The following is a 57,671-nucleotide window of genomic DNA, read 5'->3' as shown; positions in this document are numbered from 1 at the left end:
CGCGTGTTCATCCGCTGTTGTCGCCTGACGCCCTGATTGTCATTACGGTGATTGGGACTATCACTACGCTTTGGGGTGGCTATTCAGCCATATTCCAGACGGATATCAAAAAGGTACTCGCTTTCTCCACCGTTTCGCAACTTGGGATGATGGTGGCGGGTATGGGCACGGGTAACGTCAGCGAAGCGCTGTTCCATTTGCTTACCCACGCGTTCTTCAAAGCCGGTTTATTCCTGAGTGCCGGTTCGATCATTCACGCGGTTCATTCGCAGGATATGCGGCAGATGGGCGGACTTCGCCGGGCGATGCCGGTGACGTTTATTGGCTACACCATCTGCGCGGCTGCTCTGTCGGGAGTGCCGTTGCTATCCGGTTTTTTGTCGAAGGAAGCCCTGATAGGTGGTGTATTCTCCTGGGCCGAGCAGCAGCCCGGTTCGCTGGCCTACGGCATACCGGTCCTGTTGCTAGTCTCGTCGGGTATGACCGCCTTGTATATGTCGCGGCAGTGGCAGCTCATTTTCTTCGGTAAGTACCGTAATGAGGCCGTATCGACTGAGCCTCTGCACGAACCAAGCTGGCTCATGCGCGGCCCGGTGCTGGTACTGGCGATTCTGTCCATAGCTTTCTGGTTTTCGCTCAATCCGGTTTCAGCGCATAGCAGTTGGTTTCTGCATCTTTTTTCAGCGACTGAATCGGCGGAGTACGTCTGGTTAGCCCCAGTTTCTATAGCTCTGGTGCTGCTTGGCGGCTGGGTTGGTTTCCGCATGAAAAAGGTAGATACCAATCGGTTGGTGGTACGTCTGTCTATTGAGTATGGTTTTCTGGATATCCTGTACACCTATGCTATCATCAATCCGTCGGTTCGGTTTGCGCACTGGCTCAACAAGACCGATCAGAAGGTAGTCGATGGTACGGTGAACGGTACTGGGGTCACTACCGTCGTGCTGGCTCACCTAGCCAGTGGATTTGACCGGTTTGGCGTTGATGGGCTAGTGAATGGCGCGGCCTGGCTGGCGGGACAGCTGGGCAAACTGACCCGCTCTGTGCAAAACGGACTTGTTCAATCTTACATCACAGCGGCAGTCGTAGGCTTACTACTGATGTTGTGGTGGCTTTTGTAATTTAATGACGACAGAATGCTTCTTACGCTACTGATATTTTTACCGCTGCTGGGTGCCCTGCTGGTAGCGCTACTGCCCGAGGGGCAAAGCAGCAGTTTCAAATGGATTGCGTTGGGCGTTACGTTTGTCGAACTGGTATTGGCTGCTTTTATCTATCTGGCTTTTGATACTACCGTAGCTGATTATCAACTGCTCGAACAGGCTGACTGGATTACATTGCGGCTTGGGAGTTTAGGCATAGTGTCGATCGATTACCTGCTTGGTATTGATGGAATGAGCCTGCCGCTGGTGATACTCTCGGCGGTCGTCATGCTGATTGGGGTGATATCCTCCTGGAACATAACCCAGAAGCTCAAGGCGTACTACGCACTGTATCTGCTTCTGACAGGTACAATTATGGGCTGCTTCGTCGCGCTGGATTTCTTTCTGTTCTTCCTCTTCTTCGAGTTTATGCTCCTGCCGATGTATTTCCTGATTGGGCTGTGGGGTGGACCACGTCGGGAATACGCGTCGATTAAGTTTTTCCTCTATACGCTGCTGGGCTCGCTGCTGATTCTGCTCGTGATGATTGGGTTGTCGATTTCGGTGATTGATCCCATCAGTACGGCGGTGCAGGCAGGGCTGGTGCCCGATGTATCGCTGGTAACGAGCGACGTGATCCGAATCCTGCAGGAGCAGCTACAAAGTAGACAACTTGAGCTGTCGCAGGTGGTGCATACGTTCGATATGCGCTACCTGGCCGACGGAAATAATTACCTGCCAACCGCATTCCTGCATCCGGGAGCAGACCTGGTTCTGTTTGGTATGCCAGTACGGATGCTGGCTTTCTGGGCCATCTTTCTGGGTTTTGCCATTAAACTTCCTATTGTTCCGGTTCACACCTGGCTGCCGGATGCGCACGTCGAAGCGCCGACACCCGTATCGGTTGTGCTGGCGGGTGTCCTGCTGAAGATTGGCGGCTACGGTTTTCTGCGAATCGTCTGGAATTTCTTCCCGGATGGGGGGATGGTGTACGCACTGCCCTTGGCGGGGCTGGGTGCCCTGTCAATTGTGTACGGTGGATTGAACGCCCTGGCGCAGAACGACGTAAAGAAAATGATCGCCTACTCGTCGGTATCGCACATGGGTTTTGTCCTGCTGGGAGTCGCTTCCCTGACCGGTGAGGGCATCAACGGAGCCATCTATCAGATGGTTAGCCACGGCGTTTTATCGGCTATGTTGTTCCTGGTCGTTGGGGTACTGTACGACCGTACTCACGACCGACGTATCGACTCATACAGAGGCTTACTGCATCTGATGCCACAGTACACCATCCTGACCGCCGTTGCTTTCTTTGGTTCGCTGGGGCTGCCTGGTTTCTCGGGTTTTGTGGGCGAATTGTTCACGCTCATGGGCAGCTTCCAGTCCAGCTATTTACCCGGCTGGATGACGGCGGTGTCCACAACAGGTTTACTGCTGGCAGCCGCTTATTTCCTTTGGACGTTACAGCGGATGTTCTTCGGAATAACCTGGGTACGTACCGTTGAGGAACGGCAGTTTACGACGGCGGTGCTTACTGATCTGACGGTTCGGGAGAAACTGCTTTTAATTCCGCTGGGTCTTATGGCCCTGGTGATAGGGCTATTCCCCAACGTCGTTTTCAATCTGACAAATGCGTCCGTCGGGCAGTGGATGCTGAAGTTTGTGGCTGAATGATGATTTATACCAACCTCCTTTTAGTAGATATTAACCATGTACGAGTTCTGTAAAATATATCTTTACAGAAAAAACATATGTACATAAGATTTTTACTAATTTCCTGCCTCGTTGGTCTTACCTCTTTTTTTTGTAATGCTCAGAGCCAGAACGTGTTAAAGATGGATCTGGTATCTGTTTTTCAAAAAGGAGTGCTAGTTTCGTATGAAAGAATATTAAATGATTCCCGTAGTGTCGAACTAGCTGTTGGCTACACCTCAAAGAGGGATTTATTCAGCAAAATACAGGTTGCCACTATCACTCCTCAGTATAAATTCTATGTATCCGATTGGGAGAGCGCTCCTAACGGATTCTATTTTGCTCCATCACTGACGTACGGTTACGGAAGGGCTGAAGAGTCACTGTTATCCTTGTGGAGTACTTCTGTATCTGTTCACCTTATAGGCCCCGGATTGAATTTAGGGTACCAGAAGCTTATCAAAGATAAAATTGCTTTGGAAGCATCTTTAGGTCCGGTTTATTACAGCGCATTGGCAACTGCATCGTCGGACTACTCTGCTATAGGAATAAGCCCTCAGTCAATAAAATTAGATGGCTTTAGTGGGTTCGCTCTACAGCTTAACTTAAACGTAGGTATAGGTTTTTGAATAAAATACTACCTCCGTTCAGTAAGCACTATAGAAATTGTGAGTTGAATAATGCCATGGGTATTCAAACCTAGTACCTTTGCCCTCAGTTTGTTATCAAATTGTCAAAAAATACTACTATGTCTGCCACGCTCGACACTGTGAGTTTGTTAGCCGATCGTATTAACGCGCTGGAAGAATCGTCAACGCTGGCGATGACCAAAAAAGCCCGTGAACTGGCTGCGCAGGGTCATAAAGTAATTAGTCTGAGTGTTGGGGAGCCTGATTTCAAGACACCCCAGCACATCTGCGAAGCCGCCAAGAAGGCGATCGATGATGGATTTCATGGCTATTCGCCGGTTGCGGGTTACCCCGATCTGCGCAAAGCCATTGCCGATAAATTCAAACGGGATAACAATATTGACTGGAAACCCGAAAATATCGTTGTCTCGACCGGTGCCAAACACTCGCTGGCGAACGTCATTCAGGTGTTGGTCAATCCGGGAGACGAAGTCGTGATCTTCTCGCCATACTGGGTGAGCTATTCCGAAATGGTGAAGCTGGCCGAGGGGAAAGCAGTGGTGGTCGATGGCTCATTCGAGAACAACTTCAAAGTGACGCCGGAGCAGTTCGAAGCGGCTATTACCGATCGGACCAAGATCGTCATGTATGCCTCTCCCAATAACCCAACCGGTTCGATCTACTCGGAAGCCGAACTGCGGGCTATCGCCGACGTAGTCGCTCGTCACGAAAACATCTATGTGCTGGCCGACGAAATCTACGAATACATCAACTTCACGCCTGAAGGTCATTTTAGTATTGGCTCGATTCCGGAAATTGCGGAGCGTGTTATTACGGTAAACGGTGTTGCCAAAGGCTTCGCCATGACTGGCTGGCGAATCGGGTATATCGGTGCTGCCAAATGGATTGCCGAAGGCGTTGAGAAACTCCAGGGGCAGGTTACGTCCGGTACGAACTCGATTGCGCAGAAAGCAACCGTGGCCGCCTTGACGGGCCCGCTGGAACCCTCACAAGAGATGACGAAAGCGTATCAGCGTCGCCGTGATCTGGTAGTGGGCCTTCTGAAAGACGTACCAAACTTCCGGGTTAACGTGCCCGAAGGTGCTTTCTACGCCTTCCCGGACATCAGTTATTACTACGGAAAATCAGATGGTATGACGACGATCAATAACTCGGACGATTTTGCATCCTGGCTGCTCAATACGGCCTACGTATCGACGGTAGCGGGTTCGGGCTTTGGTGCGCCCAACTGCCTGCGTATTTCGACGGCTGCTGCCGACGAACTGCTGGTCGAAGCCGTGCAACGCATAAAGGACGCTGTTGCTACGTTGAACTAATTTTCAAGAAGGAGAAAGGATCGGTCCACCGTCGCGGAGGGGAGGAAAGGAGAAAGAGGCTTGCGCTTCCTTCGTCCTTTCCTCCCCTCCTGCTTTTCTCCTTAAAAATTACCTTCTTCCGATCGGGACGACGGCTTTCAGGCTGAAGTTGCGCCCCATATTGTAGACACCCTGTCGGCCGGTGGCCTCGTTGACGCCGAAATATTTCAGGCGGTTCTGGTGACTCTGGTACGCTACGTCGAACACATTCTGTATTGTCAGGTAGAGCGAAAACAGCGTCCTGCCCGAATTATTCGTGATATCCGTTCCGCCACCCAGGTTCACCAGCGTATAGGCTGGTGTAGTGGTTTCGGTCCCGTAGGCCAGTAGCGCCTGGTTCTGGGCGGCATTATGTTCCACTTCCAGCAAAGCATATAGATTGTGCCAGTGGTTGCCGGCTTCAGCGCGAGTCAACTTTAGCTGACCGATGACACGCGGTGGAGGCAGGAAGGGCAGGTATTTCGTCGAATCGCTCGTGGACGACAGGTTGCGCGACCGCACCAGCGAGTACGAGGTCGTGAAATGGAACCACTGGGCCGAGCGTGGATTAACGCTGATCTGGCCCTCACCCCCAAACAAGACGGCGTTGCCCTGCACGTACCGATACGTCAGGATTGGACGGCTCGGATCGACAATGGAATCCCGACCGAACCGGTCCGTGACTTTTTCCGAGTACGTGTAATTGTTGATTCGGTTCTGAAACAGACTCACCGTAATGGCTACGTCTGGAGTTTCATAATTGATACCCAGATCGCCCTGCCAGGATGTTTCTGACCGCAGGTTTGGACTCCCGATCTCGTAGCGGAACGTACCGGCATGTTCACCGTTGGCCGATAATTCAGGCGTAGCGGGTGCCCGGAAACCCCGCCCGAGGTTGGCTTTTACGGTCCAGCGACTCGATAAATTATACGTAGCGCCCAGGCTGGCTGTTGGGTTTGAATACGTTTTGTTAAGCCCAACAAAGCGAAGCTGTCCGCCGGTAATGGGCGTTTCGCTGAAATTACCGTTACTATCGGCATATAGCCGGTTGATCCGCATCTGACGAATATCCATGCGAATACCGCCGTTGAGCGTCAGCCGATCTGTTTTCTTCTGTCCGAACAGGAACAATCCATTATCCCAGGAGCGATAACCGGGGTAGAGGACCTGCATCCCTTTGTTCTGGTTGTACTGCCACAAACCATTGCCGCCAACGGTGAAATCCCATCCATTCCGGCCGCCGAAGTAATACTTCAGATCATAGAAAACATTTTGCAGGTAGAAGTAAAGCGCGGGCTGATCCGTTAACGTACTGGCAAATTCCTGACGCCGGTTCTGGCTGTAGCTCACAATGGCCGACAGGTTGCCACCACCAACTTTCGCAAACGTATTCCACGACACCTTCAGGTTATTCAGGTTCTGGTAATTACCCAGATTGATCGTGCGACTGCGCAGATCGGCGTTTGTGGCAGGAGCTACGGATTCGGAATCGGCAGATACCCGTACGAGTTTGAGAAAGCGGCCACTTGGGTCGCGCTCGCCCGTAACAATGTTAATATCCTGGTGCCAGTTCGAGAAGTAAATTTGTGAATACCCCCATTTGCGGTTTACACCAACAGTACCATTTACATCGTATTCGCGATAAGCAGACCCATACACACGTCCGTCGAATTGGTTCTGGTAATTACCGGCGCTTTTACCACTCACCCGCAACCGGGCAAACACACCGGATTTACCCGTTCCTTCAACCATCGCGGAAAGGCCCAACATACCGTTGTTGCTCTGGTAGTTCGCCAGAATCTGCCCCCGCGTTACGCCCGCTTCGGGGGGACGCGCCGAGATCAGGCTCATTACACCACCGAGGCCGTCGGAACCATACAGAAGGCTACCCGAGCCTTTAATAATCTCGTAACGCTCTATTGAATACTCGTCGACCTGAAGCGCGTGTTCTTCACCCCACTGGTTGTCCTCCTGCCGAACGCCGTCGTGCACCGTAATGACCCGGTTGAAGCCAAGACCCCGAATGACGGGTTTCGACAGACCCACGCCCGTTGTGATCTGTGACATGCCCGGCAGCTTCCCAACAGCATCGACTAGGTTAGTGGAGCTGGTCTGGAGCCATTGAATTTTGTTATAAGTCATAATCGGAACCGGACTGTCCTTGACGGTCGAGCCCGTTGTTAGTCCCGTTACTACAACTTCTTTGAGTTGCGCAGCCACTGGATCGAGTTGAAAATCAGTAACAGTACCACTACTGTTGAAGTGTATCGTTCGACTAAGAGTCTTATAGCTAATTAGTCGGACTTCAACCCGGTGCGGTCCCGGAGCAATATCGGCAATGCGGAAACGGCCCAACGTATCGGTCAAGCCGCCTTGTTTTGTGTCGGCAATGTAGATCGTAGCGCCAATCAACGGGTCACGGTTGGTTTTGTCCAGTACCTGTCCGGTAAAAAACGACTGAGCCGAAGCGAAAAAGGGGAAAGCCAGAAAGATGAAACTAAGGAGTGATCGAGTCATAGAAAGCTGGATAACAGTTAATTAAAACAGGTGTTAAAACCATACATAAACGCCCGTGGCTAGACCAATACGCTTGGCTAGCTGACAGGAGATTGTAGGAAAACCAGAATTAAATCAACTGCACCGGCGGACCGCGATGCTGGAAGGCAAGATGGGTAATTGAAAATCCGGCTGTCGTGCGGATGGGTAGAAACCGGTTCAGCAGCAGGATAACGGCAATAACAAGTGCCCATACAAACGTACCGGGGCTTTCATAGAGCGCATTCGTAAACGCGTCGAGTCGGATCAGTTCATCCCGACTGTGGGTATGATCAGGAAAGTTTGTACCGGGTGCGCTTTTGTACGGGTGCGCGTGGCATAAAATTGTTCCGTCGGATAGTCGGTGCGCGTGGCGAAAGATAATCCCGTTGGCAAGTATCGCGAAATACAAGCCAAATAAAAGGCGGGCAATCCCAGACCGATATACACTCAATTGGAACAATGTACCGAAATACAGAAGAAATTTCTGTAAAAGTATCTAAAACCACGTATTCTTCTTCTAGGTAATACTAATTAGTGCCCGTTTTTATAGAAAACAGAGGATACGGTTGGTATAGGTCAGCCATTATAGGGCGAATAAAAAAAGATCGGTACCTGATTGCTCGGGTACCGATCATGAAAAGGTAGGCTGCTATTAGAAACTTTGCTCGTCGGCGCTGGGACCGTAACTGCCCGGAATTGGTATGTCGAGTAGGCGCAGGTAAACACCCAGCTGGGCCCGGTGGTGAACAACCTGGCTAAACGACATACGGATCATTTCGCCGGTGGAGGAAACACTCAGAATCTGGTCCCCATACCGTAACGTCCATGTCGGGAGCAGCTCATCGTCTGTGGCTTCGGCCAGTGCGCCCCGCCCCTTAGTCTGAGATTCGTCGAGGAAAGTCAGTAATGTAGCGGTACTGTCAATAGCGGGCGGGGAGTAGGGGGTAACCGCAAAATCAAGCCCATCAGTTGTCAACGCGAGATGTGTCCACGAAGGCAAATCGGCAATGTGCGTGGCCAATTGCCGGATCGTCATGCTTTTGGGGTGAGGCTGCCAGTCGTATTTATCATCAGGAATACGTTCCAGCATCTTCCGCGTGGTGATGGCTTCCTGATCAAATTCTTTCTGGAGTAGGGGGATGATGATCGACATGGGGCGTTGTTTTTTGTTTGAAACAAAGTAACAATCACCCGGTGACAGCCCTGTGTCAGTAGCTTTTCAGAAATGCTGCGCCATCGTACGAACGATTTCCTGAGCGCGTTCACGCAACGTAGCAGGCTCCAAAATCTTAGCCTGATCGGCAAACGACAAATACCAGCGTGCTATTCCTTCGGGGTTGTAGGTAAGGAAGGTCATGTCGATGTAGTTATCGTGTTCTTCCTCCGACACGAAGCCGTTGTAGTATTTCTGTTCGGACAGATGCCTGACAATCGCTTTGTTGATTCGTAATACAACTCGGTTCAGATCGCGGTCGGGATACATGTTCCGCAGGTATTCCTGCAAGGGCGGATGAACCGGCTGGAAGCGTTCAGCCCCAACCCGAATGGTACTCATGCGATCCATCCGGAAATCGCGGTAGTCTTGTCGTAAGCGGCAGTACGCGATCAGATGCCAATAGTGATCCAGGTAAAAGACACCGATCGGTTCGACACAACGGCTGCTTATCTGTTGCTGATAGGCTGTGTAGTCCAGGTGCAAAACCTTCCGTTCGGCAATCCCCTGTAACACGGTCTGCAGGGGGTTGATAGCCATCAATTCTGGACGCGGCCGACGCCCCTGTACGATCTCAATGCGGTTATCGATACGATCGAGCAGGTCTTTTTCGGTAGTCCGAAGCACTGACTTAATCTTGAACATAGCCGACTGGTGATCGGCCGTGGTGGCTGTATCCGTCATTTTAGCTACTAGTTTTTCTGCAGTCAGCAACGCAATGGCTTCTTCCCGCGTAAACATGACAGGAGGCAGACGATAGCCATCCATTAGTGAGTAGCCCACACCCGCTTCGCCCAGAATAGGAACGCCAGCCTCTTCAAGAGTTCGGATGTCGCGATAAACCGTACGTAAGCTAATCGCGAACCGATCGGCGATATCCTGCGCTTTTACAACTCGTCGGGACTGTAACTGAATCAAAATAGCCGAAATGCGATCAATACGGTTCATGAAAAGCGGCCAAAAATACTGACTTTACTTTATTGATATAGTTTATCGGTAACTTGGAACGAAGGGGTCGCAAAAGCAGATGATAATCAACGGATAAGTAACCCTAAGCGCCTTGTTTTACACTTTTATAGAAAATTTAATGTAGATTTAGTTAAAGAAAATACTCATTAAGTTATATAAAATGTGTAAATTTGGTTAGCAGAAAAAAAAGAGAAAGAAAACCTGAATCAGGCTATACTGTTCCTTTAGATTTTTGTAAACTTATATACATTTTCCCCCGTAAACTGATGAAAAACGTAAAAATCCACATGATCTTTCAATGGGTCTTCTTTCTGCCCATTATTCTGCCCCTATGCTTGCTGTATGGGGCTATACGCGGTGCTATGCAAATGACCGAGCGTGTTCTTGAACAAATGATGACCGATATTACGCAGATGAAGGAGACGGAAACGTCACATTCACTGATGGAGCAGTAAGCTCAACATAGCTTACTATATAAATCAAAAGCGCCTTACATAGTCCAGAGACTGTGTAAGGCGCTTTTTCATTTTTAGCCGGACCAGACTATTCAAAAATAAAGTCCATATTCTTGTCTTTGAACCGTTCATCGTCCAGCGCCAGAAATTCTTCCCAGAATGGATCAGGGGGCAAGGCAGCTTTACAGACCAGGGGTTCTTTCTTAACCGGATGGGTAAAGTAAAGCCGCCGGGCATGCAGATAAATTTTCTTATCGGGTACGGCCCGGTCATACCCGTATTTCACGTCACCGCGAATAGGGCAGCCCATATGCGCCAGCTGGGAACGAATTTGATGCGGACGACCCGTAATTGGATTTACTTCGAGCAGGTAATGTTCATTAATCTTACCCAGCAGCCGGTACGACAGCTCGGCTTTTTGTGAGTTAGCCACTTCGTAATCGTAGACCGTTACCTGATTTTTCTGTTCGTCTTTAACGAGCCAGTTTACTAGTTTATCAGCACTCTTGGGTGGTTTTCGCCGGACGACAGCCCAGTAGGTTTTCTGAACCTGACGCTTGCGGAAAATCTCATTCATCCGCTCCAGCGCTTTCGAAGTCCGGGCAAAAACGACCAGTCCACTAACCGGACGATCCAGCCGGTGTACGAGTCCCAGGAAAACTTCGCCCGGCTTATCGTATTTTTCTTTGATATATTCCTTCAGTAAGGTTAGCAGCGTTACGTCGCCGGTACGGTCGCCCTGTACCAGGATGCCCGGTGCTTTATTAACAATCAGCAGGTGATTGTCCTCGTAAATAACCTGAAATGGTTGATTTTTCATGCTCTTGTAAACCAAAAAGCCAATACGATTGCAGTAACTGGCTCTGCATCTGTGTATTTGCTCTTTCTCATTAACTCAATACGCTTCTTTCTCGTTCGGAAAGTCGCGCGCTTTTACGTCATCGACGTAATGCGCAATGGCTTGGGTCATCGTCGTATGCAGGTCCGCATACTGACGCAGAAACCGTGGCTTGAATTCGTTTGTGATGCCCAGCAGGTCATGGATAACCAGAATCTGGCCATCGGCGTCCGGTCCAGCACCAATGCCGATCGTAGGAATGGTCAGGCTTTGCGAGACTTTTTTTGTTAAAGCCGCCGGAATTTTTTCCAATACTGTAGCAAAGCAACCAATTTCTTCGAGCATTTTGGCGTCGTCGAGTAGCTTCTGTGCTTCGGCCTCTTCCTTTGCCCGTACGGCATACGTACCAAATTTATAAATAGACTGGGGAGTCAGGCCCAGATGACCCATGACAGGAACTCCCGCGCTAAGAATTCGGGTAATCGACTCTTTGATCTCCAGGCCTCCTTCCAGTTTGATAGCGTGCGCGCCGGATTCCTTCATGATGCGAATGGCTGACCGCAGGGCTTCTGACGAGTTACCCTGGTATGAACCAAACGGTAAATCAACTACGACCAGCGCCCGCTTTACGCCCCGGACTACTGAGCTGGCGTGGTAAATCATCTGGTCGAGCGTAATGGGGAGTGTTGTTTCGTGACCGGCCATTACGTTGGAGGCCGAGTCGCCCACGAGAATAACTTCAACGCCGGCCTTGTCGACAACCCGCGCCATAGAGTAATCGTAGGCTGTGAGCGCCGAAATTTTCTCGCCTTTATTTTTTAACTCCTGAATTGTATGCGTTGTAACACGCTTGATGTCTGGATTATGAACGGACATGGTTCCATAAGCAACGTAAGGTCGCAAAGGTAGGGCTTTTTAGCCTGCTTATCGGCCAGAATTAGTGCGCCTGGAGCCACGACTCAGGATTGAGTTTGGTAAACTCTTTCCAGATCTGAAACTGAATCTCGGAAACACCGTTTTTGTCGGTCGCTACCGTGCCAATTGATTCACGGGCTTTAACGCGCTGCCCCGTCTGAACAGAAACGCTGCGTAGCTTGGCGTATACCGTAAAGTAATCGCCGTGCTGAATGGCCACTACGTTGTTCATACCGGGCATGCTCGTTACGTCCTGTACGATACCATCGTATACCGCCCGAACGTTTTCGCCCGCGTTCGTCTGAATATCGACGCCCTGGTTTTCCACATAAATGCCTTTCAGAACGGGGTGGGGCTTTCGGCCAAACCGGTCGGCGATAAAACCTTTAGAAACCGGCCAGGGGAGGTGCGCCCGGGAAGCTGTAAACGATGAGGCCAGTGCCGTTTCTTCATCGTTGAGGTTATTATTACGTCGTTCGTCGGGTTTCTTAACTGTGGGTTCAGGCTCGGGCTCGACCGGACGCGTTGCTTTGGCTACCGTTTCCGGGTCAGGCTTTTCGCCCGCTTTCTCGGCAGCCGCTACGGCCTCTTCGGCTTTTCGTTTGGCTTCGGCTTTCCGGGCGGCTTCAAGGCGGGCCAGCCGCGCAATTCGCTCCCGTTCGGCTCGCTCACGGGCTTCGCGGGCGGCCCGTTCGCGTGCTTCCCGCGCAATGATGCGTGTGATCATGCTTTCCAGCTGACTAACGGCTTTTCGGCTTTCGGCGAGCTCGGTCCTCAGGTCTGTTTCTTTCTTGCTTAACTCCTGAACAACGGTGTTCTTTTCGTCTTTCAGCGTTTCCAGTTTTTCGGATTCCTTGACTTTTGAGGCTAGAGTACCCTGTTGTTCCTGACGTTTGCGTTGCGTTGCCTGTTGTTTACCCTGCAGAGAGGCCTGTACGGTGTTGATCTGACGCACCTGGCTCTGCCGCGCATCGGAATATTGGCGCAGATAGCGGTAGCGGGCAACAAGCTGATTGAAATTGTCTGATGCGAACAGAAAGCCCAGTGGGTTGACCTGTTGACGACGGCGGTCTGCCGCATAGACCATGGCTCCGTATTCTTTTTTCAACTTACCCAGATCCTGCGTCAGCTTTGTGCTCGCCTGTTTCAGTTCCGTGATTTCGGATTCCGTCAGGCGTAAGTCTTTATTCAACAAACCAATCTGCTTGGACTGCGTTTGAATCTGTTGGTCCAGCGCTTTCAACTGCCCCAAACTGACCTGCTTTTCGGAAGAGGTCTGCTTCAGCACTGTATTAATCTGGCTCATACGTTCCATGTTCTGCTTCTTCTCTTTTTCCAGCATTTGGCGGCTCCGTTGCGTTTGCTGCGCCGTCACAATACCCGACAACAGCAGAGCGCCAAACAATAGAAAGCCGGATCGTTGAGGAAAAGATAGAGAAGCTAATAGGTAAAAACGCATAAATACGGGAAGCCAACGAGTTAGTTAAGTCGATGCTGGTAACTGGCCGGCACAGAAAAGGGAAATCCTGGATTAGTATCGCTCAGCTCAACCCGATTATGTCTGATTTGGATATCGGTTTGACTGGCCTGATCCGTCGCTTTCGGCTTATAGGTCAGGGTAATCAGATTAGTGAAAGGAAAAAGAACAGTCGCCAGTGCAGTAAACTGTTCGTAGGTAACCTGAAGCGTATTCTGGGTAGGCTGATCGGTAAGCCGCACTTGGGTCAGCTTCTGATTGGGTTTACTGATATAATTCTCAACCAGCACCGGCCCGGCCTGCTGGCGGCTTAAAATCGTCGTTTCTGAGGACGAAGCAACCGTAGCGGCTTGCTGGGGATACGGCAGGTTACCCAGCAAGATCGACTGCAGGAGCGCAAAATTGATCCTAAAATTGAACTGCCGGCTCAGGGTAGGAAAATCAAACGCCACGGTTTCCTTGTGAAGTTTATCCAGCACGATGATAGAATCAGGCGTAATTAGCGTTCGAACGGCTTCGATACCGAGTTTACTGACCGACAGCCAGATTAGGCTATCTTTCCGGGCACGAATGGTAAGATTAGCATTGTCCAGTTCCTGTTTAGGCCCCTTGAACGATAATTTGGACCGGGTAGTCAAGTACCGAAAGTCGACCTCGGCCACGGCTGGTCGGGCTGCGTTTGGCTGCGATGCAGCGTTAGAGGCCGTCTTTGCTGTTGTATCAATTGGCGTGGGATTGACCGCAACTGTCTGGCTAGTAGAGTCAATCTTTGGCATAACACCAAAATTTCTGGAGTCTGTGGCTGGTTGTCGGCGACAGGCATTTCCCAGCAGCAGAAGACTGCATAGCCCAGCAATGCCAATAAACTTATTCATTGAGTTTTCCCGTTGAGATTTTTTTGTCGAGCGCAGGTGTGGCGTTACCTTTCGTCTTAGCTAACTTCCATTGCTCTAGTGCCTTATCGTGTTGACCAAGCTGATATAGCACATCGCCGTAGTGCTCGATGATTGTACCGCTGACTGAGGCTGGATTACTCATGGCTTTCTCCAGGTACTGGCGGGCTTTAGCGTAGTCTTTTGATACGTACAGTACCCAGGCGTAGGTATCCAGATACGTTGCATTGGTAGGGTGCCGCTCCGCTAGCTTCTGCGCCAGTTGCTGCGCCCGGGGCAGATTTGCCTTCCGTAGCGATAAGAAATAACTGTAGTTGTTCAGCACGTAATCATTGATGGGGTCGAGCTTGAGCACGGCTTCATAGGCTTCGTCTGATTTGGTATAATCGCCCATACCATTATAGGCATCGCCCAGTTGCGCGTCGATGCCGCGTTTCAGTGCTTCGTCGTTGCTGGCTGCCAGGAGTTTTTTGCTTTCTTCCAGCGCGTCGACGGCCGCCTGGTAGTTTCGCTTATACAAATTCGCCGATCCGTTCGAGTACCAGAAAACGCCCTGAGTCGGGAACATCTCCAGCGCCTGCTGCGAATGAGCCAGCAAACTATCGGCCTGGTTAAGCTCATTATCCAGTTGCAGCAACGCGCCCCAGACTTCATACGTCGAGCCGTCCAACCGGGCTGCCCGGGCGTAGGCATCGCGTGCTTCGGCTTTTTTGCCTTGCTGAGCCAGCAGATCGGCCATCATCACCTGCGATTTGGGATCATTTGGATTGGTTTGGGCCAGTGTCTGTGCCATACCCAGCGCATCTTTCTGCGCCGTTGGATTCTGCTCCGTCATACCTACGTAGCTGGACAGAATCCGCGCTTTCAGACCGGCTTCCAGGTTTGGGTTCGCCAGCACCTGGTTCAGTTCTTTGCTGACGCGGGCCATATCTCCTTTTTTTCGGTAGATATCCGCCAGCAGTACATGGGCCTGGGGTGAATCCGGGTTTAGTTTGAGCGCCCGGTCAATCCAGCTTAGCGCCTGATCTGTCCGGTCGTTCGCAATCAGCAGTTCGGCCCCTTCCAGCAGGTAGTCTGGCTCGCCCGGTTCCGAGGCCACCAGACGTTCGGCTTCTTCAACCGCTTTATCAACTTTGTTTAACTTCAAGTAGATGCGCTGCTTTTGCCGAATAATTTCTTCGTTCAGGCCCAGTTCGCGTTCTACCGTGTTATACGCTGTCAGTGCCTTCTCTGGTTTGTCATCAAACAGATAAATGGCGGCCAGTTCAACCCCATATTCCGCGTTTTCCGAACCTTGCTTCAGCAGTTTTTCGTACAGTTCTTCGGCCTCTCCGTATCGCTTCTGTTTCACGTATAATTCACCGAGAAGCAGCGCGTAAAACTTATTACCAGAATCCAGCGAATAGGCTTTGGTGGCGTGTTGGAGTGCTTCGGCTGGCTTACCGCTTTTTATATACGCATTAGCAAGCGAATAATGAGCAGCTGCGTTATTTGGGGTCTTTTTCAGCACATTCTGAAACTGGCTGATCGCACGAGCCGGTTCTTCTGTCATCAGAAAGCGCATGCCATCCGCAAACTGTGTTTCAATAGCGAGTCTGTCGGCGGTGGTTGAGGCAATGCTGGCCAGGGACGTATCGGCCGACAAACCCCGATCGCGTTTTCGCTGCGCCAGCGCCGGGGTATGGATAAGCCAAAGCAACAGACTTAATCCGCCGATCCACGTAGTCAGCTGACGGCCGGGAAAAAACTGGTATAACGTGTTCATACTGGTCAGCATGTCAAGTGCGTATGAAAGAAAAACGTGCAGGAAACCGTTCTATTGCCGCTTTGGTGGAAGCATACCCTTCTACAAAGTTAGTTTAAATTCCCGCACGTAGCGGAGTGCCCACAAAACGCCTGCCAGCTCCCCGTTGAGTCTAACAGTTTTGGGATTCTGTTGGTTGTGATAGCAGGCGTTCTGGAACTAACACAAGTACTGAACGGCCAATGCAACTAAATATACTCAACAATGGAAACCCTGTATACTGCCACTGTCAGCAACGTCGGTGGTCGCGATGGTGATGTTAAATCGCTGGATGGCATTCTGGAAATGGATATCAAACGTCCGTTGGAAATGCACGGCGAAGGTGGAGCCGCTAACCCAGAAATGCTGTTTGCTGCGGCCTATAGTTCCTGTTATAATGGAGCGCTGATGGCCGTTGCCAAACGTCGGGAAATTATTCTACCGGAACATGCCGTCGAGGTAAGTATCTCGTTAAATCAGGATGGTAACAATATGTTCTTGTCGGGGAAAATTGTCGTTAAGGCTCCCGGCATGAACCATGAGCAATTACAGCAGCTAGCCGACACGGCTCATGCCGTCTGCCCTTACTCGAAAGCTGTCAAGGGCAATATGGATATGAAAGTGCAGGTGTTGGTCTAGGATTAAAGAGTGAAAGACAGAAAGAGTAAGCCATCCAGCCATTCGCTCTTTCTGTCTTTCGCCCTCTCGCTCTTTATGCAGCTACGTCGTAAATCTGAACCCGCTCCCACAGGTGCGAGCACTCGGCCACAAACTCCTGATGAACCGGGTGTACCTGATACGTATCATGAGCGGCTTTATCCGCAAAAACGAGGATCAGCGACAAGTCATACGTATGGTCGATGACCGGACGACGAGTTTCGGCTGGCCCACCGATATAAACCGTCGTTATCTCCTGAACGCCTTTCAGCGAGTTGAGCCCTGCTTTCAGCGCGTCGCGGTCTTCCTGATTCTCGGGGTGTTTCAGCCAGAAATAAACAGAGTGAACAAACATAATTTCGTCGGTAAGTTAGAACGGGCAAATTACGGTCTCCGCTCTTACTTTACCCGCTTCTGTTACGAAAACTTCTCCAACTGCTTTACCAGAACGCCGAAATCCTTTGGATAAGGAGCCACAAACGTTTGCTCCTCACCGTTCATCTGGGTAAACGTCAGAGAATAAGCGTGCAGCGCCACACGCTGAATCAGCGGTAATTCTTCGGTTCCCTGTTTCAAGTTGAACTTGCGCTTAACTTCCGATAAGTATACTGGCTCTCCGCCATATGTAGCGTCGAACACAATAGGGGCTTTGAGGCACATCAGGTGTACCCGGATCTGGTGCATCCGACCCGTAATGGGCAGGCACTCCACCAATGTTGTTGTCCGGTATGCCTGTAACGTATTGAAAATTGTTTCGGCAACTTTACCCTTCTCCCGATCGATGCGTACCGCCGTACCGTCCTTGATGGGTGAGATCGGCAAAAAGACCGAAACACCGTCAAAATCATGGACGCCATTCGTGACGGCATGGTATCGTTTGGTTACCTCCCGATGCTCGAACTGCATGGCCAGATGGCGATAGGCTTCGGGGTGTTTGGCTATGGCTAGCATACCCGACGTCTCTTTGTCCAGACGGTGCCCGAGTTGAGCATCCGGACAATACTCTTTAGCCATCCGCAAAATGCTCTGCGTCCGGTCGGTGGTCCGTTCGTCCAGCGAAGCCACGTAGGGCGGCTTATTGATGAGGATGTAGTCATCGTTTTCAGCAACGATGAGGTCTTCAAAATTTAACTTCATGACGCAGAGAAATAGAACACAAAAAGCCTCTTCTGGGCGGAAGAGGCTCAACGATGTATGTGTTGTTGATTACAGCGACAGCGTACCGCGGTCGTATGCTTTGCGCAATGTTGCTTCCAGACCGTTCTTATTGATGGTCTTGATTGCTGAGGTAGCTACCTTTAACGTAACCCATTCGCCGGTTGATTCGACGAAAAACCGCTTCTTCTGCAGGTTGGGGTAGAACTTACGTTTCGTTTTATTATTAGCGTGCGATACATTGTTACCAACCCGCGTGCGTTTTCCTGTGATTTGACAAACTCTGGCCATTACCGTACTCGTTTTCCGTATGAGGGCGCAAAATTGGCTAATTAATTCATAATCTGCAACTACTCGCTCTCTTTTTTATATCCAAATGGGCAATGCCGGCACCCGTTTTTGCAGCAATAGCCCCGTTTCTTGTGATAAATCGCTGTAAAGACCAGAAAACCATCAGGAGTCATATAATAGTCTTCGTCCGTCAGGGCAGGAGTGGACTGAGCGCTTCTGAGTGCAACAAGTGGGCTTTTGGGCATGTGTAGGAGAAATCGTATTTTTGAAAAGCAGCATTTGTGGCCGCAACGTATTGGTTGCTAAAGGTACAAGTTTTGCTGACGATTCATTTTGTTACTCAATTCTGGATAAGCTTATGGAAACACTGACATCAATCACGACGCCTACCCAGGCGATGGATCTGGAGTGGGAATACGGCGCTCACAACTACCACCCGATTCCGGTCGTTCTGACGCGGGGAGAAGGGGTGTTTCTCTGGGATGTTGAGGGAAAACGCTATTTTGACTTTCTGTCGGCGTACAGCGCCGTGAGTCAGGGCCATTGTCACCCCCGAATTATTAACGCTATGACAGAACAGGCCCAGCGGCTGACGCTAACTTCCCGGGCTTTCTACAACGACAAAACTGGCCTTTGTGAGCAGTATCTGTGCGAATACTTTGGCTATGATAAAGCGCTCCTGATGAATTCCGGCGCGGAAGGTGGAGAAACGGCCCTGAAACTAACCCGGAAATGGGCTTACTTAGTAAAAGGTATTCCGCAGAATGAAGCTAAGGTGGTGTTCGCGGCTGGTAATTTCTGGGGACGTACGCTCGCGGCAATTTCGTCGTCCACTGATCCAAGCAGCACGAACGATTTTGGTCCGCTGCTACCAGGATATATCGTAATCCCTTACAACGATCTGGCGGCTCTGGAAGAGACTTTTGCCAAAGATCCTAACATTGCCGGTTTCATGGTCGAGCCCATTCAGGGTGAAGCGGGTGTTGTCGTACCGGATGAAGGATACATACAGGGTGTTCGTGACCTGTGTTCGCGGTATAACGTCCTGTTTATTGCGGATGAAGTACAGACGGGCATTGGCCGGACGGGCAAGCAGCTGGCCTGTGACTACGAGAACGTAAAACCTGATCTGCTGGTCCTGGGCAAAGCACTCTCGGGCGGTACGTTACCTGTCTCAGCCGTGTTAACATCGGACGAGGTGATGCTGACCATTAAACCGGGCGAACACGGAAGTACATATGGGGGGAATCCATTGGCCTGCGCTGTCACGATGGAAGCGCTGCAGGTTGTGCAGGACGAAAAGCTGGCCGATAATGCCATGGCGATAGGAGAAGTTTTCCGGGCTCGGATGCGGGCCATCAGCCAGAAAACGGATCTGGTTAAACTGGTACGTGGGCGCGGTCTGCTTAATGCGATTGTCATTACCGAACGTCCTGAACTGGGTGAGCAGACGGCCTGGGAAATCTGCCTTAAATTAATGAAAAATGGCTTGTTGACGAAGCCGACACATGGCGATAAAATTCGGTTTGCTCCCCCGCTCGTTATTACTGAGGAGCAGATGCATGAAGCTTGCGACATTATTGAAAAAACGTTGCTGGCATTCTGAAAAAGCGAAAGGGCTCCCTGATTACCAGGGAGCCCTTTCGCTTTTTATTTTACACGAACAGAAACCTGTGTCTGATCATCTTCGCCATTATCGAATCCATTACCCGGTGTCGAGTCCGGATCCGAAACAGAAGCTGCACTGATTTGCGCTTTTGTCGTCCAGTCCCCCGACCTAACGGCCCGTGCCCGGAACGATACGCTGCTGGTAGCACCAGCAGCAATGTTATTCAGCGTAGTTGTTAGTGAACGTCCGCTAACTGACCAGCCAGCTGCATCCGCTACCTCAAGTCCGTTCGGAAGTTCATACTGTACCGTAGCAGAACCAGCTGCGGCTCCGCCGGCATTGTTAATGTACAATGTACAGGTAATCGTTTCTCCCGATACAATTGTACGTTTACTTAAAGCCATTCGCAGGCTAAGGTCTGCTTTGTTCGGATCGGCTGTAGGCTGGTTGCTGGCAACTGCCGGTAGTGGTCGTTGGTTCGGGTTGGGGGACGAATAAACAGATTCGTCATTTCCGAGAACCCGTAAGTCGATCGTTGCGGTATCATCTTCTCCGTCACCCGTACCAGAATTAGGGGTACTATCGGGGTCGGGCGAAGTCGTTGACGTTATTTGAACGGCTGTTTGATAGGAGCCTCCGGCCGTGGCCTTGACCCGGACGACTGCAGTTGCCTGGGAACGGGGAAGAATTTGCTGAATATCGCCACTCAAAACATTGTCGTTTAATGCCTGGCCATTGCTGTTTATAAATTGAAGATTGGCCGGCAGGCGACAATTCCAACGGGTCTGTCCAGCCGTTGTATCGCTGTTATTACGAATCTTGATCTGAAGGGTAACGGCTTCATCAATCCTAACGGTTCGCTTATCAGCTTCCAGCGTTAAACTTAAATCGACTGCCGAACGAACAGGCTCACTCTTCATCAACACTACTGATGAGAAGGGTTTCAGAACAAACTGATTATTATAAGCCTGATTTTTAGCATCTCGGTAAAAGCCGTTAATAGTAACTAGGCTATCCTTTGCCGTTGGGTTGTAGGCAAATTTTATATAATCATCCGGATTATTACGTACAACTGCATCTTCCTGAAGACGTACGTTATCAATCCAGAAACGAGGGCCATCTTCAAACATCTCAAAAATCACGATAGTGCTGCCTTCGGTATCCGACGAGGTATACGGAAGTTCATAGCTTTTACGCACTGGATCGAAGGTTAAGGCATAGCGTCTGTCAAATTCTTTTCCAAAGTCTCCCTTTCGAATATATACATAGACGAGCTGAGGTGCCGACGCCACGGCGTCAAAGCGCAATAGATACGTTTTTCCCTGCGTTACTGCTCCAAAGTTTTTGTACGCCAGCATAAATGATGCATGCCCCTGTCCCGTTGGGGTAGTAAAGCCCACCCGCAGGCTTCCACCATCCAGTTTGTTTGTATTATCCCAGGAAGCTTCCGCATTGTTAAAGGCACTAAACGTGGTCCAGCCCGCATTATCATTGGTAAACGTATCATTAAGACGAGTAGTACCACCATAACCATTACTCTGGTATTGGCTGTACGTGACTGGACTCGCTGTAGAATGTACATCATGACCTGAAAATGCCGTCCAGTCGGGAAGCGAAAAGTTGTTGCCTATTCCGTAGTTTTTTATGCCTCTGATCATCGACAGCTGATCGAAGGGACGAGCATAATAATTACTATCAATAACGCCAAACTGGGGTAAGTCATCAATATGAGATTCATACTGACCCGCTAATTGATCTGTAGTTTTACTAAAGAAAATATTTTTCTTGATTGTATTTTCCCGAAAAAGACATTGCCCTGCATTGTGGTACATAACAAATTGAGCACTGCCATTATTGAATACCGTATTACCAGTTGCTGTGATTCTACTGGTTGCGTGTAAATAAATACCCCACTGGTGGTTTTTGAAAACAGTGTTATTTCGAATTTCAACGTTTTCGATACAGTCATCCAAGAAAATACCATTCGCTCCTGAGTAACCATTTCGAAAAGACCCTTCTGGGGCCCCAATGCCGTTGAATATAATGTTTGACAACATTTTAATATTAGTCATCGAGTTTTTGGGTCCATTCCAAGCGTAAATAGCACCGCCGTCACTCTTTGTCATGCAGTAATTAGAAATGACATTTTGTTGAATGGTTGTATTATTCCAGAAGGTCAATCCATTATAACCAACGCTGTCAATGATGTTATTTTCGATAAGCACATTTTGATTTGCGGCTGACTGTAATCCGTTATACTGACCATCACCACTTTTACCTCGTCCCGGTACAATACCAACATGTCGTAAAGTGTTTCCTCGGAATGTTACATTTTGATAGGGTGCAATTGAAACACCGTTGTTGTTGACATCGATGATCCGACAGTTCTCAATAAGAATATTACTGCCTCCTCCTGAAAAGATAATTCCGTCTTCTCCCGAATCAATAATGTCCAGGCCCGTCAAAGTAATGTTAGAAACATTGTTGGCGTAAAAGCTGATATTTAATGATTGGGTTAGATGCAGGTTCAGAAACTTAATATTAGATACGGAATTTAGCTCGACTCCGCGGCTATTTACTGTGGCAGCAATAGACAGAGAATTCGGGTCGCCCTGGGCCATGTACAATCGAACGGTTTTATCATTTTGATTATAGTACCACTCGCCGTTTTGATCGAGAGTAGCGGGATGGCTTTGAAAAAAGAACCCCCAACCGTCACCTGGCTCATAGTTAGAGTAGTTGAACAGGTTTAAAGCGTCTCCATACTGCTGATCAACAATAGCCCGGTCGATAATCCACTGGGTCGGTCGCATAACAACCTCGCCACCCTTCCAGTCAATATTTGCAGGCAGCGGTTCTTGGCTGAAGATCTGATATTTCTGAGTGTGAGCCCGGATCGTTAAGTATCCTTTGTTGGGTGTATCGGCATTTGGGTAACGACCCAATGGTAAACTAACTTCATCCCGATAAACACCGGTTACCTGACTCCCGCACGATTGACAGGAGGACTGCCATATGTTTCCTCCAAGATTTGTCCAGCCCGTTAGTGGTTGCGATCCTGATAAAATTGGTTTTGCTCCGGTACCAAAGGTGGCAAGTACGATAGGACGCTCCTGTGAACCAGATTGGCGGACGAAAAGCGTTCCCCTAAACGTATCTCCCCGACGAAACAGAACAGAATCGCCTGCTTGCAACGATAAATTATTAACCCGGTCTATACTTTTAAATGCATTGGCGACCGATCTACCATCATTTTGGTCGTTTCCTGCCGCAGATACATAATACGTACTTTGTCCCATTGCCGGGGAGATTATCAAAAAGAAAAGCAGCAACAAGCTATAGGTAACTAGAGATTTTAGCATAACAATACAGAAGGGCAGCTAAACGGATAAAAAGGATTTGTTAGACATAATGCGATAGAGTCACATTAAATGCATAAGAAATGACAAAGATAAACTTTTATCTCTTTGAAACATGCTAAAATTTATTGAATTAACAATGAGTTATAGGTGAGCTTCTGTGACGTTAAATAAATTTATGATAAAACGACAGAGTCGAAAAGAGTAAATCTATAGTTTTAATCACTGTATCATAACTAGATAATACACCGACTGGATTGACATGTATAAATGTTGTAAAGATATTTTTATATTATCTAGTACGTAAAATATTTATTAGCTGTGAAGTAGTATACATTGTGTCTGCAGTATTTTAATACATAAAAAACGGTTATGGAAAGCTTTCTGACTATTGTAAAAAGAAATATAAAAAATCAGTCTAAGTTTGTTGCAAAATGTCTAGGTGTTGAATTGTTGAGTTGGAATGAAACAAAAAATATATTAAAAATATATTCAGTTAAACGCGAAGAAGAAAAAGAATATGTTTTGCCAGAAATATATGATATTGTAGATAATACTAAGCTAATTTTTCCAGAAAAAAGGATTACTACTCCAGAAACATACGCGTGGAAATGTGATACAAAAGAATCAAATGCTATTCTTTTAAAGAATGGTAGTATAATGATTGGTAAGTCAATTTTAGATACTGATTTTGGTAATTTGATTGCCTTAAAAGATAAGCTAAAGACAGACAAGCGAAACGTAATACGTACGAATTTACTGATTGCTCCCTGGAGCCATTATTGGTCTGGATATTACGATTACATCTATTTCGTCATAACCAAATTGATACGCTTGAAAGCGGTGATGTCTGAGTCAGAGTGGAATAGAGCCGTAATTGCCTATCCACTAATGCATAGTACTTTTGAAAAGGAACTGCTAGCGTTACTTGATATTAGTCCTGAGCAGATTGTAGATAGTAGAACCACCAAGGTCTCAGCTGAGACCTGCTTGTTAGGAAATAATGGTAGCTGGTTTTACCCTAGTAGTACAGATATACTTTCACTAAAAAGAGCTTTCCAAAACAAATTCCAACCCGGAACAAGTACCGACAAACGAATTTATATCAGTCGTGCAGGAAGAAGGAAAATTAATAACGAACCTTCCCTAATCAAAATACTAGAGAAATACAATTTCACTATTATTGAAGATAAAGCGCGCACTATTGCTGAGCAGGCAGAGATCTACTATAATGCTGCGGTAATCATTGGGCCTCACGGAGCTTCGTTTGCTAACATAATCTGGTGCAAACCAGGGGCTCATCTAATCGAATTATTTCCTGTTAATTATATGCCTGAATACTTCAGGTATTTGGCCCACGTGCTTGGTCTGAATTATTCTGCCTATTGTTTTCATTCTGTTTTGAAACATGGATTAGTCGACCATACGTATGTCAATGACAACGTTGATGTCAATGTAGAGGATATTGATCGCTTTTTGTCGTCATTACTGAAAAGTAGTCAAGGACTATATTGATAGGAAGGCTTTTGGTACAGTCGACTCCTCAACCGTTCTCTTTACGAACGGTTGAGGAGTCGACTGTAATAGTCAGAAGTCAACAGACAGTTCGGAGATAGGCTACCTATATACTCGTGCGCGTATATATATAAGTATGCTAATTTGTGCGGGTACATTTTTGGATTATACCCTGAAAATAGCCGTTGTCTTTTTCAGTTATAAAAATTGATTTTACTTATAATCTATTTAACGGCTACAAAGAATGATCATATTAGAACTTTATAAAGTTTTAATGTTTTTTATCAAAATAGTCATATATGATATCGTTTTAGTCAAAAATCCTTGTTCACTTATACTATAATTAACTATAAATATAATTATTTTAGGCAAAAATTATCACATTTGGTAGATAGATTCACTAAGACAATGTTGTACCATTCCGTAAGCCTATTTTGTTAAGGCTGATTGATTGCGTAAATTTCAATCAGGAATTCAGAATAGCGGTTGGATAAAACGTAGTACAGCTTATTGTACTTATGCTATATCAACTGACCGACGTAATAAAGATTTATTAATGGACAAAACAGTATCCACGTTAAAGAATTGACTCAACAAGGCCTTAGATCATACGCCAAGTTTGTATTGACTGATACAACGGCTTCGCACGAAACACCTAAATAACATCCTTCTATAAATTGCTTTAATCATGAGTAGTGGCAATTCGCCTGTCAATTCATATGTCCCTTACCAAGTTGTGAGTAATAATGGCTCTGAACAACGGGCGATTATCTTAAAATACCTGCGTAAGTGGCCCTGGTTTGTGGTTTCGATCAGCATAATGCTGATTGCTGCTTACGTAGTACTTCTGTTTCAGCAGCCCATATATAAAGTAGAAGCAAAGGTCCTGTTTGACGATAAAAAGGACAACGACGTTAAGTCGGTCTTACAGGAGAACCAACCTGTTGCCCCTAAAAAAGTAATTGAGAACGAAGTAGAAATTCTGCGCTCGGGATCATTAATGACCACCGTTGTCGAGAAGCTGCATCTTGAACACAGTTATTTTAAAAAGACAAAGTACGGCAATCGGGCAATCTACAAAGATTCGCCAGTTCAGCTGATTGTTGAGCAGGGTAATGACGCTTTGTACAAAAAGCCGCTTCAACTGACTTTTCCTTCTAACGAAACCGTACAAATTAATGGGGCTAATTATCCGCTAAATCAAACGGTTCAAACTCCATATGGCCGTTTGCAGGTTCGTGCGCTCACTGCGGTTCTGGATACGCTTCCTGGAATACAAATTCAGGCAGGGCAGGTTGCTGGCGTGGCAAAAGGGCTGGCTAATAAGATGAAGGTAGAGCCAACCAGTAAGTTGTCGTCTGTAATTGTGCTGACTCTGGAGGATGCAGTTGCTGAACGCGGGGAAGATATTCTCAATACGCTAATCAAAGAGTACAACACTGCAGCCATTGTTGATAAAAACAAATCGGCTGCCAATACGCTCGATTTTCTGGATAACCGACTGCGGATGGTAACCGGTGAACTGGCTTCTGTCGAACGAAATGTAGAAAGCTATAAGGCAAATCAGGGAATAACCGATTTAAGTGCTCAGGCTCAGACCTTTCTGCAGACAGCTAAAGAGAATGACAGCCAGCTAAACCAGGTTAATATTCAACTGGCCGCTCTGAACGATTTACAGCAATACATTAATAGTCAGTCCTCTAATAGAGGAGGCACTCCTGCCACTGTTGGTTTGAGCGATCCTGTGCTGTTGAGTCTGATCGCAAAAATGTCGCAACTGGAATTACAGCGTAATGATCTGTCCCGAACCGTATCGGATGAGAACCCAACGTTGCAGTCGCTGGATACCCAGATCAAGACAACTAAGAAAAACATTATTGAGAATGTTCAGACAATGAAGACCATGCTGAACCGATCGAAGGAAGGTTATGTGGCAAAGAACACAGACCTAGAGAGTCAGATTCGGTCTATTCCGCAGCAGGAACGGTCTTTAATGAACATCACCCGTGAACAGTCGATAAAAACAAGCCTCTACAACTTGCTGCTTCAGAAAAGAGAAGAAACGGCAATGGCTTTTGCTGCTGCTGTTTCAGATAGCCGTACGATTAGCCCGGCAGAAAGCTCCGATACGCCCGTAAAACCTGTTAAGCCGCTATTTTTCATGCTCTTCGGATTGGTAGGACTACTTCTTCCTTTAGGCGTTGTGGCTGGTAAAGATCTGTTCAATAACCGTATTATGCGCCGTCAGGACGTTGAAGCAAATACGGCTGTTCCTATCCTGGGTGAACTCTCCAAAGAGCGTCAGAACAAGGCTCTGGTGATTACCGAAAAGAACCGCTCCATGATTGCCGAACAAATTCGGACAATTCGAACTAATCTGCAGTTTTTACGAGATGATCCGTCTGCTAATCAGGTGATTATGTTTACGTCAAGTATTAGCGGAGAAGGGAAATCGTTTATTTCGATGAACCTCGGTGCCAGTTTGGCGTTAGTTAATAAGATGACCGTTATTATCGATATGGATTTACGGATTCCTAAGCTGCACCAGCTTATTAATATCGATAACACACCTGGAGTTTCTAACTACATTCTGGGAGAGGCATCACTGGATGAAGTAATACAACCGGTGCCCGGCTATAAGAATTACTTTATCATTCCTAGCGGAACGGCGTCACAGAATCCATCCGAATTGCTGAATGACCCGCGTCTTGAGCAAATGATAGCGGAACTGAAAGAACGTTTTCAGTCTATTATTATCGACACTCCTCCGGTTGGTCTTGTTTCAGATGCTCAAGTTATTGCTCCATTAGCAGATACTACTCTTTATGTGGTTCGGCATTCTGTAACGCCAAAAAGCTATCTCAAAATGATTGATATGCTTTATCGGGAAAACCGGTTCAACCGACTCAACCTAGTTCTAAATACGGTTGAAGGGGAAGGCGGCTACTACTACGGCAACGGTAACAAAAAGAACAAGTACTACGCTCAAGCCGATAAACGAAACTGGCTACCGGCGTATCAGTCTGTCCGATCCATTCTTAAACAGTAACAGTTATGGTAACTTTTACCGATTTCAACCCGGTTCCAATAACCCAGCAGGGAAGTGGGAAACCAGTTTTTGAAGTAAGCAATAACGTTACACAGCCGATTACCAATCGTGTTATGAAACGGATTTTTGATGTTTTAGTGGCTTCGTTTATAACAGTTGCTATACTTATCTGGCTTATTCCGCTTCTTGGGTTTCTAATCCGTATGAGCTCGCCAGGGCCTATCATCTTCATGCAAACCAGAACCGGACGTAATGGGAAACCATTTCTCTGCTTCAAGTTTCGGACCATGAAATATGAAAAAGGAGCCGTTTTCAGCCAGGCTAAATTAAAGGATAGTCGGGTGACCAAAATTGGTGAATTCCTCCGTAGAACTAATCTGGACGAAATGCCTCAGTTTGTTAACGTATTACTGGGAGACATGAGTTTGGTCGGACCACGTCCGCACCCCCTGCTACTGGATGAACAATATTGGAATGAGATTGATGGTTACTCCCACCGGTACTACGTGCGTCCGGGTATTACTGGCTTAGCACAGGTACGTGGAGCGCGGGGAGAAACCAGCAAAGCGCACCAGATGCAGCATCGCGTTCGGTATGATCAACTTTATATCCGTCGTCAATCACCGTGGCTGGATATCAAAATCTGTTGGTGGACAATTAAGTCAATGTTAACAGGAAAAACCAAAGGTTGGTAGGTGCATACTGATGAGTGAAACGGATAATTTAGTACAAGAAGTAAATAAGGTTTCAGAGCCGGACTTATCGAAGTCGGTCCTGAAACGTTTCATGATCAATGTTGCGTCGCTGTTCAGTGTGCAGGTAGCTAATTTCCTGATACCCCTGTTAACAGTGCCTTATATTGTTCGAATTATTGGGCCAGAAAGACTTGGTCTTCTGAATTTTTCTCAGGCGTACATCGCTTATTTTACCCTACTTATCAACTATGGGTTCGAGATGTCAGCAGTGCGTAACATTGCTGGCAAACGGGACGACAAAGCGCAGACGGATCGAATCTTTAGTGAAGTTCTGGCGGGAAAATTCCTTCTGTGGCTGGTATCCACAGTATTGTTCGTAGCTGTCACGCTGGCAGTTCCTGATTTTAAAGCACACCTCTGGCTGCACATCTGTACATATATTACCTGTATTGGGACGGTGCTCGCCCCATTCTGGATTTATCAGGCAATGGAAGATCTGGGGCGGGTAGCTATTTTTAATCTAGCCGTAAAAATAATTTTCTCTGCTTCGGTACTGTTGCTAATCCGTCAACCAGAAGATTATATCTACCAAAACCTGATGATCAGCGTATCGCAGGTGCTGGTAAACCTGGCTGCTCTATGGGTAGCTGTAAAGCGCTTCAAATTAACATTTACTTGGCCAACGCAGCAGCAGTTATTGGGACGTTTTAAAGAAGATAGTACCCTGTTCTTCTCGTCGATCATGATCACGCTTTACGCGAGCTCCGCTCCGTTCTTTCTGGGGATTTTTAGTACGCCGTACGACGTTGGTATATTTTCGGCCGGTACCCGACTCGAAGGAATTGCACGATCATTTGTGGCGCTTGCGCTGAATCAGGCTTTCTTCCCTGTTGTCGCTAGTGCATTCGGGAAAGGGCGTGAACAGGGGTTACGCGTTGTTCAAACCGCATTTATGCCTTTAATCCTGTTAATGGTAGCTATCTCTGTGACTCTGTGGTTAATAGCCCCTATATTTATTACTCTGTTTTACGGAGACAAGTTTACCGATGCTATTACCGTATTACGTATTGTTTCATTATTGCCAATAATAATAAGTGCCAGTAACTTGTTGGGCCTGCATACAATGCTGAACTTACGAATGGATCAGCCTTTCTTTATCATTACGGCTATCGGCTCAGTTATTGGTCTGATTCTCAATGTAGTAATGATCAATAAGATTGGGTACATCGGTGCGGCCTGGGCCTGGGTACTTGCCGAATTGTATATTGTACTGACAATGTACGGGTACCTGAGATATAAAAAAGTACCTGTTCTATCGGTGAGCAGCTTACGTGAAACACTGGCATTAGGTAAGGGGCAGTTAAGGTCTTTTTTAGCAAAGTAACATGGAGAGTATAGTTGCTATTGTTGTCACCTATAATCGGCTTAATGACCTTCAAAAATGTCTTGACAGCCTGCGTAACCAGTCGCGCCCACTGGACGCAATAATTGTTGTGAATAATGGAAGTGATGATGGGACGACAGAATGGCTGGCAACGCAAAAAGCACTTCGGGTAGTAACGCAGCCCAATCTGGGAGGAGCCGGTGGTTTTGCCACGGGCATTGATACTGCTTACAAAGCAAATTTTACCTGGCTCTGGTGCATGGATGATGACTGTATAGCCGATCCTGATGCACTGGCTAATCTGGTTAATTCGCCGAATTTAGGGCCGTGTATCAAAAACGCTATGTCGGTTAGCAACCGGGATAAAACAGAGCTTGCCTTCTATGTGGATCGCCCTAGCAGAAACTACCGTAAGGTGGTCGACATGACTCAGTTTGATTTGATTTATGGCGTCGCTTCATTTTTCAACGGTACGTTAGTGCATCGGGAGGTAGTGGAGCGAATTGGTATACCAGATAAAAAATTATTCATCTGGGGTGATGAAGTAGAATATATGACCCGGGCCGAGAAAATGGGCTATCCTGTTGTAACCGTTCCCAAGAGCGTTTTCTATCATCCACCTTCCTTCGACCGTAATGGTATTCCCTGGCCGGGTGCCTGGAAACAATATTACGCCGTTCGCAACCAGCGGAGAGTGTTTCAAAACATTCACGGTGATAAGTACGGAATGGCAGTTTTCATGCGCTGGGCTACCGCCGAGACTGTCGGCCAGATTGTAGCCAAACGCAAAAATCGAATGTATAACTTTCTGATTTTTGCCGAAGCTGCTTTAGATAGTCTTTTTAATAATTTTGGCAAGCGCCCCAACTCAATACTTACCGTACGTCTATATCGCTTATTGAACAAATAAGAGACAAACGGGACTGCATATGAACGTTCTGATTGTTACTTTTCTGGTAGCGCATTCTCCATCTGGGGTCGTTACGTACTATCAGACGCTGGCAAAAGATCTCAAAAGGAAAGGCGTAAACGTGCGGGTGATTGAATCGACGCACACACCTTTCTTCTGGAACAAATCGCTGAATTTACTGAAGCGTATTGCGAATCCGCTGGGAATCAAAAGCCGGATTTTTTACGAGGAGGCCTCTTACTTTATTCGGCTCTATTTCGCCGTTCGAAAAATTCGGAAAGAAAACTTCTCCGTTATTCATGCGCAGGACGTTCGGTCTGGTGTGGCAGCCTACCTTGCTCTTGGAAAAAAAGTACCAATCGTACTAACCTGCCATTTTAACGATGATCCGGTAACGGAGTATATGTCCGCTCATTCGTTAAGTCCATCCTTTGTTGGCCGGATAACAGAGTGGTATACATGGTTATTCTCGTACGTAAATTCGTATGTATTTGTATCTAATTACGCGTACGAAAAATCCAAGCATCTGCTGCCCGCTGGTATTCACAAAATGATCCAGTTCAATACCGTTCAGGTACCTGAATTACCAGCCAGAGAACCGCGTGCGGAGACCGATAAATTCCTGATCAGCAATGTTGGCTACGTAGATGAACGTAAAAATCAGGAATTGCTTATTCGCGCCGGTCAGGAATTACGTAAAAAAGGGGTTACCAATTTTGCGATCTGGCTCATTGGTGACGGGCCTAAACGGAAGGAATACGAGCAACTAGTAAAGGACCTTGGTCTTACAAACCACGTTCAATTTCATGGACGACAACCAGCGCCGTGGAAGCTGGTTTCGCAAACCGATTTGTACATTCATACGGCTTTAAATGATAATTGCCCTTACTCAATTATTGAGGCATTTGCGGTGAAAACGCCGGTTCTGGCGCTTCCCGTTGGTGGCGTACCTGAATTACTACCTGACGAACGAAGCAAGTTACGTAGTGCTGAGGCCGAGCAGGTGGCAGAGCAAATCGTTGCCCATCTGGACGCCGGTGTGCGAAAGGAGTTAGCCGAAAGTCAGGCCGTGTTTGCCAGTCAGCACTTTGATCACGAACTGGCCCTTGATAAACTGATTGATTTTTACCGAAAAGCAATAACACAGTGATGAACGTTCTCTGGCTGGCCGCTGCCCCTCATCCAGGTAAATCTGGTCACCCAACCCCCTGGATGACATCACTGGCTAATAGCCTTGTAGAAACAGGCAATGTTTCTATTACAGTCGTGAGTTATAATCACGCCCTCGAAAAGGACGAGGAATTAACGAAAGATGGTGTAAAGTACATTTATCTGAGTGTACCCGATGACAAGTGGGACTTGTTGACTGGTTATACCCGGCGGATCCGGCGGGTACGTGATTATGTGGCTCAAATTGCCGATCAGTACGATCTGATGCACATCCATGGTATTGAGCAGCAGTACCATGTTATGGGACTAGGTACCAAAATACCAAAAGTGGTATCTGCGCAGGGCTTTGTAACCGAGTATGCAAAACACCTCCCTAAAAAAATAGAGTATAAGCACGTTTCCTGGGCAGTAGCTGGTTATTACGAAAAAAAATACGCTAAAGCAGTTCGACATTACATCTGCCGGACGCATTGGGATAAAGCTGTAATCCGGCAGCTGAACCCCAAAGCCGTGATTCACCATAATTGGGAACTGATTCGTCCCGAATTTTACAACCCGATCAATCTGCCTGCTGATACGTCAAACAGCGCCATGCTCTTCGTAGGCGGGATCAATACAATGAAGGGAATCCGGGAGGCTCTATGCGCCCTCAATGAACTACGTAACGACCTGCCGCTTCGGCTTATCGTAACTGGCTATGGCACCAAAGAAGGCTTATTGGAACTGGCGGGTACATTAGGCCTTGAAAATATAACCGACGAGAGCGTAGAACATCGGGGAATGCTAACGGCTCCTCAATTATGGGAAGCCTATCATGAGGCTTTCTGTTTGCTGCACCCATCTTACATCGACAACAGCCCAAACAGCGTATGCGAAGCTCAGTTAGCTGGCCTGCCTGTTATCGCTACAAATGTTGGAGGAGTTGCTTCACTGGTAGAAGACGAAGAAACAGGATTATTAACTTCGCTGGAAATCAACGATATTGTATCGGCAGTTCAGAAACTTTGGGGGGATATGGACCTTCGCCGGAAGCTAATCGGAGAAGCCCGGACTGTTTCGCTCGAGCGGTTTAATGCAAGACATATTATTGAGCATACGCAGGAAATTTACCGCGAAGTAATCGCTAATCCATAGCTAGGCGTAAGTTCCCGATTTAGATACGATTATGTCAGTATGAAGGCAATCTCTTATAAAATTATCTTATTCGTGTTGCTCTTTGGCTCCTGCGCACTCGCATATGGAGGAAACCAGGGGAGCCCGATTCTATCGGCTGTAACAAATTTATTATGCCTGGCCGCGGCTGTACTGGTAATGGCGTTTTATTTAAACTATCCATTATCCTACAAAATAATTGCGTGGCTGATCACGGCAGGAGTCATCTTCCTGATAGCGGAATCATTGTATAGCTACAATCAGTACGTGTATTCGTTTTTCGTGATTAAGCGCTTCTCGTGTCTTGGTCTGGCTATGCTTACGTATTACGTAATGACTCAGCTTGGCCCAGTCAAACTAGGGCATATCGTTGCAATAATTTTTGGTTTTTTCTTCATCAATCAAATTCTGATGGGGCAAATTTTTAGCTACGCTTTAACAAACGATACCCGTACTACTGCAGCTGCCGAGGCTTTTTATCTAGTCTTTCCCTTTCTATTCTTTCTGGTCCGCTATATCACCGAGCACCGAAAGATGGATGTAATCTATACGCTGTTTGTACTGGGGTTGATTTTCTTCTTGCTGCACCGGTCTGTCATCTCGACGGCTGGCGTTGCTGGAGTTCTGGTAGTTGGCCTGGCAATAATTGGAAAGGTAGAAGGCAGCCGGCTAAAAATAAAAAGTACGGCGGCTATGTTATTCGTTCTCGGGATTTTGACATTACCCTTGTTAGGAACCCTCTCACCCAAACGGACTGAAGCTTTTCTTGATACTATCGGGGGAATCTTCTCGCCCTCGGAGGATGAAACAGGCAGCTGGCGGCTGGAACAGTCAACCTATTATATGACTAATTTCCTTGAGCGCCCTTTGCTTGGATGGCGGTATGACGGCTACGACAAGGGTGAGATTATGGAGAACGAAGACTTCCCGGAAAAAGGAACCATCATTCACTCCCAGTACGTCGACATGCTTTACAACTATGGAGTTGCGGGCATGGGGCTTAATCTCCTGATTATTTTCTGCACCATGTACTACATATACGTTCGCAATCCAAAGCTATCACTGGAGCAAACGGTTATGTTCTCCTTCATTGCCAGTGGCCTGTTATACGGTATTTCTTATCAGTTGTCTCCCTACTACTGGAGTTTTGTTGGACTCGGTATGTACTACGGCGGGTATAAAGCGCCGAAAGAAGAAACCGATGACCAAACGACCCGACAGGAGGCTACGCCAACTGTCATTCAACCGACTTATTATGATACACATAGTCATTCCCGTTCATAATCGAAAAGAACTAACCCGCCAGTGTCTGGCTTGCCTGGCCGAACAAACATACCGGAATTTTTCCGCGATTGTGGTTGATGATGGTTCGACCGACGGAACCGCGGAAATGATTAAACGAGAGTTTCCCGAAACGATTATCCTGACCGGAGACGGTAACTTATGGTGGACCGAAGCGACGAACTGGGGCGTGCGTTATGCACAGAAAAATCCTGTGGCCGGGGAGGCTAATTTCGTTTTGACGCTTAACGATGACACGATCATTAAGCCGGATTATCTGGCGAATATGCTAAGTGCGTATGAGCGGCACAAGCCTTGTCTGATTGGTTCGGTTAGCGTAGACGTTGACAATCCAGACAAGCTGGAGTTTGCAGGCAATACGTTCGACCCGTATTTCGCAGGTGGTAAGGCGCTGGTTGGTAAATTCAGCCACAGCTACAAAGAGTTAGTACGACAAAAGGAATACGTTTCATCAGACGCTCTGCCAGGTCGGGGGACGCTGATCCCAATGGACGTTTTTGATAAAGTTGGTCTGTACGATACAGAGCACTTCGCTCACTATATGTCTGACTTTGAATTTTCGGTCCGGGCCAAAAAAGCGGGCTATGAATTAATCGTTGATACGAAGTGTCTGGTTTATGAATTCACTCGTGATACCGGGATTTTTCTGAATCAGAAAGTAAGCTGGAATGATTTTATAAAAAGCTTTACCTCGATTAAATCACCAACAAACCTCAAGGTCAGATACCACTTCGCGATAACCCACTCAAAGACAAAGATCGTTTACTTTTTATTTGACGTATCCCGCATTTGCGCTGGATTTCTGCGTCGGAAACTGAGACCAATGTAAGCCGTTAATTATGAAGAAAGTTCTATTATCTGCATACGCTTGTCAACCAAACGCAGGGTCTGAAGAAGGAAACGGCTGGTTTTTTGCAAAATTACTTGCCCTGGAAGGCATTGAGGTGCATTGCATTACTCAGCAGAAATTCAAAGTCGATATTGACGCGGTAATAAGCCAAGGAGGCTACTCAAATACTACGTTTCATTACGTTGATACGCCTGCCTGGCTGAATAAGGCGTACCGATATCTGGTTGGTATGTATAGCCATTACATATACTGGCAGTGGGAAGCCGCTAAACGGGCGATAGAACTGGATCAGAAATACAATTTTGATCTGGTTCACCATATCACCTATAGCAGCGTTCAACTGGGCAGCTTTATGTATAAAGTGGGAAAGCCATTCATTTTTGGACCAGTAGGGGGGGGGCAGGAGGCTCCGGCCGCAATGAAGCGCTACTTCGGCAAATACTGGATTCGGGAGCGGATGCGGAGCTGGACCAGTACGATGCTTCGGTACGTGAATCCCGGCTATTATAATACCTTAAAAAAAGCCGATTTGGTAATTGTGTCCAATAAGGACACTTATAAACTGGTCAGACAGGTAAGACCAGAAAAAATCATACACCGTATGCAGGATGCTGCCATCGGGCAGAACTTCTTTCCTAAACAGGAAATAAAGCGGGTACCTGGCGAAACGCTTAAATTACTTTGGGTCGGACGTTTGTTGCCCCGTAAGGCACTGGAGTTGACGATTGAGACGTTGAGCAAGGTTGATCCAGCCATCCCAATTAAATTAACTATTGTTGGGGGGCATGGGCATATGGCTGAACTAGTACCCGGTTATATTGAGAAATACGGAGTAGCAGATCGAATCAACTGGGTGGGGCACGTTACGTACGATCAGGTAACACAGTTCTATCGGGAGTCGGACGTATTCTTTTTTACCAGCCTACGCGACTCGGGGCCAATGCAAACGATGGAAGCAATGGCCTATTCACTCCCCATCGTTACGCTGGCGTTACATGGGCAGGATGAACAGGTCAACGAAGATATAGGCATAAAGGCCAACATAACCACACCCGACGATGTGGTTGCTCAACTGGCACGCGCTATTGAGTGGATGTATGAACACCCGCAAGAACGGCTGGAAATGGGACGGGTAGCCTATGCTTACGCCAATTCGCAGGTATGGGAAAAACGGATAAAAACCTACGTCAATGAAATTTATCCAACTCTATTGCCCGAAAAACAGCTAATCGCTTAAGGATATGACGACCAATCAACCTCAGACGTTGTCCAGAAAACGAGTTATTAGTCTTGAACTGACAGTCGATACCTACGAGAACGTACAGGAGGAAATTCTGCATAGAGCCAGAAACGGAATGCACGGCATGATCTGCTTTGCCAATGCACATATGGCTATAGAAGCGCAGCAGAAACCAGCTGTTGCTGAGGCTATGAGTAAAGCCGATTGGATCGTTACAGACGGGGTACCGCTTATCTGGGCAGTTAATAGTCTGTATGGAGTTCAGCAGGAGCGTATCGCAGGCATGGATATGATGCCAAGTCTGTTGGGAAAAGCCGCTACGCAAAATATTCCTGTTTTCCTGTTCGGCTCTACCCCGGATATGCTTGAGCGTTTCGTAACCGTGTGTGAGGAGCGGTTTCCCGGATTGACTATTGCTGGAGTCGTATCTCCTCCTTTCCGGCCAGCAACAGAAGAGGAAGATGAACAGATTGTCCGGCAGATTACGGATTCTGGCGCCCGACTGGTATTTGTGGCGCTGGGCTGCCCAAAACAGGAGCTTTGGATGGCGCGGATGCGGGAACGTATTCCTGCTGTTCTTCTGGGTATTGGGGGCGCGTTACCTCTTCTGGTAGGGGAAACCAAACGAGCTCCGCTCTGGGTACGGCAAATGGGAATGGAGTGGATGTTTCGTCTGATGCAGGAGCCCCAGCGTTTGCTAAAGCGGTATTTAACCACCAATTCGCAATATATCTGGTACCTCAGCCGACAGTTTCTGACGCAGAAAAGAAACGGATAAATTACTGATTTTAAACGGGTCAGTTTCTGACTCAAAAATAGAATTGTCATGAATGCACCTATTGTTTTATTTGGTTTTAAGCGCGCCCGAGAGCTCAGTTTGACGCTGGATGCATTAAAGGCGAACTACTTAGCGCCAGAGACTAATCTATACGTATTTGTCGACGCAGCAAAGAAACCAGAGGATGAGCCTAAAGTGAAAGAGGTGCATAAACTGCTGGACGAACTAACTGGTTTCAAAAGCATTTACCGGGATTATGCAAAATCGAACATTGGCTGTGCTGATTCAATTATTCGGGGGATTTCATACGTATTAGATCGCCATTCGTCTGCCATCATGGTAGAAGACGACCTGATAACGTCGCCCAATTTCCTGGACTATATGAATCAGTGTCTCGATTATTATAAGGATAAGCCAAAGGCATACTCTATTGCTGGGTATACGTTTCCGTTCAAGAAGCCTGAAAGCTATGCCTATGATGCTTATTTCATTCCCCGGCATAGTCCCTGGGGGTGGGCTACCTGGGCAGATCGCTGGAAATCAATAGACTGGAGCGTTGCCGATTTCGATGAGTTTATAAAAGATAAATCGCGCCAGGCTGCATTTATGGAAGGAGGGGCTGATCTGGTCCGTATGCTACGTCGACAAATTGAGGGCGAGATTGATGCCTGGGATATACGATATGGGTATAGCCAGTTTAAAGCGGGCGGCATAACTGTTTATCCAACTGTGTCAAAAGTGCAAAATATTGGTTTTGGGCAGGATGCCACCCACACAGATATTTTCAACCGGTACAAAACAGCGCTGGACGATGGTCAAAAACGTACGTTTGATCTGCCTGACGTTGTTCAAAACACGGAATATTACAAAAGAAAAAATATACAGCAATATAGTTTCGCAACTCGATTCTATAATCGATTAAAAACGTACGCTGGTATGCGCTAAGTACGTTATTACTGTTCACCCATTACGTTGATCCGACATTATCCCTATGAAACAGTCAATTTTTGCTCCGGTAGGGTATGTGATACTTGTTATATCGATAATGATCGGTTGCCGTGAGCCGGATTCCGGACCACAGTTTGATGTACGTACTACAGCGACGGATACACTGACTATCGAACGGGTCAGAAAATTCAGTGATCGCTCGGTTCCCGGTACTATTTTAATCACAGACTCTGGTAAACAGGGAGTTTTTAAAATCGATCCCGCAGACAATTCAAGCGCAGACAATACAGGTACTATATTAGTAACTGCTAACGGAGCCCGGTATAAAAGAGACTATACCGGTTCGGCCAGTACGTTCTGGTTTGATATCACTACGAACGACGCTGATATTGGCCCCAAATTACAGACTGCAGTAGATGCTGTAAGCGATCTGACATTCCCGGACGGTACCTATACGCAGCAGACAGAAGTGCGTATTCACAGTAATCTAAGCATACGGGGAAACCAGGGACGGGTAATAATCAATCTGACGAAGAGTTACGTTTCGCTGGTCAATCCTGTCGATCATAGTAAAGCGCTGGAGAATGTACTGATTGATGGGTTGAGCTGGAACGTAACAGCCACGGGGACGGGTACTTATGGTGTTTTAACGGTCGATGGTCCAACTGTTACTAACTTTACCGTGCAAAACTGCAGTAGTAGTGATGCTGGCGCCAAAGACAGTACTAATTTTCTGACCCTGAAGATTCAGGCTGGCAAGACAGGCAACAATATTCTAGTGCAGAATAACTACGTGCAGGCGAAACGCATGGCTTGTGAGATATTTAATCACGACAACTACGGCGTGTATGCTGGCAAAAATATTACTGTTGCCAATAACAACTTTTATAACAGTTGGTTTGGTATCTCCTTATCTGGTCCTTTAGATGGCTTGATGGTCGACAATAACTACCTGAAAAACTGTTTTCACTACGGTATTGAGATCGCCGGAGCATCGCATAACGTAAAAATCACTAACAACAAGTTTGAAGGAACTTTCGATAAATTTCTGATTGGTAGTAACGACGGTAGTGGGGACAAGAACGGGGGAACAATCGAAGGAGGAATGATAGTTACTAATAACCGCACCGTTGGGACTTGCACGGGGGGCGTTCAGTTTTTCAATGCGGGTGCCGCTACATTCACGAACAATCATTTTACTATGACAGGTCGGTTAACCTTACAGGATAAATCGAACAGTGGTGGTACGTACGCCGATAACGAAATAGAAAGCTCATCTGATATTGCCATTATCTGCGATAAAGCTCCAAACAATACCTTTACAAGGAATGTAATTTCAAATCAGTCGAGCCGTGGCACTACAGCCACTTTTCAGGCGTATGGTACAGGATCGACCGGTATAAAACTTACTGGCAATACGATGAAAAAATCACCTGGTGGTGTTTATTACCAGGCAACGGAAGGCGCTGCTATTCAAGCAAGTCAGAATGTTGATGGTGCTGGTAACCCCATTCCATAGATTGAAAGAATTAATTAGAGTAATAATGAGGAAGTATAGTAAAACAATTCTTTTTTCTGGGTTAATTATACTACTTATAGTAGTTACTATATCGGTGTCGTTATTTTTTAAAGAAAAGTGGCTGTGGCTTGATGAAACGCTGAGTTATATATTATTGTCGGATTCTTCATTTAGCCACATGCAGAAAGCAATAGTAAGTAATCTGGACGCCAATCCGCCATTGTTTTTCTATATATATTGGCCTATTAGTCACCTTGTAAACTTAGATACAACAGTACTAAGAATAATATCAATAATATTATTTTCGATCTCTATAGCTATATTTTTTTCGTACAGTAGTTTCTTAGTAAAAAAAACGTTAAGTACATTTCTAATTATAATTACAGTCGTGAGTTTAACATATATTAATTATATGTTATCAACTCAAATTCGATCATATGTGTTGCTGCTTTTATGCGGTTTGTTATTTATTATTACAGATCATCGATTAATATCTACTCCTAAAAATTACTATATTCTTTTTTTGAACTTTGCATTAGCAACAGCGCTAATATTTACACATAATTTTGGTGCATTTTATGTAGCCGTATCATTTAGCTTTTTTTGTGTGCTGTTTATTTGGTCAAGAAAAACTTATTACTTGTATCCTTTAGTTTCGCATATTCTATCAGTTTGTGTCTGGCTACTATTGTGGTTTCCAAATTTTCAGATTCAATCCCAAACTGGAAAGCCGCATACATGGATACCGCCCTTGACCTTTCTTTCTTTTTTTAGAACCATTAGTGAGCTAATTCCTACTCTATCATCGCAGTTAGAAAGATCAATACAAATATTACCTGTCATTAAGGTTTTATCTGTGGTTGTGATTTTCTTCTATATTTCTATTCCTAAATTGAGAATCGGATTCAAAAAATTTGTAGAAGATAAAGCTTTTAGTTTTTATATTCTATCTGGCTATATATCATTCATGGTTGCTGGACTATCGATGATTATATCATTGGTATACATGTCCGTTTTTTTAAGTCGGTACCAATGGATAAGCCATTTACTGATAATATATCAAATTATATATGCGTACAACGTTTGGGCTTATAAGATAAAATATCCTCGATTTGTTCAAAAGTTAGCTCCTGTATATATCGTATTTGTAGCCGCTTTTATGTTTTATCAAAACAAAAAAATATCTATTTTTCCAAGTGGTATATTGAGCTATTTGCCTCAACTGAATAAAGAATATCCTGTTTTCTTTGAGTCTGCTGATTATTTTTTTCCAATATGGCATCATAAAAACGTAGATGCATATTATTTGCTCAATTGGGAAGCTGCTTTGGCAAAAGACAATATGCTAAATGCAACAGTAGATCATAAAATGGCTTTGTCATTACGAGAAGAATACAATGTTAATAAAATTGTTTACGTGAACGAATTAACCCAAAAACGATTCTCTCATTTCTATGTAGTTGATGAAGTAAGCCGAAAGCAATTCGAACCATTGATAAAGGAAAAAAAAGTAAAAATAGTGAAAATTATACCTGTTGGTATAGAAGGGCATCGAATCCTAGAATGTACAATATAGTTTAAAATAAAATTCATAAAGAGCCAGAATAAGCTGTTTTATATAGGGTGAATAATAGTCAAATGGATAATCTGAACAGCTATGATTAATAATTTAGACGAAAGTTCGAAGCAATTAGGACGGCTTCAGGAAATAAATTCTGCAGCTTTAAATAATGAAAAAGTAGCGAAAACGGGTGCCGTTTTCGTCAACAAGACAAGTGTCGATTTTGATAAGACTGATATTGATGATGAATGCTTCAGGCTTATTAAAATCACGCAAGAGGGAGAAAGTGCTCCTGTTAATCTGTATTCGGACTCACCTGATGTGTTTCAGATTGCAATTGGGGTAAAGAAACTCGTTTTTGAAGACGAGTTGACGTTCACTCCTGGCGAGGGCGGTACTTTTGTACACATACGTTTCTCTCCCAATAGAACGGGGCATTATACCGGAAATCTAGTCCTTAAATCAGGAGATGGTCAGCAGACGGTAACTCTTAATGGTAGAGGAGGGAGTTACATTGCAGCCCCTGCATCCGAACAGCTAAAAGGCTTATCACCCCTTTTGAAATGGGCGGCTATTTTAGTCGTGTTAGGTGGCGTTGGCTATACTGGTTATACATACAAATGCCAACTAATACCGAGCTTATGTGATCAAGCGAATGATACACAGCAGGTAAATAATGAGCCATCTGATAATTTGCCTGTTCCAGCTACAACTAGTCAGGAAGCGAAAGTAGAAACTATCGAGCCTGCAACGAAAGTTAGTGCAGAACCAGTTGTCAAGCCTTCGGCAAGAGTAAACAAAGTACAAACGCAGAATGGTAAAGACCAGACAACTGTCCGTAATGAAAATAATACAGAGCAAAAGGCAGTAAATACAACTCGTTCTTCACAAACTCAGAAAAGTAAACCGGCGCAAAAAGCCCCAGCATCAGAGGAAAGTGACCTGGAATTGGAACTGAATAAGAAACCAGGAGTCTGATCGGGCATAATTAGGGGGTATAGCTAATAAATGGCTAGTATTGCGCTTATTTGAGAGTATCAAACTTTACATACAGGGCTTGTACAAGGCCATGTTTTATATGCGAATAAGGAGTTTGTTTCCTGGATTGCTACTAATTATCTGGATAACATTACCAGGAATAGCACAGAAAGCACAGACTAAACCTGAAGTAATTCATTACATTAAATTAGGGAATACGTTACGTGCTGTGGATAAGCCTCAGCAGGCCATTGAGCTTCTGCAGCGGGCATTGGGATTGATACAGGGTAACGACCCTTACTGGGAAGCCGTTGCTTATGAGAACATGGGCATGGCTTATGCCGATCAGCAAAGCAATGCTGAAGCTGTGCGATCTTACCAAAAAGCACTCGAGATTTATAGAAAGTTGAACTTTGCTGCCAGTGTTACGGCAATGCAGGAATTAATTGACCTGGTAACCGGAAAGGCGCTGTACGCAGGCATCGACATTGGTTCTTCTGGCGTAAAACTGGCAATATTCCGGACAACATTCGAAAATGGATTCTATAACAAAGACATTCGTTCGAAGCCATTATCACCCAATGTAAGTCTTGTGTCAGGAACGGATCAGTCTTTCGATGATGCACAGACGGTGATGAAAGCGTATATAGATTCTATACGTCATTACAACATTTTAAATAAGCATGTATACATTGCCTTCAGTAGCGGGGTCAACGAAACACTCGGAAAAACGCCTGAGAAAAAGGCTCAGCTTTATAAGCTGTTGACTAAACTGGTGGCTAATGACAGCTTAAAAATTGATACAACGTTAACCGCTGCCAGAGAGGCCGAGCTGTATGTTGTCGGGGCGATTCCCCGAAAAATGTGGCAGACAACGGCCTGTATAGATATCGGTAGTGGTAATACGAAGGGTGGGTATTTTGATGAAAAACAGGTATTCCACCCAATCACCATACCATACGGAACGAAAACGCTAACGAATCAAATCGATAATCAACGGTCACTGGACCTTGAATCATACAAGCAGGAAGGCCAACGAGTGATGAACGATATCACCGAAGGTATAATGAAAACAGCTTTCGCTAATGAACCCGGAATACAGCAGCGCCGGACGGTGGGCGTGGGGGGAGGAGCTGCCTGGGCAATGGTGACTTATCTGCATCCGGAGAAAGCTGGGACCACTGCTGTCCCAATAACCAGAGCTGATATAGAACGATTCAAGCAGCTGGCAATGTCAAATTACAAGCTACTGATTAATCCGGACCTGACGGCGATCACTGACCCCGAGGTACGTCGGAAAGCAGAAGCAGATATCCTGAACGCCCAGTCTCAGTTCAGCGAAAAGCAGATTATTGCTGGTGCATTGCTACTGGAGGGTATCTCCAATGTTTACGCAAATGGAAATCTTACCAAGCGTTTCGTCTTCATCCGGGATTCAGATATTGGCTGGGTAACTGGCAAATTCCTCGAAATGGCTAATCAGGAATACGACAAAACCATAGCCAAAGAAATGCAAAATCCTTAATAATTGAATCAACTGACCAATAACAAATGAAGCAGTATCTACTTAATCAAATCTCCTCTTTAACTGCATTTTCTTTAAAAGCCGTACTGTTCTTTATGCTAGTGCAGAATAGCGGCTGTATTTCGTCCCGTCAATTAATTTATTTCCAGGGATTGCAGGGAAACGGCACAGATACGCTACAGGGAGTTGAACGTTACGTACCTAAAGTTCAGGTTGGCGATGTCATTTCTGTTCAGGTAAATAGTCTGAATCAGGAAGCTTCGTCTTTCTTTAATCCTTACGCAGCGATTGGTGCTAGCAGCAATCAACCAAATCCGTCGTCGATCGCTCCTTTACCCAATTCACTTGGTTATTTGGTGAGTAATGAAGGTACAATTACACTTCCGTTAATTGGCAGCCTACCGGTCAGGGATAAAACAACAAGTCAGATCGCAGAAGCAATTCGTGAGAAGCTAAAAACGTACTTGAAAGAGCCAACGGTTAACGTCCGCAATCTAAACTTTAGAATCTCTGTACTTGGTGAAGTCCAGCGTCCATCACTTTTTACAATTGCGAATGAGCAGATAACGCTACCGGAGGCATTAGGTCTGGCTGGCGATTTGACGATCTATGGACAACGCAAAAATGTGCTGGTCATTCGGGAAGAAAATGGGAAAAAGACATTTGCCCGGCTTGATCTGACGAAACGTGATTTATTTAAGTCCCCTTATTATTATTTGCACCCCAACGATATTGTCTACGTAGAACCGGGTAGTGCTCGCGTTGCCAGCGCAGACCGGCTTTACCAAGTCGTACCAATAATTCTGAGTGCCTTGTCCTTTGTCGCTATTATTATAACATATAATAGATAAAAAAGTACACGTAAATACACAAAGGGGCAGTCGAGTAGCTGCCCCTTTGTGTATTTACGTGTATATAGACGATCAGCGTACAACCATCAACTATGATTTAGGGTCACAATGTATGATCCGGTATTACCTATATAGATTACTGGACTTTTTATTCACATCAGAAGTTTGATACCAGAACGCGGATACCTTCGTTCACTCTGCAGGTGGTTGTATAGCCGAACGCGCTTCTTGGGCACAAATGCTACATAATCTCATTCTCTAACCAACCAGTTTCCAAGTAAAATGAAAGATATGAATCGTTTAAAGAACTGGAAGTACGTACTGCCTATTTTCGCAGGCTTTATGATACTCCTGCAGGCCTGTAAAAAGGACCCAGATCCGGTACCAGCTGTTCCCACAATTACATCGATTAATCCTACAACGGCTCCAATTGGAAGCACCATAGCCATCTCAGGAACGAATTTCTCTGCTACGCCCAGTAGTAACACCGTTACAGTTGGAGGTGCGGTTGCGACAATTGTTTCTGCGTCCTCTACGCAACTGGTCATTGTCGTACCGGCAACCGCAGCAACAACTGGTGTCGTTTCCGTAAGCACAGCAACTGGCCAAACGGCGCAAAGCAGCGTATCATTTACAGTGTCGAACAAGCCCGTTGCTGAAAAGCAGGGAACAATCAGAGCCAATACGGTTTGGTCAAAAGATACAACCTACGTATTACGAGGATTTGTTTACGTGGCAACCAACTACACATTGACAATCCAGCCCGGAACTGTAATTCGTGGAGCGGGACCCGAGCGAGACCCTGAAGGCTTAGGCAGAGCTGGAACACTCATTGTAGAAAGGGTTGGTAAGCTGATTGCCAACGGTACTGCCTCCGAACCTATTGTATTTACCTCCAGCAAAGCTGCCGGTCAGCGTAATTATGGTGACTGGGGCGGAATCATTCTGATCGGTAAATCGCCCATAAACCGTCCTGGGGCAACTTCTTATCTAGGTGGTATACGAGGAACGACAGAAACGTATAATGAACCAGAAGACAACAGCGGAACGCTACGGTATGTTCGTATTGAGTTTGCAGGAGTTAGCGTGGCAAATTCAACCAATGGGCAGACAAGCGGTTTAACAATGTATGGCGTTGGTAACGGCACCATCATTGATAACGTCCAGGTTTCTTACTCCCGTAATCATTCATTCGGCTGGTATGGTGGCTCAGTAAATACTAAGCATCTGGTTGCATTGCGGGGTACGACGAATGATTTTAATACTGACTGGGGGTATTACGGCAAAGTGCAGTTTGGCGTAGGATTACGTGATCCTGAAGTGGCCGGTCCTGCAGGAGCAGTCGCCAATGGCATTTATTCGCAAAACTTTGACCCAGGTGAAAATGCCGTTGGTGTACCGTTAACAAGCCAAAACGGAGCGCCCAAAACGGCTCCTGTATTTACGAATATGAGTATCTTCGTTACAAGTGGTACGCCTAGCACAGCCACTACAAGCCGGGGAGGAGGTAGTTTTCAGGCTGGTCTTCATTTAACCCGCAATACGGCGATAAGTGTCTATAACTCGTTGTTTTATGGTTTTCCCGAGGGCCTGCGTCTTGAAGGAACTACGACTGGTACGCTTGCCAACGTAAATGGTGGAACAATCGATTTAAAAGGAGTAACGCTGGCCAACTCATTAACACCGATTGTTGGTGGGGGCGCCGTAACGACAGATATTGCAACGACGTATTTTAACAATACGACGCGATCTAATCAGATTGTTCCTTCATCAGCAGTTGCGTCTCTGTTGTTAAATTCGTCAACCTTTAATCTAACTGCCCCTAGCTTTTTATTACAAGCGAGTTCCCCTCTGTTAACGGGAGCGGTCACTGGAGGAAAAGTAGCCGACTCATTCTTTACCCAAACCGCGTACCGTGGGGCGTTTGGTACTGAAAACTGGCTACAGGGATGGACAAATTTTGATCCGCAGAACGCGAATTACGATCGTTAGCCTTTATAGAATGATTTATTAAGAGATACTTTTAGAGAAGTGAAAATATTTCTTTAAAAGTATCTCTTAATAAATATAACTATTACCTGAAAGTAATCTTTGGTTTAATGAGCCATTTATAAATAAAAGAAAATGAAACACATTTTTATTCAGTATAATTAAATAAATATAAAAAATTGGTAAATTAATTATTGTTTCAAATATGCATTGATTATTTAGGTGAATCTTGCCGCTGTTTTTCTCGAATGATTTCTTTTATTATATATAAGGGTCTGCCCTTGGTTTGAAAAAAGATACGAAGTACATATTCACCGATCATACCCAATGCAATTAACTGTACTCCACCAAAAAGTATGATTACGAAAAGTATGGCTGTAAAGCCTTGAGGAACACTGGAAAAAAACAGTTTTTTTACTAACGTTTGCACAAAATACAGAATAGAGATACCGATTGCTACTATACCGAGCTTTGTTACAACCTTTATAGGATATTCACTAAAGTTGAAAATGCCATTATAAGCCAGTTTTCTTAGCATCTTAAAGGAATATTTCGATTCTCCCGCCAGACGAGCATCTCGTTCGTATTCAATTCCGATCTGTTTAAAACCTATCCAGCTTCTCATTCCGCGGACAAATCGACTTTCCTCAGGCATTTGGTTGATAATATCAACAACTCGCCGACTGACAAGTGAAAAATCACCACTATCAAGCGGAATATCTACGTAAGATATAGAACGCATGAATCTATAAAAAGTGGAATAGGCAGTACGCTTTATCCAGGATTCTTTACGTTTTTTCCGAACAGCGTAAACGACATCATAACCTTCGCAATATTTTTTGTAGAAATCAGATAATAATTCAGGAGGATCTTGGAGATCACCGTCAATAATAAAAATAGCTTCAGTTCCAACGGCAACCGCCATACCTGCCGTTAAAGCGATTTGATGGCCATAATTTCGAGATAAAAATATGCATTGATAACGTGCGTCACTAAGAGCAAGTTGTTGCATTAAAGTTGCTGTGTCGTCTACACTTCCATCATCTATTAAAACAATTTCAATTGCTAACGATGAAGCATCCATTACTGCGTTCAAACGAGTAACAAGATGTCGAAACGATTCAGTCTCGTTGTATAAAGGAGCAACGATAGAAATTTGTGGTCCTTGCAAAGTAGTTGGAGAGGTAGTGATTAATCAATAAAATTAAGCTCTAATTTATGGATAAATAAAAGGGCTTGTTATTTTCTGGATTTTATTATCCATTGGTTAGACGGGTTCCCGTTTTATTTTTAAAGTGTCATTTATTCAATAAAGACTTTATTAAGTTTCTCGTATATAACAATAAGTTAAGGTATAAAACAAAGAAAACAGCCTGTCAAACGGACAACTATCCGTTTGACAGGCTGTTTTCTTTGTCAAGAATTATATTCTAAAATGACGTAGGCGGATTGAAGTTGTTGGTGTAAAGGGCCTGACCCTTAGTTAGCCGCAGGTGCATGTAGCCCTGGAAACGGCATGAACCCGCCCCCTGAGCCCCTACCATTAGCACACCCTTATCAGGGTTGAGTTCCATCGATGGCACCGAACTGGCCGTGGCTACCAGCGACCCATTGACGTACAGCTTGCGCTGACCGCCCGAGGCTACCACCGCTACGTGGTACCAGGTGTTGAGCGAAAACTGGTTGTTGGACAGCGGGCCCGGGTTGAGGAAGCTGTTGTTGCTGTTGGTCACGTTAAGCCCAAAACCAGCGTTGTTGGGGGAGATGTTGGTGTTCCAGACCACCCCGCCCGAGTTGGTGCGCCGGGAGACAATGGTAGGGTAGTCGCCGGTGGCGGTTGGGTACATGAAGCACTCGATGGTGTAGTCGCCGGTGCCGAAGTCAAAGTCGGAACTGCTGGGGATGGTCAGGTAGGAGTTGCCATCGAAGTAGAGCGAGGAGGGGCCGTACTTTTTCTGGGCGGTGCTGATGCGCACGCTGCCTTGCTGAGAAACAGGGCGGGCCATGGGGGAGGCATCAACGATGTTCTGGCTGCCGTCGCTGCCGTTGCCGTTGAGCAGCAGCACCGTACCGGTTGAAGGGGTTGGTGTCGGAGTTGGTGTTGGCGTTGTGACTGGCGGCAAAGACGCATCGAAGGTCTCGGGCGGAGTGAAGTTATCGGTGTAGAGAGCCTGCCCCTTAGTCAGCCGCAAGTGCATGTAGCCCTGGAACCGATTGGATCCTGAACCCTGAGCCCCTACCAGGAGCAGCCCTTTGTCAGGGTTGAGTTCCATCGACGGCACCGAACTGGCCGTGGCTACCAGCGACCCATTGACGTACAGCTTGCGCTGACCGCCCGAGGCTACCACCGCTACGTGGTACCAGGTGTTGAGCGAAAACTGGTTGTTGGACAGCGGGCCCGGGTTGAGGAAGCTGTTGTTGCTGTTGGTCACGTTAAGCCCAAAACCAGCGTTGTTGGGGGAGATGTTGGTGTTCCAGACCACCCCGCCCGAGTTGGTGCGCCGGGAGACAATGGTAGGGTAGTCGCTGGTGGCGGTTGGGTACATGAAGCACTCGATGGTGTAGTCACCGGTGCCGAAGTCAAAGTCGGAACTGCTGGGGATGGTCAGGTAGGAGTTGCCATCGAAGTAGAGCGAGGAGGGGCCGTACTTTTTCTGGGCGGTGCTGATGCGCACGCTGCCTTGCTGAGAAACAGGGCGGGCCATGGGGGAGGCATCGACGATGTTCTGGCTGCCGTCGCTGCCGTTGCCGTTGAGCAGCAGCACCGTACCGGTTGAAGGGGTTGGTGTCGGAGTTGGTGTTGGCGTTGTGACTGGCGGCAAAGACGCATCGAAGGTCTCGGGCGGGGTGAAGTTGTTGGTGTAGAGGGCTTTCCCCTGGGTCAGCCGCAAGTGCATGTAGCCCTGGAACCGATTGGATCCTGAACCCTGAGCCCCTACCAGGAGCAGCCCTTTGTCAGGGTTGAGTTCCATCGACGGCACCGAACTGGCCGTGGCTACCAGCGACCCATTGACGTACAGCTTGCGCTGACCGCCCGAGGCTACCACCGCTACGTGGTACCAGGTGTTGAGCGAAAACTGGTTGTTGGACAGCGGGCCCGGGTTGAGGAAGCTGTTGTTGCTGTTGGTCACGTTAAGCCCAAAACCAGCGTTGTTGGGGGAGATGTTGGTGTTCCAGACCACCCCGCCCGAGTTGGTGCGCCGGGAGACAATGGTAGGGTAGTCGCTGGTGGCGGTTGGGTACATGAAGCACTCGATGGTGTAGTCACCGGTGCCGAAGTCAAAGTCGGAACTGCTGGGGATGGTCAGGTAGGAGTTGCCATCGAAGTAGAGCGAGGAGGGGCCGTACTTTTTCTGGGCGGTGCTGATGCGCACGCTGCCTTGCTGAGAAACAGGGCGGGCCATGGGGGAGGCATCGACGATGTTCTGGCTGCCGTCGCTGCCGTTACCGTTAAGCAGCAGGATAGTGCCTGTGACATTAGAGGTTGGTGGCGGGTTGGGGGGCGGGGTGGTGCCACCGAAAATGTTGTTATAAGCACCGCTCTCTTCCCGAGCGTAGTTGCTTGTTACGAACCCTTGTTGCTTTTTGTAGGTGTTAGAGTTAGCCAGTTCGTTGTTATACGTGCCTGAATTATAGAAACGAATCAGAATATCATTGCTGGGACTATCCTCGTTGCTGAAAGAATTACTAGCAAAAAAATTCTGGGGGGCGTTATCAAAAAATATAGCGTTCGTGCCGCCCGTGCGTACAGTGTTGTTAATAAAGCGCCCTCCGGAAGTCCGTTGGAGCTTTATACTACCCATGTCGCCGGATGAAGGTGTTGTGGAAATGAAGGTATTATTGGTTGCTTCCCAGTTTGTAACCGATCCGCCGTCTCCACCGTAGCTTTGGAAGGCATTACCCTTTACAACGATATTGTTGTTGGTAAACTTAAGCTGAGTTGTTACGTGGTGACTATTGTCAGATATACTAATTCCCGTGTATGTGTTGTTGACAGCCGTAGCCGTATTATTGGTCATCTCCACGTACCTGGAACCTACAAACTCATAGGCGGCATATTTCGCGTCAACAACTTTATTCCGCCGAATGTAAATATTTTGATTCGGACCGGTGAACGAGATCGCCATCCCATTGCTCCCATCAACCCGTCCGAGGTCTGAAAATTCGTTATCCTCAATCCGGTAATTGTCGAGCTGCCAGGCAATAGTTTCACCCCGTTCCCAGCCGTGGTTCTGCATCTCAATACCCATGCGGCCCAGGCTGAAAAAGGTATTATGGTGGATGTAAACGTTTTTAACGGGTACTGATACGTTTGAACCGGTGCCGTATGACTGCGCATTAAACTTGATGGCGTTGCAGTTGACGTTAGGCCCTGTAAAGGCGCAGTGATCAATTTCATACGTATCAAGCGGGGCTTGCTCGTTCGAGAAAATCATCCCCTGTCCTTCGCCCGACGATTGATTGTTGAAGAGAATACCCGTTACCCGGATATTGTTGACCGGCCCCAAAGCACTCAGCATATGGCCGACGCGAACATTGGACGGAACATAAAACTCAGCATTCCCGTCACCGACGAACGCAAGGTTGCTTTTATTAATAAGACTTACCTGATCTGTAAATATGTATCGGCCGGCTGGTAAAATAATTCTGGCTCCCGACGAAGGAGCCGCGTTGACAGCCGCCTGAATGGCAGCATTCGTAAAACCACTAACGGTGATATCGGCTACTGCAGGCGCTACTGCCTTTGGTGGCAGAGGTGCATTTAGAGAAACTAATACAGGAGCCTTTGTTTCACACTTTAATTTTTCAATGAGACTTGCAGAAGTATATACCGAATTAAGAGCCATTAAGGTCTTTGGCGGTGATGGTAACTGGGCCAGTGCGTTCGCTCCGATCAGAAAACTGGCTAAGTATACTAGAAGCTTCATTTCTGTCTAATTAAGTTTGAGTTGATTATCGGGTTAATTGAAGAAGGATTTATAGACTGATAATTAATTTGCAAGGAGACAGCCTAGAGAGTTGTTAGTTATCTACATCACTACAGAACAACATTTTTGCCAAGAGTGAAATAAATGCAACAAACTTGAAAAGCCTTAAAATTACTTGTATGGTAAACTACAGGATATGACTAAGTATTTACTGAAGGTTGGCCGTCAGAGTATGGTAGTTAGTAGCCAGTATATCAATTACATCCAACTAAACTACTAGCAATTTATCAACCAAACTAGAGAGAGTAATTACTGCGAATCAATATGAATACTAATTCTTTTAATAGTTCAATATTCTGCCGAGAATGCTGAAGTCAGCTGTTGCGAAGGACGATAGAAGATGGGGATGTTACAGTTGTAGTAACCGCTTGAGCCGCTCGTAGAAACCCGTGTTTTTGAACGTAAATGTTTTGTGCAGAATGTAGTTACTGATAAAACTTAGGCCCATACCGCTGGTATGTGACAGCAGTTTGTTCACGTTAATAGTCTTGATGGAGTAAGGGATTGTGAGCTGGTATACGCCGAAAAGCGCAACAGATACTGAGTAGATGACCGAGGAGCCATAAACGGTTATTGCCCCGGAGATAATCGAGACAAGCGAAAATTTGACCATTTCCCGGCGTGTTTTCGCCGAGTTTTTCGCGTTAAAGGCAAAGAGTTTGGTCAGAAAAAAGCCAACGAAGAAAGAGAAGACATAACCACCGAGGAGCCCCTGTTCATAAGAGAGTTTAAACCACTCCTGTAATAATGTGCTTATCAACAGCTGTAACAGGGCGCCAATGGCCGCAACTATAAAATAAGCAACAAGGTCTTTCTGATTAAATAAGCTGTTTTTCACAATACCCTTCTCGAAAAGGCCGCAAGTTAGGACGAAACTTGCATTTGCGGGTACATCGAGACAAAGCTTAGCAAGTCTACATGCATACCAGGTTTACTGACCGCCCCGGTCACTGTTGGCAGCAGCATACGAACCGCCGGGAAGAGGCTGGCCATTTTTAAACGTAGCTGTCAGACGGGCACCGTCGGCAAACTGGTAGATTCCTTTGCCATTAGGTACGTTTTTCTGGAACCAGCCTGCATATTTATCGCCGTTCCGGTAGAAATAAACCCCGTAATCGGAGCGGAGATTGTCGCGAAAGTTGCCTTTGTACTTCAGTTTGCCGTCGGCGTAGTATTCGGTGCCTTCGCCGTGTTTGTCTCCTTCTTCAAATTCTCCTACGTATCGCTCCCGGGTTGGATAAACAAAAATACCCTTTCCGTCTTCACAATCGCCCGAAATGCAGCCAACGGTTGCGGCTACAGGGCGATTGATCGTTCGTGCTGGAGCAGATGTCTGGGTAGACAACGGCGACGCAGCAGGCGTAATTGGCTTCGGCGAAATAGCCACGGCAGGTTTGACTGCTGATCGAGTTCGCGGGTACAGCGCTTCGGCTTCCAGCCAGCCTTTCCGGATAGCATCAAGACGGGCGGGTTTAGCCGGGTGCGTTGACGTAGCGTGTTCATCGCCCAGCGCCCGTACGGCCACCATGGATTCCTCCAGCGAAGCGCCTAATTGATGCAGCACGAAACCTGAAAACTTATCAGCTTCGATCTCTTTCTGCGGTTGACCACCCCGACCGTCGATGGTGTGCCCCTGTAGATGATGTCCTATTTCGTGGGCCATAATACTGATGGCTGACCAATCGGTTTCGGTTTCTTCCTCAATGCTTTTCATGAAAGCACCGTCATAAACAATGTAACGCTGTCCTTTGAGGACCGTAGCAAAGCAATTCTCGGTATTGGAACACTCCATGATTTTGAAGTTGCGCATCAGCCCAATTGGCTTCAGTATGCGATCAACAACTTTCTGGGCATGAGCGTTGGAGGAGGTGGTACCCGAACAGATTACCTGCTCATCGGTCGTATGCCCGGTATAGTTGCAGATAAATGCTTCAGGACGGGTAGGGAAGGCCGGGTTTGTTTGAGCAGTCACCTGGCTGCAGACCGTAATGCTTACAAAGAGGAAAGAAAGAGCCGTTTTCACAGAACCAGAGGAGGTTAATCGTTCAACACGGCTCAATAACGAACGAAAGAACGTCTGTATTTTACTTGAACCGCTGTACCATTACTTTCCCTTTGCCGCCAACGGCGTAGCAGGTACCTTTTACGCAGGATACAGAATGGAAGCCTTCCGTGTCGATCTGCTGCCAGGTTTGCCCTTGATCGGCAGAGAGGGCAGTCCCTGATGGTCCAACGGTCAACAATCGTTCGCCGGGTAGCAGGGCAATAGCTTCCTTCAGACCGGGCGGATTGGTTGGGGCAACGAGCTGCCAGGTCTGTCCACCGTCGCGGGTGACGGCTGCGTTTGGACCAGCCAGTTTCTCCTGTTTGTAGTTTCCGCCGACCACCATTCCGTTTTTACCTGTAAAAAACTGCATACCAAACAAGCCCGTTGCTTCACCGGCCGGCAAGGGTGTGCTATGAACAGACCAGGTTTGTCCGCGATCTGTAGAGCGAAAAACCCGACTGACTGTTCCACCCCCCGAGACAATCCAGACATTCTGTTTACCCTGCGTAACAATACTGGTACCACTGGCCGCAAAAGCCGCTTCATTAGGCTGCATAGGCGGGAGAGCGGTCGGAGAAACGGGTTGCCAGGTAGTGCCGCCATTGTCGGTGGTGAGAATAACCCACTTGCCATCGACCGGATCGCTGAAGACAATCCCATGCTGGGGATTCCAGAAAGCCATACCATCGAAGAAAACCCCCTGCTGCTGGGTCTGGTACTGTAGCGTCCAGGTGCCTCCACCATCGGTCGTTTTATAGATGCGAGCCTGCCCTTTCTCGGCGGGCCCCGCGCTCATCAGATAAGCTGTCTTGGCATCGATAGCCTGAACGTCGCGGAAATCGCAGGTTTCGGCGTTGGGAACAGTTCCCGTCTGCCACGAGCTACCGCCATCGGACGTATGCACAAAGGTGCCTTTTGTACCACCGATCCAGACCACATCAGCACTGGCGGCACTCACGGCCCGGAAACTGGCATCGGTATGAACGACCTGTGGTTGCCATTGGGCAACCACAGGAGATAAAAACAATATATTAATGACTAAAAAAAGTACGCTGCGCATCATGGATTAACCGGCGTTGTTCGATTACCGGACATAGTACTTGTTTGTTCTGCGGCTGCTTTCAGGCGCGCGATCTCGGCGGCCATACTGTCTGCTTTGAAGTAATAATACAGGCCCGCAATCAGGAAAACTTTCGATAGGACAAATACCGCGATGAAAGCCGGACGCCAGTATTTATGAACGCGAATGTGTGTATCGTCAACTTCGACGTTCACGTAATCAGAACGGGGTGGCCCTTCGGTAAAATTAGGACGTTGATACGATTGCTGCTCACGAGGCCGCTTCTGAATTTCACCTTCGCTGATTCGCTCTAGCACAGCGTTCCGGACTGCCGGTGGCGGTGGAACAGCGTGGCGCATAAAGTGGTCTTCCAGATCCTGCTCCAGATCGCTTAGCTGAAGCTGAAGCTCTGGATCGGTTTCCAGCAGGTGATCGACGTCTTTTTGCTGTTCCTCCGAAACCAAGCCCAGCAAATACGATTCCAGAATGCCGTCTGTGAGATATTGGTAGGTCTTCAAGGTCGTGGATTGCTTAAGAGGTACGAAGAAACAAAAAATATTCGTGAATTGCTTGCATTACGGAAGAATACGGTATTTGTAACCGTTGTGCAATAGTTTCTGGCGTAAAACCCTGACAGAAAGCCAAGTTAAAAACGAACTTCGCCTGCTTATTGTTCCCTGGCGCTGAAGTGGTCGATGTAAACAGATCGCTGGAGGATGGGATAGTTTTTCTGGCAAATAGGGCTCTGGAACGAGCCAGCCGGATGATGGTACTGCCTAGTCCCCGGGTGTCAGCTGGATTAAATTCTTCGATCTGGGAAGACGCAAAAAGATCAATTAAAACGCGTTGGGCCTGATCCGTTTCTGGAATGATCTGTAAAATAACTCCATAGGCCATTGCTCCGTATCGCTCGTATAATTGAATACGGTTTGAGCCTCTCTTAACTTCCAGTTTATTAGGCGAGTAGGCCGTTACGTTTAGTGTACTCATCGTCCGTTACTAGTAAAGCTGTCACAAATTACAATCTGCAAAAAGTAAGCCACTAACTCGTGCACAGGGTGGCTTGAATAAAATCATAAAGATAGGTAATTGAGCTTATATAGATAGAAAGTATACAGACGGGGATATAAGAAGTCGTTGTTGTTGTCTATTATCGTTTATTTGATACTAAACAGACTCACGTTGAATACGTTCGCTGATGAGTTGATAGATAGAATAAAGATCGGGCTGGGTACTTAGCAGACTCAAATGGCGACCCATGGTCGTTTGATCTCGCCGACGGGCTGGTCCAGTTTGAACAGAAGCCGGATCATCGGTATTTAGTCCCTTAGCCAGTGTTTCCGCGACCAGAGGACGTATCAGATCAAAAGGCAGATTGTTCGTGGCCAGGAGGTCGTGCGCGATGGCCAGCAAGTGGTTGGTGAAATTACAGGCAAACACGGCGGCCATGTGCAATCGAAGCCGCTCTTCCGAATTCAGGGTATATACAATAGGACTCATATCCTGCGCAATCTGAATCAGCAACTGACGCGTAGTATCGGTAGACGCTTCGATGCAGAAGGGGATAGTGGCGAAGTCGATGAGTGGCTGCTCCCGGGAAAACGTTTGTACCGGGTAAAACACACCTGTATGAACAGGAACATCGCTGTAGATATCGATCCAGTTCGCCAGTGAGGTTAAAGACTGACTGCCCGATACATGCACAAGCGTGGCTCCTTCAGGCAAAACAAGCTGCGAGCAGACCGACTCGATGGCGTCGTCGGACACGGCCAGGATAAACAACTGTGATGGGCTTTCCGCAAAATTCAGGTCTGAATGAGTCCGGGCATCGTATAGATTGCTGATTAGCTGACGAGCGTGCTTTAACTGGCGACCATGGACCTCATTGATATGATGACCAGCGGTTTCGAGGGCGGGGGCCAGGTGCCAGGCCAGGTTTCCCGCGCCGATAAGCGATATTTCCATGTTCAAGTATACAGGAATTTCAGTAACCCGCTGGACAGTTGACCAAGTCGAAATCGCTTTATTGCCCTGACAGGTCCTTATCATGTAGGGGGCGACAGGAACAAAACACGGGAGGAATAGTTTCTTGGGTGCCTGTCAGCAAATGGATTGATTTATTCAGAGGCTATGTTGGTGGCCAAACCACCCAATTATCACGATTAACTGAAGCGATCTGGTACCCTATGGAAGTAATTATCCTCATTTTTTATGGATTAGCCTTGTTTCTCCTGTTCGCCTACAACTGTGGGCAGCTGAGTCTCATCATTACGTATCTCCGAAACTCACGCCGTCGTCGGAAAGAGGCAATGATTCAGAACAGACCGAATATAGCCGACCTACCGAGCGTGACCATTCAGCTTCCGGTATATAATGAACTCTACGTTGTGGAGCGGCTGATCGACTCTGTGGCCAAGCTGAACTACCCCCAGCACAAGCTTGATATTCAACTACTGGACGACTCGACCGATGAAACCGTCGAGATCATTGCCCGAAAAGTGGCCGAATACAAACAGCGTGGACTTAACATCGAGCACGTACGGCGCCCCGAGCGAAAGGGATTCAAGGCGGGCGCGCTAGCCTACGGGCTTCCGTTCGCCCAGGGAGAATTTATCGCTATTTTCGACGCTGACTTTGTTCCTGATCCGGACTTTTTACTGAAAACGTTACCTCATTTTTCTGATGCCAGAGTCGCTATTGTCCAGACACGCTGGGAGCACCTGAACGAAGATTTTTCGCTGATGACACAGTTGCAGGCCTTTGGTCTGAATGCACATTTTACCGTTGAGCAAAGCGGACGCTACGAGGGCGGATATCTAGCGAATTTCAACGGTACCGGTGGCGTGTGGCGAAAAGAAGCCATTCTGGATGCGGGCGGCTGGCAAAGCGATACGCTCACGGAGGATCTGGATCTGAGTTACCGGGCGCAGCTTCGGGGCTGGAAGTTTGTCTACTGCGAAAGCGTTGGCTCTCCCGCTGAACTACCGGTTGCCATGAACGCCCTGAAATCGCAGCAGTACCGCTGGATGAAAGGCGCAGCTGAATGCGCCCGTAAGTTGGCCAGGCGTGTGCTGGTAACGCCGGGCATTTCGTTGTCCATGAAAGTTCACGCGTTTTATCACCTCTTTAGTAGCGCAACGTTTATTCTGGTGCTGATACTAGGCGTATTGAGCGTACCGCTGATATACAT

The 57,671-nt window shown here is 46.9% G+C and carries 49 protein-coding genes (2 of these 49 cut by a window edge); 27 read left to right on the top strand and 22 right to left on the bottom strand.

The annotated features are described in order from the left end of the window. The 4 genes from HU175_RS01670 to HU175_RS01655 form a co-directional block, all read left to right on the top strand. Positions 1-1,121: the 3' portion of an NADH-quinone oxidoreductase subunit L gene (locus tag HU175_RS01670; RefSeq protein WP_176564938.1), read on the top strand. Its footprint begins 769 nt before the window's first position; 1,121 of the gene's 1,890 nt are visible here — the last part of the coding sequence; the start codon falls outside the window, past its left edge; the stop codon is at positions 1,119-1,121. Positions 1,122-1,136: 15 nt separating this feature from the next. Continuing rightward, positions 1,137-2,816: a NuoM family protein gene (locus HU175_RS01665; RefSeq protein WP_176564937.1), complete on the top strand. Its 1,680-nt coding sequence runs from the start codon at positions 1,137-1,139 to the stop codon at positions 2,814-2,816. A gap of 77 nt (positions 2,817-2,893) precedes the next feature. Continuing rightward, the gene (locus HU175_RS25055) at positions 2,894-3,463 is read left to right on the top strand and encodes a DUF3575 domain-containing protein (RefSeq protein WP_176564936.1); all 570 of its coding nucleotides are present in this window, start codon (positions 2,894-2,896) and stop codon (positions 3,461-3,463) included. A 119-nt stretch (positions 3,464-3,582) separates the two neighbouring features. Next, entirely contained in the window at positions 3,583-4,800 is a 1,218-nt protein-coding gene (locus tag HU175_RS01655) for a pyridoxal phosphate-dependent aminotransferase (RefSeq protein WP_176564935.1), read from the top strand. 108 nt (positions 4,801-4,908) lie between these two features. Here HU175_RS01655 and HU175_RS01650 read toward each other — a convergent pair whose 3' ends face one another. The 4 genes from HU175_RS01650 to HU175_RS01635 all read right to left on the bottom strand — a co-directional run bounded on the left by HU175_RS01650 (position 4,909) and on the right by HU175_RS01635 (position 9,517). After that, complete coding sequence (locus tag HU175_RS01650; RefSeq protein WP_176564934.1) at positions 4,909-7,335, bottom strand: TonB-dependent receptor; 2,427 nt, start codon at positions 7,333-7,335, stop codon at positions 4,909-4,911. Between the two features lie 109 nt (positions 7,336-7,444). Further along, entirely contained in the window at positions 7,445-7,816 is a 372-nt protein-coding gene (locus HU175_RS01645; protein WP_176564933.1) for a hypothetical protein, read from the bottom strand. Positions 7,817-8,008: 192 nt separating this feature from the next. Continuing rightward, the gene (locus HU175_RS01640; RefSeq protein WP_176564932.1) at positions 8,009-8,509 is read right to left on the bottom strand and encodes a DinB family protein; all 501 of its coding nucleotides are present in this window, start codon (positions 8,507-8,509) and stop codon (positions 8,009-8,011) included. A gap of 66 nt (positions 8,510-8,575) precedes the next feature. After that, positions 8,576-9,517 carry a helix-turn-helix transcriptional regulator gene (locus HU175_RS01635; RefSeq protein ID WP_176564931.1) on the bottom strand — a complete coding sequence of 314 codons (942 nt, stop codon included), beginning with the start codon at positions 9,515-9,517 and terminating at the stop codon, positions 8,576-8,578. A gap of 308 nt (positions 9,518-9,825) precedes the next feature. Between HU175_RS01635 and HU175_RS01630 the strand changes: the two genes are divergently transcribed. Next, complete coding sequence (locus tag HU175_RS01630; RefSeq protein WP_176564930.1) at positions 9,826-9,993, top strand: hypothetical protein; 168 nt, start codon at positions 9,826-9,828, stop codon at positions 9,991-9,993. Positions 9,994-10,081: 88 nt separating this feature from the next. On the opposite strand, the gene HU175_RS01625 is transcribed toward HU175_RS01630, so the two are convergent. From HU175_RS01625 to HU175_RS01605, 5 genes are all read right to left on the bottom strand, one after another. Beyond that, complete coding sequence (locus HU175_RS01625) at positions 10,082-10,813, bottom strand: RluA family pseudouridine synthase (protein WP_176564929.1); 732 nt, start codon at positions 10,811-10,813, stop codon at positions 10,082-10,084. Positions 10,814-10,888: 75 nt separating this feature from the next. Further along, a complete protein-coding gene (gene panB / locus HU175_RS01620) occupies positions 10,889-11,707 on the bottom strand; it encodes a 3-methyl-2-oxobutanoate hydroxymethyltransferase (RefSeq protein ID WP_176569088.1) in 819 nt (272 codons plus the stop codon). A 61-nt stretch (positions 11,708-11,768) separates the two neighbouring features. Beyond that, a complete protein-coding gene (locus tag HU175_RS01615; protein WP_228724446.1) occupies positions 11,769-13,088 on the bottom strand; it encodes a murein hydrolase activator EnvC family protein in 1,320 nt (439 codons plus the stop codon). A 137-nt stretch (positions 13,089-13,225) separates the two neighbouring features. After that, on the bottom strand, positions 13,226-14,098 hold the full coding sequence (locus tag HU175_RS01610) for a DUF4292 domain-containing protein (protein WP_176564927.1): 873 nt from the start codon (positions 14,096-14,098) through the stop codon (positions 13,226-13,228). Continuing rightward, complete coding sequence (locus HU175_RS01605) at positions 14,091-15,881, bottom strand: tetratricopeptide repeat protein (RefSeq protein WP_176564926.1); 1,791 nt, start codon at positions 15,879-15,881, stop codon at positions 14,091-14,093. The genes HU175_RS01610 and HU175_RS01605 overlap by 8 nt, the downstream gene beginning before the upstream one ends. A gap of 243 nt (positions 15,882-16,124) precedes the next feature. On the opposite strand from HU175_RS01605, the gene HU175_RS01600 reads away from it, so the two are divergent. After that, positions 16,125-16,538, top strand: a complete 414-nt coding sequence (locus HU175_RS01600) for an Ohr family peroxiredoxin (protein WP_176564925.1) — start codon at positions 16,125-16,127, stop codon at positions 16,536-16,538. A gap of 73 nt (positions 16,539-16,611) precedes the next feature. Here the strand turns inward: HU175_RS01600 and HU175_RS01595 are convergent, their stop codons facing one another. The 4 genes from HU175_RS01595 to HU175_RS24925 all read right to left on the bottom strand — a co-directional run bounded on the left by HU175_RS01595 (position 16,612) and on the right by HU175_RS24925 (position 18,175). Continuing rightward, complete coding sequence (locus HU175_RS01595; RefSeq protein WP_176564924.1) at positions 16,612-16,911, bottom strand: Dabb family protein; 300 nt, start codon at positions 16,909-16,911, stop codon at positions 16,612-16,614. Positions 16,912-16,973: 62 nt separating this feature from the next. Next, positions 16,974-17,693 (bottom strand): RluA family pseudouridine synthase, encoded by a 720-nt coding sequence (locus tag HU175_RS01590; RefSeq protein WP_176564923.1) that lies wholly within the window; start codon positions 17,691-17,693, stop codon positions 16,974-16,976. 69 nt (positions 17,694-17,762) lie between these two features. Beyond that, positions 17,763-18,002: a 50S ribosomal protein L28 gene (gene rpmB / locus HU175_RS01585; RefSeq protein ID WP_176564922.1), complete on the bottom strand. Its 240-nt coding sequence runs from the start codon at positions 18,000-18,002 to the stop codon at positions 17,763-17,765. Between the two features lie 59 nt (positions 18,003-18,061). Next, positions 18,062-18,175 carry a DUF5522 domain-containing protein gene (locus HU175_RS24925; RefSeq protein WP_255433141.1) on the bottom strand — a complete coding sequence of 38 codons (114 nt, stop codon included), beginning with the start codon at positions 18,173-18,175 and terminating at the stop codon, positions 18,062-18,064. A gap of 185 nt (positions 18,176-18,360) precedes the next feature. Here HU175_RS24925 and rocD point away from each other — a divergent pair, with 185 nt between their 5' ends. Continuing rightward, positions 18,361-19,608: an ornithine--oxo-acid transaminase gene (rocD, locus tag HU175_RS01575; protein ID WP_176564920.1), complete on the top strand. Its 1,248-nt coding sequence runs from the start codon at positions 18,361-18,363 to the stop codon at positions 19,606-19,608. Between the two features lie 44 nt (positions 19,609-19,652). On the opposite strand, the gene HU175_RS01570 is transcribed toward rocD, so the two are convergent. Further along, positions 19,653-22,973 (bottom strand): right-handed parallel beta-helix repeat-containing protein, encoded by a 3,321-nt coding sequence (locus tag HU175_RS01570; protein ID WP_176564919.1) that lies wholly within the window; start codon positions 22,971-22,973, stop codon positions 19,653-19,655. Positions 22,974-23,342: 369 nt separating this feature from the next. Here HU175_RS01570 and HU175_RS01565 point away from each other — a divergent pair, with 369 nt between their 5' ends. From HU175_RS01565 to HU175_RS01480, 18 genes are all read left to right on the top strand, one after another. Then, a complete protein-coding gene (locus tag HU175_RS01565) occupies positions 23,343-24,485 on the top strand; it encodes a glycosyltransferase family 61 protein (protein WP_176564918.1) in 1,143 nt (380 codons plus the stop codon). A gap of 688 nt (positions 24,486-25,173) precedes the next feature. Then, positions 25,174-27,534 carry a GumC family protein gene (locus HU175_RS01560; RefSeq protein WP_176564917.1) on the top strand — a complete coding sequence of 787 codons (2,361 nt, stop codon included), beginning with the start codon at positions 25,174-25,176 and terminating at the stop codon, positions 27,532-27,534. 5 nt (positions 27,535-27,539) lie between these two features. Continuing rightward, entirely contained in the window at positions 27,540-28,229 is a 690-nt protein-coding gene (locus tag HU175_RS01555) for a sugar transferase (RefSeq protein ID WP_176564916.1), read from the top strand. A gap of 10 nt (positions 28,230-28,239) precedes the next feature. Further along, entirely contained in the window at positions 28,240-29,613 is a 1,374-nt protein-coding gene (locus tag HU175_RS01550) for a flippase (protein ID WP_176564915.1), read from the top strand. A 1-nt stretch (position 29,614) separates the two neighbouring features. Then, the gene (locus HU175_RS01545; RefSeq protein WP_176564914.1) at positions 29,615-30,523 is read left to right on the top strand and encodes a glycosyltransferase family 2 protein; all 909 of its coding nucleotides are present in this window, start codon (positions 29,615-29,617) and stop codon (positions 30,521-30,523) included. A 19-nt stretch (positions 30,524-30,542) separates the two neighbouring features. Further along, complete coding sequence (locus tag HU175_RS01540) at positions 30,543-31,673, top strand: glycosyltransferase family 4 protein (protein ID WP_176564913.1); 1,131 nt, start codon at positions 30,543-30,545, stop codon at positions 31,671-31,673. Next, the gene (locus HU175_RS01535) at positions 31,673-32,827 is read left to right on the top strand and encodes a glycosyltransferase family 4 protein (RefSeq protein ID WP_176564912.1); all 1,155 of its coding nucleotides are present in this window, start codon (positions 31,673-31,675) and stop codon (positions 32,825-32,827) included. The genes HU175_RS01540 and HU175_RS01535 overlap by 1 nt, the downstream gene beginning before the upstream one ends. Positions 32,828-33,178: 351 nt before the next feature. After that, positions 33,179-34,129, top strand: coding sequence for an O-antigen ligase family protein (locus HU175_RS01530; RefSeq protein ID WP_176564911.1), 951 nt, complete (start codon positions 33,179-33,181; stop codon positions 34,127-34,129). Continuing rightward, complete coding sequence (locus tag HU175_RS01525; protein ID WP_176564910.1) at positions 34,101-34,976, top strand: glycosyltransferase family 2 protein; 876 nt, start codon at positions 34,101-34,103, stop codon at positions 34,974-34,976. The genes HU175_RS01530 and HU175_RS01525 overlap by 29 nt, the downstream gene beginning before the upstream one ends. Before the next feature lie 10 nt (positions 34,977-34,986). Next, entirely contained in the window at positions 34,987-36,234 is a 1,248-nt protein-coding gene (locus HU175_RS01520; protein WP_176564909.1) for a glycosyltransferase family 4 protein, read from the top strand. Positions 36,235-36,238: 4 nt separating this feature from the next. Next, positions 36,239-37,015 carry a WecB/TagA/CpsF family glycosyltransferase gene (locus HU175_RS01515; RefSeq protein WP_176564908.1) on the top strand — a complete coding sequence of 259 codons (777 nt, stop codon included), beginning with the start codon at positions 36,239-36,241 and terminating at the stop codon, positions 37,013-37,015. A 48-nt stretch (positions 37,016-37,063) separates the two neighbouring features. Beyond that, entirely contained in the window at positions 37,064-37,960 is an 897-nt protein-coding gene (locus HU175_RS01510; RefSeq protein WP_176564907.1) for a glycosyltransferase, read from the top strand. A gap of 46 nt (positions 37,961-38,006) precedes the next feature. After that, the gene (locus HU175_RS01505; RefSeq protein WP_176564906.1) at positions 38,007-39,482 is read left to right on the top strand and encodes a right-handed parallel beta-helix repeat-containing protein; all 1,476 of its coding nucleotides are present in this window, start codon (positions 38,007-38,009) and stop codon (positions 39,480-39,482) included. A gap of 412 nt (positions 39,483-39,894) precedes the next feature. Then, complete coding sequence (locus HU175_RS01500; RefSeq protein WP_176564905.1) at positions 39,895-41,058, top strand: hypothetical protein; 1,164 nt, start codon at positions 39,895-39,897, stop codon at positions 41,056-41,058. Between the two features lie 81 nt (positions 41,059-41,139). Next, a complete protein-coding gene (locus HU175_RS01495) occupies positions 41,140-42,021 on the top strand; it encodes a hypothetical protein (protein ID WP_176564904.1) in 882 nt (293 codons plus the stop codon). A gap of 91 nt (positions 42,022-42,112) precedes the next feature. Further along, on the top strand, positions 42,113-43,546 hold the full coding sequence (locus HU175_RS01490; RefSeq protein WP_228724285.1) for a tetratricopeptide repeat protein: 1,434 nt from the start codon (positions 42,113-42,115) through the stop codon (positions 43,544-43,546). Positions 43,547-43,572: 26 nt separating this feature from the next. Further along, positions 43,573-44,397 carry a polysaccharide biosynthesis/export family protein gene (locus tag HU175_RS01485; protein ID WP_176564903.1) on the top strand — a complete coding sequence of 275 codons (825 nt, stop codon included), beginning with the start codon at positions 43,573-43,575 and terminating at the stop codon, positions 44,395-44,397. Positions 44,398-44,679: 282 nt separating this feature from the next. Beyond that, complete coding sequence (locus tag HU175_RS01480) at positions 44,680-46,389, top strand: IPT/TIG domain-containing protein (RefSeq protein ID WP_228724284.1); 1,710 nt, start codon at positions 44,680-44,682, stop codon at positions 46,387-46,389. 211 nt (positions 46,390-46,600) lie between these two features. Here the strand turns inward: HU175_RS01480 and HU175_RS01475 are convergent, their stop codons facing one another. After that, positions 46,601-47,557, bottom strand: a complete 957-nt coding sequence (locus HU175_RS01475; RefSeq protein WP_176564902.1) for a glycosyltransferase family 2 protein — start codon at positions 47,555-47,557, stop codon at positions 46,601-46,603. Positions 47,558-47,816: 259 nt separating this feature from the next. Next, entirely contained in the window at positions 47,817-50,906 is a 3,090-nt protein-coding gene (locus HU175_RS01470; protein ID WP_176564901.1) for a LamG-like jellyroll fold domain-containing protein, read from the bottom strand. Positions 50,907-51,072: 166 nt separating this feature from the next. Between HU175_RS01470 and HU175_RS01465 the strand changes: the two genes are divergently transcribed. Next, positions 51,073-51,324 (top strand): hypothetical protein, encoded by a 252-nt coding sequence (locus tag HU175_RS01465; RefSeq protein WP_176564900.1) that lies wholly within the window; start codon positions 51,073-51,075, stop codon positions 51,322-51,324. A 399-nt stretch (positions 51,325-51,723) separates the two neighbouring features. Here HU175_RS01465 and HU175_RS01460 read toward each other — a convergent pair whose 3' ends face one another. The 6 genes from HU175_RS01460 to HU175_RS01435 all read right to left on the bottom strand — a co-directional run bounded on the left by HU175_RS01460 (position 51,724) and on the right by HU175_RS01435 (position 56,446). Next, complete coding sequence (locus HU175_RS01460; RefSeq protein ID WP_176564899.1) at positions 51,724-52,212, bottom strand: GtrA family protein; 489 nt, start codon at positions 52,210-52,212, stop codon at positions 51,724-51,726. 93 nt (positions 52,213-52,305) lie between these two features. Further along, on the bottom strand, positions 52,306-53,397 hold the full coding sequence (locus tag HU175_RS01455) for a M48 family metalloprotease (protein WP_176564898.1): 1,092 nt from the start codon (positions 53,395-53,397) through the stop codon (positions 52,306-52,308). A gap of 61 nt (positions 53,398-53,458) precedes the next feature. Beyond that, positions 53,459-54,448, bottom strand: a complete 990-nt coding sequence (locus tag HU175_RS01450; protein ID WP_228724283.1) for a WD40/YVTN/BNR-like repeat-containing protein — start codon at positions 54,446-54,448, stop codon at positions 53,459-53,461. Between the two features lie 32 nt (positions 54,449-54,480). Beyond that, positions 54,481-54,999: a hypothetical protein gene (locus tag HU175_RS01445; protein ID WP_176564896.1), complete on the bottom strand. Its 519-nt coding sequence runs from the start codon at positions 54,997-54,999 to the stop codon at positions 54,481-54,483. Positions 55,000-55,012: 13 nt separating this feature from the next. Further along, entirely contained in the window at positions 55,013-55,471 is a 459-nt protein-coding gene (locus HU175_RS01440; RefSeq protein WP_176564895.1) for a hypothetical protein, read from the bottom strand. A gap of 177 nt (positions 55,472-55,648) precedes the next feature. Further along, on the bottom strand, positions 55,649-56,446 hold the full coding sequence (locus HU175_RS01435; RefSeq protein WP_176564894.1) for a Rossmann-like and DUF2520 domain-containing protein: 798 nt from the start codon (positions 56,444-56,446) through the stop codon (positions 55,649-55,651). Between the two features lie 221 nt (positions 56,447-56,667). Between HU175_RS01435 and HU175_RS01430 the strand changes: the two genes are divergently transcribed. Continuing rightward, positions 56,668-57,671, top strand: the 5' portion of a protein-coding gene (locus tag HU175_RS01430; protein ID WP_176564893.1) for a cellulose synthase family protein. Its footprint extends 481 nt past the window's final position; only the first 1,004 of its 1,485 coding nucleotides appear in the window; it begins with the start codon at positions 56,668-56,670; its stop codon lies off the right edge, out of view.

Source organism: Spirosoma sp. KUDC1026 (assembly GCF_013375035.1).
Lineage (GTDB): Bacteria > Bacteroidota > Bacteroidia > Cytophagales > Spirosomataceae > Spirosoma.
This window is presented reverse-complemented; position numbering and strand designations above follow the sequence as displayed.

Excerpts from the sequence above, each read along its gene's own strand:
- HU175_RS01505 (WP_176564906.1), top strand. The coding sequence starts at position 38,007 with ATGAAACAGTCAATTTTTGCTCCGGTAGGGTATGTGATACTTGTTATA.
- HU175_RS01435 (WP_176564894.1), bottom strand. The coding sequence starts at position 56,446 with ATGGAAATATCGCTTATCGGCGCGGGAAACCTGGCCTGGCACCTGGCC.
- HU175_RS01635 (WP_176564931.1), bottom strand. The coding sequence starts at position 9,517 with ATGAACCGTATTGATCGCATTTCGGCTATTTTGATTCAGTTACAGTCC.
- HU175_RS01530 (WP_176564911.1), top strand. The coding sequence starts at position 33,179 with ATGACTCAGCTTGGCCCAGTCAAACTAGGGCATATCGTTGCAATAATT.
- HU175_RS01465 (WP_176564900.1), top strand. The coding sequence starts at position 51,073 with ATGGCAGCATTCGTAAAACCACTAACGGTGATATCGGCTACTGCAGGC.
- HU175_RS01535 (WP_176564912.1), top strand. The coding sequence starts at position 31,673 with ATGAACGTTCTCTGGCTGGCCGCTGCCCCTCATCCAGGTAAATCTGGT.
- HU175_RS01615 (WP_228724446.1), bottom strand. The coding sequence starts at position 13,088 with ATGCTGGAAAAAGAGAAGAAGCAGAACATGGAACGTATGAGCCAGATT.
- HU175_RS01625 (WP_176564929.1), bottom strand. The coding sequence starts at position 10,813 with ATGAAAAATCAACCATTTCAGGTTATTTACGAGGACAATCACCTGCTG.
- HU175_RS25055 (WP_176564936.1), top strand. The coding sequence starts at position 2,894 with ATGTACATAAGATTTTTACTAATTTCCTGCCTCGTTGGTCTTACCTCT.
- HU175_RS01540 (WP_176564913.1), top strand. The coding sequence starts at position 30,543 with ATGAACGTTCTGATTGTTACTTTTCTGGTAGCGCATTCTCCATCTGGG.
- HU175_RS01595 (WP_176564924.1), bottom strand. The coding sequence starts at position 16,911 with ATGTTTGTTCACTCTGTTTATTTCTGGCTGAAACACCCCGAGAATCAG.
- HU175_RS01565 (WP_176564918.1), top strand. The coding sequence starts at position 23,343 with ATGGAAAGCTTTCTGACTATTGTAAAAAGAAATATAAAAAATCAGTCT.
- HU175_RS01470 (WP_176564901.1), bottom strand. The coding sequence starts at position 50,906 with ATGCTGAGTGCTTTGGGGCCGGTCAACAATATCCGGGTAACGGGTATT.
- HU175_RS24925 (WP_255433141.1), bottom strand. The coding sequence starts at position 18,175 with ATGACTCCTGATGGTTTTCTGGTCTTTACAGCGATTTATCACAAGAAA.
- HU175_RS01440 (WP_176564895.1), bottom strand. The coding sequence starts at position 55,471 with ATGAGTACACTAAACGTAACGGCCTACTCGCCTAATAAACTGGAAGTT.
- HU175_RS01560 (WP_176564917.1), top strand. The coding sequence starts at position 25,174 with ATGAGTAGTGGCAATTCGCCTGTCAATTCATATGTCCCTTACCAAGTT.
- HU175_RS01555 (WP_176564916.1), top strand. The coding sequence starts at position 27,540 with ATGGTAACTTTTACCGATTTCAACCCGGTTCCAATAACCCAGCAGGGA.
- HU175_RS01665 (WP_176564937.1), top strand. The coding sequence starts at position 1,137 with ATGCTTCTTACGCTACTGATATTTTTACCGCTGCTGGGTGCCCTGCTG.
- HU175_RS01605 (WP_176564926.1), bottom strand. The coding sequence starts at position 15,881 with ATGAACACGTTATACCAGTTTTTTCCCGGCCGTCAGCTGACTACGTGG.
- HU175_RS01590 (WP_176564923.1), bottom strand. The coding sequence starts at position 17,693 with ATGAAGTTAAATTTTGAAGACCTCATCGTTGCTGAAAACGATGACTAC.
- HU175_RS01500 (WP_176564905.1), top strand. The coding sequence starts at position 39,895 with ATGTTATCAACTCAAATTCGATCATATGTGTTGCTGCTTTTATGCGGT.
- HU175_RS01545 (WP_176564914.1), top strand. The coding sequence starts at position 29,615 with ATGGAGAGTATAGTTGCTATTGTTGTCACCTATAATCGGCTTAATGAC.
- HU175_RS01600 (WP_176564925.1), top strand. The coding sequence starts at position 16,125 with ATGGAAACCCTGTATACTGCCACTGTCAGCAACGTCGGTGGTCGCGAT.
- HU175_RS01655 (WP_176564935.1), top strand. The coding sequence starts at position 3,583 with ATGTCTGCCACGCTCGACACTGTGAGTTTGTTAGCCGATCGTATTAAC.
- HU175_RS01480 (WP_228724284.1), top strand. The coding sequence starts at position 44,680 with ATGAAAGATATGAATCGTTTAAAGAACTGGAAGTACGTACTGCCTATT.
- HU175_RS01515 (WP_176564908.1), top strand. The coding sequence starts at position 36,239 with ATGACGACCAATCAACCTCAGACGTTGTCCAGAAAACGAGTTATTAGT.
- HU175_RS01520 (WP_176564909.1), top strand. The coding sequence starts at position 34,987 with ATGAAGAAAGTTCTATTATCTGCATACGCTTGTCAACCAAACGCAGGG.
- panB (WP_176569088.1), bottom strand. The coding sequence starts at position 11,707 with ATGTCCGTTCATAATCCAGACATCAAGCGTGTTACAACGCATACAATT.
- HU175_RS01485 (WP_176564903.1), top strand. The coding sequence starts at position 43,573 with ATGAAGCAGTATCTACTTAATCAAATCTCCTCTTTAACTGCATTTTCT.
- HU175_RS01610 (WP_176564927.1), bottom strand. The coding sequence starts at position 14,098 with ATGAATAAGTTTATTGGCATTGCTGGGCTATGCAGTCTTCTGCTGCTG.
- HU175_RS01630 (WP_176564930.1), top strand. The coding sequence starts at position 9,826 with ATGATCTTTCAATGGGTCTTCTTTCTGCCCATTATTCTGCCCCTATGC.
- HU175_RS01570 (WP_176564919.1), bottom strand. The coding sequence starts at position 22,973 with ATGCTAAAATCTCTAGTTACCTATAGCTTGTTGCTGCTTTTCTTTTTG.
- rpmB (WP_176564922.1), bottom strand. The coding sequence starts at position 18,002 with ATGGCCAGAGTTTGTCAAATCACAGGAAAACGCACGCGGGTTGGTAAC.
- HU175_RS01640 (WP_176564932.1), bottom strand. The coding sequence starts at position 8,509 with ATGTCGATCATCATCCCCCTACTCCAGAAAGAATTTGATCAGGAAGCC.
- HU175_RS01650 (WP_176564934.1), bottom strand. The coding sequence starts at position 7,335 with ATGACTCGATCACTCCTTAGTTTCATCTTTCTGGCTTTCCCCTTTTTC.
- HU175_RS01510 (WP_176564907.1), top strand. The coding sequence starts at position 37,064 with ATGAATGCACCTATTGTTTTATTTGGTTTTAAGCGCGCCCGAGAGCTC.
- HU175_RS01550 (WP_176564915.1), top strand. The coding sequence starts at position 28,240 with ATGAGTGAAACGGATAATTTAGTACAAGAAGTAAATAAGGTTTCAGAG.
- HU175_RS01495 (WP_176564904.1), top strand. The coding sequence starts at position 41,140 with ATGATTAATAATTTAGACGAAAGTTCGAAGCAATTAGGACGGCTTCAG.
- rocD (WP_176564920.1), top strand. The coding sequence starts at position 18,361 with ATGGAAACACTGACATCAATCACGACGCCTACCCAGGCGATGGATCTG.
- HU175_RS01490 (WP_228724285.1), top strand. The coding sequence starts at position 42,113 with ATGTTTTATATGCGAATAAGGAGTTTGTTTCCTGGATTGCTACTAATT.
- HU175_RS01525 (WP_176564910.1), top strand. The coding sequence starts at position 34,101 with ATGATACACATAGTCATTCCCGTTCATAATCGAAAAGAACTAACCCGC.